Here is a 56092-nt window from a genome sequence, read left to right on the forward strand (position 1 = left end):
TCATGAAGGAGAACCTGGAGGAGCTGAACCAGCGCGAGCTGGCCGCCAAGTACCCCGTGATCCTCGGCGGAGCGGCCCTGACCAGGGCGTACGTCGAACAGGACCTCCACGAGATCTACCAGGGCGAGGTCCGCTACGCCCGGGACGCCTTCGAGGGCCTGCGCCTCATGGACGCCCTCGTCGCCGTCAAGCGGGGCGTCCCCGGCGCCACGCTCCCCGAGCTCAAGCCGCGCCGGGTCCCCAAGCGGGACACGCCGGTCCTCCAGGTGGAGGAGGCGGACGAGCCGGGCGGCCGTTCCGACGTCGCCGTCGACAACCCCGTCCCCACCCCGCCGTTCTGGGGCACCCGCGTGGTCAAGGGCATCCCGCTCAAGGACTACGCGTCCTGGCTCGACGAAGGCGCCCTCTTCAAGGGCCAGTGGGGCCTCAAGCAGGCCCGGGCGGGCGGCGCCACCTACGAGGAGCTCGTCGAGACCGAGGGCCGGCCGCGGCTGCGCGGCCTCCTCGACAAGCTGCACACCGAGAACCTGCTCGAGGCGGCCGTCGTCTACGGCTACTTCCCCTGTGTCTCCAAGGGCGAGGACCTGATCATCCTCGACGACGACGGCAACGAGCGGACCCGCTTCACCTTCCCGCGCCAGCGCCGGGGCCGCCGCCTCTGCCTCGCGGACTTCTTCCGCCCGGAGGAGTCCGGCGAGACCGATGTGGTCGGCCTCCAGGTCGTCACCGTCGGTTCGAGGATCGGCGAGGCCACCGCCAAGCTGTTCGCCTCCGACTCCTACCGCGAGTACCTGGAGCTGCACGGCCTCTCCGTCCAGCTCGCGGAGGCCATGGCCGAGTACTGGCACGCCCGCGTCCGCGCCGAGCTCGGCTTCGGAGGCGAGGACCCGGACGCGGTCGAGGACATGTTCGACCTCAAGTACCGCGGCGCGCGCTTCTCCCTCGGCTACGGCGCCTGCCCCGACCTGGAGGACCGCGCGAAGATCGCGGAGCTCCTGAAGCCGGAGCGGATCGGCGTGCACCTCTCGGAGGAGTTCCAGCTCCACCCCGAGCAGTCCACCGACGCCATCGTGATCCACCACCCCGAGGCGAAGTACTTCAACGCACGGTGACCGTCCGGAACGCCCCCCGGGGTAAATCCGCGCTCTTTCGGTGATCCCGACGTACACTTGTCGGTCCAGTGCAGGCCGGTCTTCCTCCCCGTACCGGGGAGGGGGACCGGCCTTCTCGTCCCTCCATGGAGGTGTGCCGGATGACCAGTACGGTCCCCGCGTCCCTGTTCCGCACGAACGGCAGCTCCGCCCTGCAGGCGGTCTTCCTCGACATGGACGGGACCCTCGTCGACACGGAGGGCTTCTGGTGGGACGCGGAGGTCGAGGTCTTCGCCGACCTCGGGCACCGGCTGGACGAGGCCTGGCGGGACATCGTCGTCGGCGGCCCGATGACCCGCAGCGCGGGCTATCTCATCGAGTCCACCGGCGCCGACATCACCGTCGCCGAGCTGACCGTCCTGCTCAACGAGAAGTTCGAGCAGCGGATCGAGCGCGGCGTGCCGCTGATGCCGGGCGCCGAGCGGCTGCTCGCCGAGCTGAGCCGGCACTCCATCCCGACCGCGCTGGTCTCCGCCTCGCACCGGCGGATCATCGACAAGGTCCTCCACTCGCTCGGCCGCGACCGCTTCGCCCTCACCGTCGCGGGGGACGAGGTCGTACGGACCAAGCCGCACCCGGAGCCGTATCTGACGGCCGCCCAGGGGGTCGGGGCCGACCCCGTGCTCTGTGCCGTCATCGAGGACACCGCGACCGGTGTGGCGGCCGCCGAGGCGGCCGGCTGCCGGGTCGTCGCGGTGCCCTCCGTCGCGCCGATCGCGGCCTCCCCGGGCAGAGTCGTCGTGCGTTCCCTGGAAGAGGTCGACGTGCCCTTCCTCCGTACGCTGATCACCGGCATCTGAGGTTTATCTGAGCTTCCCCGAGTCGAATGCGACGAGGTCCGGGGAAAATGATCAGGCCATTCGCCGAAAAGGCCTCCGCGTGACCTTGGTCACGCAGAGTGCCTGACGGTGGGTGGCCTTCGCGCGTTCCGTGCCCGAAAAGGATGGATTTCGGCGCCCCCATGTGTCCCGATTCGCTCGGCACCGTCCGCATCATCCGGCGCATGACTATCGAAGCTTCCGTATTCATGATCACTGTGCGATTACCCCCACGGCCGCCCGTGGTCCGGCAATAGCGGCGCCGCCCATTAATCTTTCGCGAGTACTTCGCCGCATAACCGCGTGCACCGGCACACACCCAAGTCGCCGTGAACACAGGACCGATCGCAACTCCCGGCCCGATCGCTCCCGCCCCGACCGGGCGGCCGGCGGCGGAGTTCCACTGACCGCTGTATCCCAGTGCCGGATGAGGAGATCGTCCCTGATGAACCGCAAGACCCTGGTGCTCCCGGCCGTGGCCGGACTGCTCGCCCCCCTGCTCGCCGCCTGCGGCGGCGCGGAGGACGCCGGAGCGATCGTCGTCGGCACCACGGACCAGTTCATCGCCACGGCGGACGCCCCCGCCCCGCTCGACCCGGCCTTCGCCTACGACACCGGCGCCTGGAACATCCTCCGGCAGACCGTCCAGACCCTGATGCACGTGCCCCGCGACGGCGGCGAGCCCGTCCCCGAGGCCGCCCAGAGCTGCGGATTCTCCGACAAGGCCAGCGAGAGCTACCGCTGCAAGCTCCGCCCCGGCCTCACCTTCGCCGACGGCACCGCGATCACCGCCGAGGACGTCAAGTACTCCATCGAGCGCGTCCTGAAGATCAAGTCGGACAACGGCACGGCCGCCCTCCTCTCGAACATCGACACCATCGAGACCAAGGGAACCGACGAGGTCGTCTTCCACCTGAAGACCCCCGACGCCACCTTCCCCTTCAAGCTCTCCACCCCCGTCGCCGGCATCCTCAGCAAGGACAAGTACGCCGCCGGCGCGCTCCGCGACGGCTTCGACGTCGACGGCTCGGGCCCGTACACCATGAAGGTCGAGCGCGAGGGCGAGAAGGCCACCCGCTTCGTCTTCACCAAGAACCCCGCCTACAAGGGCGACATCACCCTGCGCAACGACAAGGTCGAACTGCGCCCCTACAGCGACGCGAGCACCATGGGCCGGGCGCTGGAGGGCGACGACATCGACATGATGGCCCGCTCCCTCTCGCGGCAGCAGATCAAGGACCTCACCGAGACGCCCAAGGACGGCATCGAGGTCGTCGAGGTCCCCGGCCTCGAGATCCGCTACCTCGGCTTCAACACCAAGGCCCCCGCCGTCCAGGAGAAGGCCGTGCGCCAGGCCATGGCCGCCGTCGTCGACCGCGGCGCCCTCGTGAACATGGTCTACGGCCCCACCGCCGAGCCCCTGTACTCGCTGATCCCCTCCAGCATCACGGGCCACACCACCCCCTTCTTCGACGAGTACGGCGAGCCCGACCCCGCCCGTGCCGCCAAGCTCCTCAAGGACGCGGGCGTCAAGACCCCGGTCAGGATGACGCTGAACTACACCACCGACCACTACGGCGCCGAGACCGCCCAGGAATTCGAGGCGCTGCGGAAGCAGCTCGTCGCCACCGAACTCTTCGACGTCAGCGTCCAGGGCGCCGAGTGGTCGAAGTTCCGCACCGCCCAGAAGCGGGGCGACTACGCCGTCTACGGCCTCGGCTGGTTCCCGGACTACCCGGACCCGGACAACTACATCGCGCCGTTCCTGGACAGCGACAACTTCCTCAACACCCCGTATGTGAACAAGGTCGTCCGCGACCAGCTGATCCCGCGCTCGCGCCGCCAGGCCGACCGCACCGCCGCCGGTCCCGTCTTCAACCAGATCCAGAAGATCGTCGCCAAGGACGTACCCGTCCTGCCCCTGTGGCAGGGCAAGCAGTACGTCGCCGCCCGCGACGACCTCAACGGAGTCGAGTACGCCCTCAACACGTCCTCCGACCTCCTCCTCTGGGAGCTGGGCCGCGGTACCGCATAACCCGTCGACCGGGTCGGTTACACCGGCCGCGCACCCACGCGCGGCCGGCCTGACATAGAGATCACGAGGCACGTTCTGTGAAGACGCACAACAAGTGGCTGACGGCCCCGCTCGCCGCCGGCCTGGCCGCCGCCCTCCTCAGCGGCTGCGGCACCGAACAGGGCGGTTCGGGCGGCTCGGGCAACGGCATACGTGTCGGCATGTCCGACGAGATCCTCGCCACCGACCCGGCGGCCGGATACGACCCCGGCTCCTGGCTGCTGTTCAACAACGTCTTCCAGTCCCTCCTCGCCTTCCCCAAGGGCGGCTCCGAGCCCGAGCCCGAGGCCGCCGACAAGTGCGGCTTCTCCGCCGGCAGCACCGTGTACAGCTGCACCCTGCGCGACGGCCTCACCTTCTCCAACGGCAACAAGCTCACCTCGGAGGACGTCAAGTTCTCCTTCGAGCGGGCCCTCAAGATCGCCGACCCCTCCGGGCCCGCACCGCTGCTCTCCACCATCAAGAGCATCGAGACCCCCGACGAGCGGACCGTCGTCTTCCGTCTCAAGGTCCCGGACGCCACCTTCCCCAGCAAGATCGCCTCCGGCGCCGGCTCCATCGTCGACCACCGCGAGTACCCCGCCGACGCCCTGCGCACCGACGGCAAGGCCACCGGCTCCGGCCCGTACAAGCTGGACTCCCTCAGCGACACCGAGGCCGGCTTCTCCGCCAACCCCGGCTACCGGGGCACCGCACGGCCCAAGAACGACGCCGTCACCCTCAAGCTCTACCGCGGCGACCGCTCCGCCCTCTCCAAGGCCCTCACCGACGGCGACGTCGACGTCGCCTACCGAGGACTCTCCGCCGAGGACATCGCCACCCTCGAAACCTCCGACACCACGGACGACAAGGGCATCGAGGTCGTCCAGGGCAGCAGCGCCGAGGTCCAGCACCTCGTCTTCAACGTGAAGGACCCGGTCGTCGGCAAGCTCGGCGTCCGCCAGGCCATCGCCCACCTCGTCGACCGCGAAGCCCTCGTCGAAGGCATCTACAAGTCGACGGCCACGCCGCTCTACTCGATCGTCCCGGCCGGCATCGCCGGACACAACACCGCCTTCTTCGACACCTACGGCACCCCCGACAAGGCGAAGGCGAAGAAGGCCCTGCGCGCCGCCGGCGTCACCGGCAAGCTCAAGCTCACCCTCTGGTCCACGCCGAGCCGCTACGGCCCGTCCACCGACCAGGAGCTCAAGGCCATCGCCGACCAGCTCAACGAGAGCGGCCTCTTCGCGGCCGACGTCAAGTCCGTCGCCTACGACCAGTACGAGAAGGACATCGCGGCCGGCAAGTACGGCGTCTACGTCAAGGGCTGGGTCCCCGACTACCCCGACGCCGACAACTTCACCGCCCCCTTCTTCGGCGAGGGCAACGTCCTCGGCAACCACTACGAGAACGCCACCATCACCGGCAGCCTCCTCCCGAAGACCGCCGCCGCCCCGGACCGCGCCGCCACCGCCGACGAGTACGGCAGGATCCAGGACCTCGTCGCCGACGAGCTGCCCCTCCTGCCGCTCTGGCAGGGCAAGCAGTACGCCGTCGCCCGCGACGACGTCACCGGCCTGGAATGGACCCTCGACGCCTCGACGGTCTTCCGCTTCTGGGAGCTCCGCAAGGGCTGACACCCCCGGCACCACGACGAGGGGCCCGGCGCGCGACACGCGCACCGGGCCCCTCGTCCGTCGTCCGCACCGGTTACTGGCCGTTGGCCCCCGGCCGCACCAGACCGCTCTCGTACGCGTACACCGCCGCCTGCACCCGGTCCCGCAGCCCCAGCTTCGTCAGCACATGACCCACATGCGTCTTGACCGTCGTCTCGCTGACGAACAGATCCGCCGCGATCTCCGCGTTCGACAGACCCCGCGCCACCAGCTTCAGCACCTCGACCTCACGGTCCGTCAAGGTGTTCAGCGTGTCCGGAACCTGCTCCTCGCCCGTCGGCAGATGCGCCGAGTACTTGTCCAGCAGCCGACGGGTGATCGACGGCGCCAGCATCGCCTCGCCCGCGGCCACCACCCGGATCGCCTGCACCAGCTCGTTCGCCGGGGCGTCCTTCAGGAGGAAGCCGCTCGCCCCCGCCCGCAGCGCCTCCACCACGTACTCGTCCAGATCGAAGGTCGTCAGCACCAGCACCTTCGCCGGACCGTCCCGACCGGGACCCGTGATCTGCCGGGTCGCCTCCACCCCGTCCATCCGCGGCATACGGATGTCCATCAGCACCACGTCCGGCTGCAGCGCCCGCACCTGGTCCTGCGCCTGGAGACCGTCCCCGGCCTCACCCACCACCGCGATGTCCTGCTCCGCCTCCAGAATCATCCGGAAGCCGGTGCGCAGCAGCGGCTGATCGTCGACCAGGAGGACGCGGATCGTCACAAGGACTCCTTCACGGGACTGAGCTCATCAGGTACGCCGGCCCTACGGTGCCGACGGGGCCGGGTCCATTCTGCCCTGCCCCGAATCACCCGACTCCGGCGGGCGCGCGGGGACGATCTTCAGCGGATAGACCGGGGGAGTCCCGCCGAACTCCGGACAGACCGCCCGGTGGTCGCACCAGCCGCACAGCTTCGTCGGCCGCGGCCGCCAGTCGCCCGACTCCGTCGCCAGCCGGATCGCGTCCCACAGCGCGAGCAGCTTCCGCTCCACCCGCAGCAGATCCGCCTCCACCGGGTCGTAGGTCAGCACCTCGCCGCTGCCCAGGTACACCAGCTGCAGCCGCCGCGGGATCACCCGCTTCAGCCGCCACACCACCAGCGCGTAGAACGTCATCTGGAACAGCGCGCCGTCCCGGTACTCCGGCCGGGGAGCCTTGCCCGTCTTGTAGTCGACGATCCGCACCTCACCCGACGGCGCCACATCGATCCGGTCGATCACCCCGCGCAGCCGCAGCCCCGAATCCAGCTCCGTCTCCACGAACAGCTCACGCTCCGCCGGCTCCAGACGCGTCGGATCCTCCAGCGTGAACCACCGCTCGACCAGCCGCTCCGCCTCACCCAGCCAACCCGCGAGCAGCTCCCCCTCCGGGTCCTCCGCGAACAGCTCGCCCAGCTCGGGCTTCGACTCGAGCAGCCGGTCCCACTGCCCCGGAACCATCGCCCGCGCCCGCGGCGCCGTCCGCTCCACCGCCGGATCGTCGAAGAGACGCTCGAGCACCGCGTGCACCAGCGTGCCCCGCGTCGCCGCCGCACTCGGCTTCTCCGGCAGCCGGTCGATCACCCGGAACCGGTACAGCAGCGGACACTGCATGAAATCGCTCGCCCGCGACGGCGACAACGACATGGGCGCCCGGGGCTCCGCCGGCACCTGCTCGCTCGTACTCATGACGAAGACCCTACGACCCGCCACCGACAGCGAGCGGAATACCATCGACCTGGGACCCCGTCGCACTGCATGATCGAACCGTGACACAGGGACGTGGGTCACACCCCGCGACGAAAGGAACCCGTGAACCAGGACGAGCCCAAGCCGCAGCGGACCGAGGAGCCCGGCGGCGGGATCCTCATGGGCCGGCCCTTCGGCGTGCCCGTCTACGTCGCACCCAGCTGGTTCCTCGTCGCCGCCCTCATCACCTGGGTCTTCGGCGACCAGATCGAACGCGTCCTGCCCGAACTCGGCGCCGCCCGCTACCTCGTCTCCCTCTTCTTCGCCGTCGCCTTCTACGCCTCCGTGCTCGTCCACGAACTGGCCCACACCATCGCGGCGCTCCGCTTCAAGCTCCCGGTGCGCCGCATCCAGCTCCAGTTCTTCGGCGGCGTCTCCGAGATCGAGAAGGAGACCGAGACCCCCGGCCGCGAGTTCGTCCTCGCCTTCGTCGGCCCCCTCCTCTCCCTCGTCCTCGCCGGCGTGTTCTATCTCTCGATGTACGCCGTCGAACCCGGCACCGTCCCCGGCGTCCTCCTCGCCGGCCTGATGATCTCCAACCTGATCGTCGCGATCTTCAACCTGCTGCCCGGCCTCCCGCTCGACGGCGGCCGCATGCTCCGCGCCGTCGTCTGGAAGATCACCGGCAAGCCCATGAGCGGCACCATCGCCGCCGCCTGGGTCGGCCGGGCCCTCGCCGTCCTCGTCCTCGTCGGACTGCCCCTGCTCACCCGCACCGGGCTCCTCGGCAACTCCACCGAGGACATCAGCGGCCTCAACACCGTCACCGACGCCCTGCTCGCCGCGATCCTCGCCGCGATCATCTGGACCGGCGCCGGCAACAGCCTCCGCATGGCCCGGCTCCGCGAACACCTCCCCGAGCTTCGCGCCCGCAGCCTCACCCGCCGCGCCATCCCCGTCGAACCCACCACCCCGCTCTCCGAGGCCCTCCGCCGCGCCAACGAGGCAGGCGCCCGCGCCCTCGTCGTCGTCGATGGCAACGGCGAACCCACCGCCATCGTCCGCGAGACCGCCATCGCCGCCGTCCCCCAGCACCGCCGCCCCTGGGTCGCCGTCAGCACCCTCGCCCAGGACCTCGCCGACGGCATGCGCGTCCCCGCCGAACTCACCGGCCAGCCCCTCCTCGACCACCTCCGCGCCACCCCGGCCACCGAGTACCTGGTCGTCGAGGACACCGGCGAGATCTACGGCGTCCTCGCCACCACCGACGTCGAGCGCGCCTTCGTCCGGGCCATGGCACGACCCTCCGCGTAACCCCGGTACTCTGGTCACATGTCCGAACCGACCGGTGCCGCCCGCCGACGCGGGCCCTTCAAGGTCGGGGACCAGGTTCAGCTGACCGACCCCAAGGGCCGTCACTACACGTTCACGCTCGAAGAGGGAAAGAACTTCCACACCCACAAGGGTTCTTTCCCGCACGACGAACTGATCGGCGCCCCCGAGGGCAGCGTTGTCCGCACCACCGGAAACGTCGCCTACCTCGCGCTGCGCCCCCTGCTCCCCGACTACGTCCTGTCCATGCCCCGCGGCGCCGCCGTGGTCTACCCCAAGGACGCGGGGCAGATCCTGGCCTTCGCCGACATCTTCCCCGGCGCCCGCGTCGTGGAAGCCGGAGTGGGCTCGGGATCGCTGAGCAGCTTCCTCCTGCGCGCCATCGGAGACAGCGGCATGCTGCACTCCTACGAGCGCCGGGAGGACTTCGCCGAGATCGCGAAGGGCAACGTCGAGCGCTACTTCGGCGGCCCCCACCCCGCGTGGCAGCTCACGGTCGGCGACCTCCAGGACAACCTGTCCGACACCGACGTCGACCGCGTCATCCTGGACATGCTCGCCCCCTGGGAGTGCCTGGAGGCCGTCTCCAAGGCGCTCGTCCCCGGCGGCATCCTCTGCTGCTACGTGGCGACCACCACCCAGCTCGCCCGCACCGTGGAGTCCATCCGCGAGTTCGGCTGCTACGCCGAGCCGCAGCCCTGGGAATCCATGATCCGCAACTGGCACGTCGAGGGCCTCGCCGTCCGCCCCGATCACCGCATGATCGGCCACACCGGCTTCCTCGTCACCGCCCGCCGCCTCGCGGACGGCGTCGAGCCCCCGATGCGCCGCCGCCGCCCCGCCAAGGGCGCCTACGGCGAGGACTACGAAGGCCCCAACAAGGGCTGACGTCCCGACACCCACGGTGCGCCGCCCTCGAGTTCCCCACCCACGGGAGGGAATTCGACGGCGGCGTCCTCATGTTCGACGGGCGCACCCGCACCCGCACCGCGGGGGCGTCCCGATCCGGTCGAGGCCGACCCCAGCTGTTCCGTCCCCCTGTGACGTGTGGCACGATGCCCGGAAACCCGCCGCACCACCCCAGGAGACGTCTCGCGTGCAGCCCTCCGCCGCCCCGGACCTCGCGGACCTCGCACACACCCGGGCCCGGTCGGCCCACTGGCTGGCCACCGCCACCGCGACCGCCGCGGTCGTCGCCCTCGCGGGCCTGCTCCAGCCGGGTCCCGCCGGAGCCACCGCCTCCCCGGCCGCGACCCCACGCCCCGCGCCCGCTCCCGAGGCCGCCGGCGCCGCCTACCCGCTGGACTGCGCGGGAGGCCCCCACAAGGTCGCCAAGCGGGTCACGGGCGACCTCGACGGGGACGGAAACCCCGAGACCGTTGCGGTCGTGCACTGCGAAGCCGGCTCCGGCACCCCGCCGAGCGGCATCTACGTCCTCACCCGCGGCAAGCGGACCGGCGACCCCGCGCGCGTGGTGGCCACCCTCGTCGCACCCGAGCAGCACAAGAACGTCACGGAGCTCGCCGTACGCGACGGAGCTGTCCACGCCACCCTGCTCGGCTACTCGTCCCTCGACGTCCCCCGCTGCTGCCCCGACGAGAAGGAGCAGGTCGGCTGGCGCTGGCAGGGCGGCGCCTTCGTACGCGCCGGGGAGTCCGACGCGCGCGGCGTCTGACCCGTCACTCCGCGTCGGGGCCGTACACCTCGACCTTGTCCGTCACGCGACGCACATGAATGCAGTCGCCCGGGCACTCCTTCGCGGAGTCCACCACGTCCTGGAGCAGCGTCAGCGGCACCGGCGTCGTCGCACCGGTGTCCTGCAGGAGCTCGTCGTCGGCGCTCTTCACATAAGCGAGCCCGTCGATGTCCAGCTCGAAGACCTCGGGAGCGTACTGCGCGCAGATCCCGTCCCCGGTGCACAGGTCCTGGTCGATCCAGACCTCCAGCGCCTCTTCGGCGCCCGTGGAAAGGGCCTCGTCCTGCACGGTCATATCTCCTGCCGTTCCTGCATCTCGTGTCACGTGTCGCGGGTAAGTCGGGCCACCCCCGACGGGTGTTGACCCAAGACGACGATACAACCGCCCGCATTCAACTCGTGAAGGGTGGGTATTCCCCTGGCGAGAGGGGAAGCGCAAGGGTGAAGATCGGACACACCTCGGAGTCTTTTTGATCTAGGGGTTTCAATCACCACCCACGCAGGTAGGGTCAGGAAGCGTCCAGCTCCCCTTGGAGGAGGTGAGGACCGTGGCAGCCCACGACGACGACATCAACCGCGGCATCCGGCCGGGACGAGGGTCTGAGGACCCCGCCGGTCAGGTTGCCTATCTCGAGCAGGAAATCGCCGTCCTGCGCCGCAAGCTCGCCGACTCTCCGCGACACACGAGGATTCTCGAAGAGCGGATCGTCGAGCTGCAGACCAGCCTGGCCGGCGTGTCCGCGCAGAACGAACGACTGGCGAACACGCTCCGTGAGGCCCGCGACCAGATCGTGGCCCTCAAGGAGGAAGTCGACCGGCTCGCACAGCCGCCGGCCGGCTTCGGTGTCTTCCTTCAGGCCAATGAGGACGGCACCTGCGACATCTTCACCGGGGGCCGCAAGCTCCGGGTGAACGTCAGCCCGAGCATCGAGCTCGAAGAGCTCAAGCGCGGCCAGGAAGTCATGCTCAACGAAGCGCTCAACGTGGTCGAGGCCATGGAATTCGAGCGCGCCGGGGACATCGTCACCCTCAAGGAGATCCTCGAGGACGGCGAGCGCGCCCTGGTGGTCGGGCACACCGACGAGGAGCGGGTGGTGAGGCTCGCCGAGCCTCTGCTGGACGTGACCATCCGCCCCGGCGACGCCCTGCTGCTCGACTCCAGGTCCGGCTACGTCTACGAAGTGGTCCCCAAGAGCGAGGTCGAGGAGCTCGTTCTCGAAGAGGTCCCGGACGTCGACTACAACAAGATCGGCGGTCTGGGCAACCAGATCGAGCTGATCCGTGACGCGGTCGAGCTCCCGTACCTCTACCCGGACCTCTTCAAGGAGCACGAACTGCGGCCGCCCAAGGGCATCCTGCTCTACGGCCCGCCCGGCTGCGGCAAGACGCTGATCGCGAAGGCCGTGGCCAACTCCCTGGCCAAGAAGGTCGCCGAGGTGACCGGCCAGCCCGCGGGGAAGTCCTACTTCCTCAACATCAAGGGCCCCGAGCTCCTCAACAAGTACGTCGGTGAGACCGAGCGGCACATCCGCCTCGTCTTCCAGCGTGCCCGGGAGAAGGCGAGCGAGGGCACCCCCGTCATCGTCTTCTTCGACGAGATGGAATCCCTCTTCCGCACCCGCGGCTCCGGTGTCAGCTCGGACGTGGAGAACACCATCGTCCCGCAGCTGCTCGCCGAGATCGACGGTGTGGAGGGCCTGGAGAACGTCATCGTCATCGGCGCCTCCAACCGCGAGGACATGATCGACCCCGCGATCCTGCGACCCGGCCGGCTCGACGTCAAGATCAAGATCGAGCGTCCGGACGCGGAGGCCGCGAAGGACATCTTCGCCAAGTACCTCACCGCCACCCTGCCGCTGCACTCCGACGACATCTCCGAGCACAGCGGCTCCAAGGCCGCCGCCGCCCACGGAATGATCCAGTCCGTCGTCGAGCAGATGTACGCCGAATCCGAGGAGAACCGCTTCCTCGAAGTCACGTACGCCAACGGCGACAAGGAAGTCCTCTACTTCAAGGACTTCAACTCCGGCGCGATGATCCAGAACATCGTCGACCGGGCCAAGAAGATGGCCATCAAGGCCTTCCTCGACCACAACCAGAAGGGCATCCGCGTCTCCCACCTCCTCCAGGCCTGCGTGGACGAGTTCAAGGAGAACGAGGACCTGCCCAACACCACCAACCCCGACGACTGGGCCCGGATCTCCGGAAAGAAGGGCGAGCGGATCGTGTTCATCCGCACCCTCGTCACCGGAAAGCAGGGCGCGGACACCGGGCGCTCCATCGACACGGTGGCCAATACCGGTCAGTACCTGTAAAACGCGCACCGGCTGCGGATGTCCGGAAACCGGGCATCCGCAGCCGTCGCATTCCATCCAGCATTTCCCCCGGCATCACAGGGAAATACGCAACTGATCTCCCCACCAGCGCGGAGCCGCTCTAGGCTCATCGGTACCCGCCGAGTCGCGCACAGTGAGCGCCGCCGGGCAAGGAGGGCCGCATGACCGTACGGCGAGTAATGGGCATCGAGACGGAGTACGGGATCTCCGTCCCGGGACACCCGAACGCCAATGCCATGCTCACCTCGTCCCAGATCGTCAACGCCTACGCGGCGGCGATGCACCGGGCGCGCCGCGCCCGCTGGGACTTCGAGGAGGAGAATCCGCTGCGGGACGCCCGCGGCTTCGACCTCGCCCGCGAGGTGGCCGACTCCAGCCAGCTCACCGACGAGGACATCGGTCTGGCCAACGTGATCCTCACCAACGGGGCCCGCCTCTACGTGGACCACGCCCACCCCGAGTACAGCGCGCCCGAGGTCACCAACCCGCGCGACGCCGTCCTCTGGGACAAGGCCGGCGAGCGGATCATGGCGGAGGCCGCCGAGCGCGCCGCCCAGCTCCCCGGGGCCCAGCCCATCCACCTCTACAAGAACAACACCGACAACAAGGGCGCCTCCTACGGCACGCACGAGAACTACCTGATGAAGCGGGAGACCCCCTTCTCGGACATCGTGCGTCACCTGACCCCCTTCTTCGTCTCCCGCCAGGTCGTGACCGGCGCGGGACGCGTCGGCATCGGCCAGGACGGCCGCGAGAACGGCTTCCAGATCAGCCAGCGCGCCGACTACTTCGAGGTCGAGGTGGGCCTGGAGACCACGCTCAAGCGGCCCATCATCAACACCAGGGACGAGCCGCACGCCGACGCCGAGAAGTACCGCCGGCTGCATGTGATCATCGGCGACGCGAACCTCTCGGAGATCTCGACCTACCTCAAGCTGGGCACCACCGCGCTGGTCCTCTCGATGATCGAGGACGGGTTCATCACCGTGGACCTCGCCGTCGACCAGCCGGTGCGCACCCTCCACCAGGTCTCGCACGACCCGACCCTCCAGTACCTGGTCACGCTCCGCAGCGGCCGGACACTCACCGCGGTGCAGCTCCAGATGGAGTACTTCGAGCTGGCCAGGAAGTACGTGGAGGAGCGGTACGGCTCGGACGCGGACGAGCAGACCAAGGACGTCCTGATCCGCTGGGAGGACACGCTCAACCGGCTGGAGAACGACCCCATGAGCCTCTCCGGCGAGCTCGACTGGATCGCCAAGCGGGAGCTCATGGAGGGCTACCGCCGCCGCGACGGCCTCGACTGGGACGCGGCCCGGCTGCACCTGGTGGACCTCCAGTACGCCGACGTACGCCCCGAGAAGGGCCTGTACAACCGTCTGGTGGCCCGTGGGCGCATGAAGCGGCTCCTGGACGAGACCGCGGTCGAAAGGGCCGAGACGAAGCCCCCGGAGGACACCAGGGCCTATTTCCGGGGCCGGTGCCTGGAGCAGTACGCGGACGACGTCGCCGCGGCCTCCTGGGACTCGGTGATCTTCGACCTGCCCGGCCGGGACTCGCTCCAGCGCGTCCCGACCTTGGAGCCGCTGCGCGGCACCAAGGCCCATGTGAAGTCGCTCCTGGACCGCTGCCGGACGGCGGAGGAACTGGTCCGCGTGCTGTCCGGCAGCTGATCGGGGGCCCGACACGGGCCTGAAATGCCCCGGCGCTGGGAATCATGGAAACAGTGCTCGGGCGTTGTGGAAACTGCGGGGCCGATGTCGGACCCGCCCTATAGGGTCTGATCTTGTACGGACTCAACCGAGCGGGCCGATTCGAGCGGGGTGAGGTTTATGGCGACCAAGGACACCGGCGGCGGACAGCAGAAGGCGACGCGTTCCACCGAGGAGGTCGAGGAGACCACCACGGAGGCGAGTTCCGACCTCCAGGAGCGCCAGGAGAAGCTGAGCGAGGACGTGGACTCGGTGCTGGACGAGATCGACGACGTCCTCGAGGAGAACGCCGAGGACTTCGTGCGGTCGTTCGTCCAGAAGGGCGGCGAGTAGCCGCTCCACGCACCTGTCGTCCTCCGTCCCCGGAGCCCCGGCGAAAGCCGTGGGTCCGGGGACGGATGACAAGCGGTGGCACGGGTAAGGTCCGTGCACAGCAAGCAAGATCGGCCGGCGCTTCCCACGGCTGGCCGACTCTCCCACCCGGAAGGAATCGCGTGGAAGCCAACCCTCGTAGCACCGGGCGTCTGCCGGCGGCCTTCCTGACGCCGGGCTCGTCCTCGTTCCTCGACTTTCTGGCGGACCACTCGCCGGAGCTGCTGCCGGGCGGCCGGAAGCTCCCGGAGGGGATCGTCGAAGCCCCGCACGGGACGACCATCGTGGCGGCCACGTTCCCCGGCGGGGTCGTGCTCGCCGGTGACCGGCGGGCCACCATGGGCAACATGATCGCGCAGCGGGACATCGAGAAGGTCTTCCCTGCCGACGAGTACTCCGCCGTGGGCATCGCCGGCACCGCCGGTCTCGCCGTGGAGATGGTGAAGCTGTTCCAGCTGGAACTGGAGCACTTCGAGAAGGTGGAGGGCGTCACCCTCTCCCTGGAGGGCAAGGCGAACCGTCTCTCCACCATGATCCGCGGCAATCTCGGCATGGCCATGCAGGGACTCGCCGTCGTGCCGCTCTTCGCGGGCTGGGACGAGGGCAAGGAGAAGGGCCGGATCTTCTCCTACGACGTGACCGGCGGCCGCTCCGAGGAGCACGGGTACGCCGCCACCGGCTCCGGCTCGATCTTCGCCCGGGGGTCGATGAAGAAGCTCTACCGGCCCGACCTGACCGAGGAGCAGGCCACCACGCTGGTCGTGCAGGCGCTCTACGACGCGGCGGACGACGACTCGGCGACCGGCGGCCCCGACATGGCGCGCCGGATCTTCCCGATCGTCACGGTCATCACGGACGAGGGGTACCGCAGGCTCACCGAGCCCGAGTCCTCCGCGCTGGCCCGCGCGGTCACCGAGCGGCGCCTCGACGAGCCCGACGGGCCGCGCGCCGCGCTGCTCTGACCACTCGTCGCCCGACTGAAGCCCAGAAGAAAGGGACGGACCGCCGGTGTCCACTCCGTTCTACGTCTCACCCCAGCAGGCCATGGCCGACCGGGCGGAGTACGCCCGCAAGGGCATCGCCCGAGGCCGCAGCCTCGTCGTCCTCCAGTACACCGACGGGATCGTCTTCGTCGGCGAGAACCCGTCACGCGCCCTGCACAAGTTCAGCGAGATCTACGACCGGATCGGCTTCGCGGCCGCCGGCAAGTACAACGAGTACGAGAACCTCCGCATCGGCGGCGTGCGCTACGCCGACCTGCGGGGCTACACCTACGACCGGGACGACGTCACCGCGCGCGGCCTGGCCAACGTCTACGCCCAGACGCTCGGCACGATCTTCTCCAGCGCGGGGGAGAAGCCGTACGAGGTGGAGCTGGTCGTCGCCGAGGTCGGCACCGAGTCCTCCGGAGACCAGATCTACCGGCTGCCGCACGACGGCTCCATCGTCGACGAGCACGGCTCGGTCGCGGTCGGTGGCAACGCCGAGCAGATCAGCACCTACCTGGACCAGCGGCACCGGGACGGCATGTCCCTCGCCGAGGCCCTGAAGCTGGCCGTGCAGGCCCTGTCGCGGGACACCAACGGCAGCGAGCGGGAGATCCCCGCGGAGCGCCTGGAGGTGGCGGTCCTGGACCGCACGCGCCCGCAGCAGCGCAAGTTCAAGCGCATCGTCGGCCGTCAGCTGTCCCGTCTCCTGGAGGCGGACAACGCGGCGGTGACGAAGACGGACGAGCCCTCGGACGAGGCTCCCGAGGAGTAGTCGGCACAGCCCGGAGGGGCCCCGGTCCGCGAGCGCGGTCGGGGCCCCTCCGGCATGTCCGCCCTCAGGAGGCCGGTGCGGGCCCCGAGGAGCCCCGGGGGACCAGCTCGACGGGCAGGGAGACCGGACGGGGCGGTTCGCCCGCCAGAACGGCGAGGAGCGCCTCCATGCCCCGCCGGCCGAACTCCTCGGCGGGCAGCCGCACGGTGGTGAGCTCCGGTTCGACCGCCGTCGCCAGGGCCATGTCGTCGAAGCCGGTGACCGACAGGTCCTCGGGGACCCGCAGCCCGAGCCGGCGCGCCGCCTTGCAGACGCCCACCGCCAGGATGTCGTCGTCGCAGATCACCGCCGTGGGCCGGGGCCCGGGCGCGGCGAGGGCCAGGCCCGCGGCCTCCCACGCGTCCGCGATGTTCAGCGGCGAGCGCACGGTGCGGACCTCCGCGCCGCTCAGGGCGTGGGCGAGCGTGGCGGCCCGCACGTCGAAGGTCCAGGACGGGGCGGCGGACGCCAGGTGCAGGAAGCGGCGGTGCCCGAGACCCAGCAGGTGGCCGGTCACCCGGCGCATCCCCTCGGCGACGTCGAGGTTCACATGGGCCGCCGCGCCGGGGGCGGCCGGATCGCTGTCGAGCATGACGAGCGGGAGATCGGTGCCCCGGAAGGCCTCCAGGGCGTCGGTCGCCATCGAGGAGGCGAGCACGCCGTCCAGGGCGGCCTGCGCCGAGGCGAAGGGGTCCCGGGCGGGCCCCAGACCCTCGGGGGAGGGGTAGAGGACGACCCCGAAGCCGTGCGCCGCCGCCGCGGCGGCCGCGCCCGTGTAGACGTGGGCGAAGAACTCGTTGGTGAGGGCCGGGACGACCAGCAGGGCGGTCCGGGTGCGGCCGAGCCGGAGGTTGCGGGCGGCGAGGTTGGGCCGGTAGCCGAGACTCCGGGCGGCCTCCCGTACGGACCCGGCAGTGCGTTCCGACACACGGCCGCGCCACTTGTCGCCGAGGACGAGGGAGACCGTGGCCTGGGAGACGCCCGCGGTCCGGGCGACGTCCCGGCTGGTGGGGCGGGTGCCGCCGAGCGGCTCCGGGGTCTGCACACAAGCCTCCGTGTCGGACGGTTCACGAACCGGTCTCCGGACGCGGGGTGGACCCGCGTCCCGCCGACATGGTACGTATGACCCCGGAAGTTATACGTAAAACCTCGGACCGGTCCGAGGCGAGGGGAGAGCAACATGGCCACCGAGGCCCCGGCGCACGGCGGCTATCTCGACATACTCCGGGCGCCGCACGCGGCCCGGCTGCTCGCCGGCACCCTCGTGGGGCGCCTGCCCAACGGCGTCGGCCCCATCGCCCTCACCCTCTTCGTCCGCGACCAGGGCGGCAGCTACACCCTCGCCGGCGGACTCATCGCCGCCTACGGCGTCGCCACCGCCGTCGGCCAGCCCCTCCTCGGCCGCGCCGTCGACCTCAAGGGCCAGCCCAGGGTCCAGCTGCCCGCAGCGGTCCTCTCCGCCCTCGGCATGACCCTGCTCGCCCTCGGCGGCATCGGCCACCTCGGCCTCGCCTACGCGGCCGTCGTCCTCGCCGGCCTCTTCACCCCGCCCCTGGAGGGCGGGCTGCGGGCCCTGTGGCCGAGCGTCCTCGGCCGCGAGGACCGGGTCCACCGCGCGTACGCCATGGACGCGGTCGCGCAGGAGGTCATGTTCACCGTCGGACCCCTGCTGCTGACCCTCCTCGTCTCCCTGTGGTCGCCCGCCGCCGCGCTCCTCGTCATCAACCTCCTCGGCGTCCTCGGAGCCCTCGCCGTCGTCCTCTCCGAGCCGTCCCGCACCTGGCGCTCCGCGCCCCGGGAGGCCCACTGGCTGGGCGCCCTGCGCTCCCCGGGGCTCCTCGCCCTCCTCGGCTCGTTCTTCTTCGTCGGCCTCGCCCTCGGCTCCATCACCGTCGCCGCCGTCGCCTACGCCGACGACCGGGGCACCCCGGCCGTCTACGGCTGGCTGATGGCCGCGCTCGGACTCGGCGCGCTCGTCGGCGGCGTCACCTACGGCGCCCGGCAGTGGTCCGGAGCCCCCGAACGGCGACTCCGCGTGCTCGTCCTGCTCCTCGCGGTCTGCTACCTGCCGCTCGTGCTCACCCCCGGCCCCGTCGCCATGGCGGGCCTCGCCGCCCTCGCCGGCGTCTTCCTGGCCCCCGTCCTCGCCTGCGCCTTCATCGTCGTGGACCGGCACGCTCCGCGCGGCACCGTGACCGAGGCCTTCTCCTGGCTCGTCACCACCTTCGGCGTCGGCTCCGCCCTCGGCTCCGCCGCCGCCGGACCCGCCGTCGAACTCGCCGGGACGGTCGCCGGATTCGCCGTGGCCGGCGCCGGCGGCGTGGTCGCCTTCCTCGTCCTGCTGGCCACCGGGCGTGTCCTCGGCGCGCCGGTCGCCCCCGGCGCCCCCGTGGCCGAGGCGCGACACGCCGTGGATACGGGCGCCCTCGGCTCCGTACACAGCGAAAAGAACACGCGCTGATCGGAAAATGATCGAAACGGGAACGCCCAACCCGGTTTCAGCACAGGCCGTCAGGCGTAATGTTCAGACATGGACCGCCGCATTTTCGGGCTGGAGAACGAGTACGGCGTCACGTGCACGTTCAGGGGACAGCGCCGACTGTCTCCTGACGAAGTGGCGCGCTACCTCTTCCGCCGTGTCGTGTCATGGGGCCGCAGCAGCAATGTCTTCCTGCGGAACGGCGCCCGCCTGTACCTGGACGTGGGATCGCATCCGGAATACGCCACACCGGAATGCGACGACGTGACCGAACTGGTCACCCACGACAAGGCCGGTGAGCGCATTCTCGAGGGCCTGCTCGTCGACGCCGAACGCCGCCTGCACGAGGAGGGAATCGCGGGCGACGTCTACCTCTTCAAGAACAACACCGACTCGGCCGGAAACTCCTACGGCTGCCACGAGAACTATCTCGTCGCCCGCCACGGGGAGTTCTCCCGGCTCGCGGACATCCTCATTCCGTTCCTCGTCACCCGGCAGCTCATCTGCGGAGCGGGAAAGGTCCTCCAGACCCCACGGGGCGCCGTGTTCTGCGTCTCCCAGCGTGCCGAGCACATCTGGGAGGGCGTCAGCTCCGCGACCACCCGCTCGCGTCCCATCATCAACACCCGGGACGAGCCGCACGCCGACGCCGAGCGCTACCGCCGACTGCACGTGATCGTCGGCGACTCGAACATGTCCGAGACGACCATGCTGCTCAAGGTCGGTGCCACCGATCTCGTGCTCCGCATGATCGAGGCGGGCACGGTGATGCGCGACCTGACCCTGGAGAACCCCATCCGGGCCATCCGTGAGGTCAGTCACGACATCACCGGCCAGCGCAAGGTCCGGCTCGCCAGCGGCCGCGAGGCCTCCGCCCTGGAAGTCCAGCGCGAGTACTACGAGAAGGCGGTCGACTTCGTCGACCGGCGCGGGATCAGGTCCGGCACGGTCGCCCAGGTCCTGGAGCTGTGGGGCCGCACGCTCGACGCGATCGAGAGCGAGCGGCTCGACCGCATCGAGACCGAGATCGACTGGGTCATGAAGCACCGGCTCATCGAGCGCTACCGGGCCAAGCACAACATGACCATGTCGAACCCGAGGGTCGCGCAGATAGACCTCGCCTACCACGACATCCACCGCCGTCGTGGGCTCTACTACCTGCTGCAGAAGAACGGCCAGGCGGCCCGGATCTGCAACGACATGAAGATCTTCGAGGGCAAGTCGGTGCCCCCGCAGACCACTCGGGCCCGGCTCCGCGGCGACTTCATCCGCCGCGCCCAGGAGCAGCGGCGGGACTTCACCGTCGACTGGGTCCACCTCAAGCTGAACGACCAGGCGCAGCGGACCGTGTTGTGCAAGGACCCGTTCCGCTCCGTCGACGACCGGGTCGAAAAGCTGATCGCCGGAATGTAAGCAGGTCATACCGGTCATAGGGCTCCGCACGTCAAACGTGCGGAGCCCTTCGGCGTGACAGGAGCACCCCCTAGAGTGTCGGGACAACTACTGTGCCGTCTGAGATCTGAGGAACACGTGCGCCGACTTGCCGGCCTTCTCGTCGTCCCGCTGCTGCTGCTCTCGACAGCGGCGTGCGGCAGCGACGACAAGGGCTCCGATTCCGCCTCGATGAAGAACGGACTCCCCGCCATCACCGCGGGTGAGAAGTTCGGGGAGAAGCCGACCCTGGCCAAGGGCGTGGGAGACCCGCCCAAGGAACTCAAGGTCAATGTGATCAGCGAGGGCAAGGGGCCGGTCACCAAGAAGGGCGACGCGCTCCAGGTGAACTACCTGGGTCAGGCCTGGGACTCCACCACCCCCTTCGACAACAGCTTCGACCGCGGTCAGCCGTTCGACCTGACCCTCGGTGCCGGCCAGGTCATCAAGGGCTGGGACCAGGGACTCGAGGGCCAGAAGGTCGGCAGCCGTATCGAGATCGGCATCCCGCCGGAGCTCGGCTACGGTGCGGCCGGCCAGGGCGACATCAAGCCCAACGCCACCCTCGTCTTCGTCGTGGACATCCTGAAGGCCGTCACGATCCCGAAGTCCGCCACCGGCACCCCGGTCGCCCAGGACAACAAGGACCTGCCCAAGGTCGGCACGAACACCGACGGCAAGGCGCCCAGCCTGACGGTTCCCAAGGTCGACCCGCCGACCAAGCTCGTCTCGAACTACGTGCTCGAGTCCAAGGGCGAGGTCGTCAAGGCCACCGACACGGTCGTCGTGAACTACGTCGCCGCCCTCTGGAAGGACGGCAAGGTCTTCGACTCGACGTACACCACCGGCAAGCCCGCGAACTTCCCGCTCGCCCAGCTCACGCTGAAGGGCCTCAAGGACGGTCTCGTCGGCAAGAAGATCGGCAGCCGCGTCCTCATCGTCGCGCCGCCGTCCGAGGCGTTCGGCGACAAGGAGCAGCAGGGGATTCCGAAGAACTCCACGCTGGTGTTCGCCGTGGACATCCTCACCAAGGTGTAAGACTGTCCCGATCATGTAGTTCATCAGTATGAGGAGCAGTTCAGTGAGCATCGAGAAGCCCGAGATCGACTTCCCGGGTGGCGAGCCGCCGAAGGACCTGGAGATCAAGGACATCTGGGAGGGCGACGGCGACCTCGCCGAAGCCGGCGACTTCGTGAAGGTCCACTACGTCGGTGTGTCCTTCGACTCCGGCGAGGAGTTCGACGCCTCCTGGAACCGCGGCGCCCCGCTCGACTTCAACCTCGGTGCCGGCCAGGTCATCCAGGGCTGGGACCAGGGCGTCCAGGGCATGAAGGTCGGCGGCCGCCGCCAGCTGGTCATCCCCGCGCACCTCGCCTACGGCGACCGCGGCGCCGGCGGCAAGATCGCCCCGGGCGAGACGCTGATCTTCGTCTGCGACCTCGTGGGCGTCACCAAGCGCTGACCCGCGCACCCCGACCGGTTCCGGTCGCACCGAGGGCCCCCGCCGTTCCCGGCGGGGGCCCTCGGCCGTGGTCCCCGCGCGGTCCCGGCCGTCCCCGACGGATTCCGCGTCCGCGATCCCCACCACCCCCGGCGGGCCCTCGCCCGCGGTCCGGGCTTCGGTCCCGGCTTTGGTCCCGACACCCCGGGGCGGTACGGTCGGACGTCCGAGAAGTGGATCCGGCGAAGGGGTGCGGGGCGTCGATGGCGATTGCCAAGTCCGAGCGGCTGATGAATCTCGCGCTGTGCCTGCTCGGGACACGCCGCCCGCTGAGCAAGCGGGAGCTCCGCGGCTCCATCGAGGCCTACCTCGAAGCGAGCGGCGACGATGCCTTCAACCGCATGTTCGAGCGCGACAAGGACGACCTCCGCGAGCTCGGCCTGGTCATCGAGACCGTCGAGAACCTGGAGGGCGAGACCGGCTACCTCGCCCGCCGCGACTCCAACCGGCTGCCGCCCATCACCCTGGACGCCGAGGAGGCCGCCGCACTCGGCCTCGCCGCCAAGGTCTGGCAGCAGGCCCGCCTCGCCGGAGCCGCCAGCGGCGCCCTCCAGAAGCTCCGCGCCGCCGGGATGCCGGAGGCGGAGGACTCGTACGAGACCCAGCCCAGCGCCCTCGAACCGCGGATCCCCGTCCACGAGGCCGCCTTCGAACCGCTGATGCTGGCCTGCCGCGACCGCCGGCCCGTCGTCTTCGACTACCGCAAGGCCAACGCCGCCCGCCCCGAGCCCCGCCAGGTCGAACCCTGGACCCTCGAATGCTGGCGCGGCCACTGGTACCTGGCCGGCTGGGACCGCGACCGCGGCGCCGAGCGCGTCTTCCGCCTCTCCCGGATCACCGGCAAGGTCCGCTCCCGGGCCGGCGCGTTCACCGCGCCCGTGCCCGACGTCGTCACCGTCCGGGAGACCGTGGAGAGCTGGGCGGGGGAGACCGCCACCCGCTCGGCCCGGATCAGGCTGCGCACCGGCTGCGGCTACCCGCTGCGGGCCCGCGCCCAGTCCGTGAGCGAGGGCGCCGACGGCTGGGACGAGCTGGAGATCCCGTACGGGCACGGCCTCGACGCCTGGCTCGTCGAGTTCGGCCCCGATGTCGTCGTACTGGAACCGGCCGATCTTCGGGCCGACGTGGTGGACCGGCTGCGCGCCGTGGCCAAGGGCTGAGGGGAAGACGTACCGCATGGCTGCCAACGCGATCGACCAGACGAGGCGGATGCTCTCGCTCGTCACCTATCTCCGTGAGCGCCCCGGCGCCCACGTCGCCGACGTCGCCCGCGCCTTCGGGATCACCGAGGACGAGCTGATCTCCGACCTGGACGTGCTGCCCATGTGCGGCACCAGCTTCCGCGGCGGCGACCTCCTCGACATCGACACCGACGGCGACCGGATCTGGTGGCACAACCCCGACGACGTCGCCGCACCACTGCGGCTCGCCGCCGACGAGGCGACCGCCCTCCTGGTCGCCGCCCGCGCCGTCGCCACCCTCCCGGGGCTCCGCGAGAGCGACCGGGAGGCACTTCTGCGTGCCACCGCCAAGCTGGAGGCCGCGGCCGGCGAGGCCGCCGGGGCCAGCTCCCGGCTCTCGGTGACCTTCGAGTCCGAGGGCGGTGTCTTCGCCGAGGTCGACCGGGCGATCTCCGAGCGCCGGCGCCTGTGGGTCCGCTACTACTCGCCCGCGCGCGACGAGCTCACCGAGCGCGAGGTCGACCCGATCCGGCTCTTCGCCGTCGGCCACACCTATATGGAGGCGTGGTGCCGGCTCTCCGAGGCGCGCCGCACCTTCCGGCTCGACCGCGTGGCCGAGATCCGCATCCTCGACGAGCACGCGGCGCCGCCGGAGCTGGAGCTGCGCGACCTCTCCGCGGGCCTGGTCCAGCCCTCCGCCGACGACCCCGAGGTCGTGGTCGAGGTCGGCCCCGGCGGGCGCTGGGTCGCCGAGTACTACCCGCACGACCGGGCCGAGGAGCTGCCGGACGGCGGACTGCGGATCACCCTGCGCACACCGGACCCCGCCTCGCTGCGCCGGCTGGCGCTGCGCCTGGGCAGCGACGGGCGGATCGTCGCGCCGCAGGAGCTCGCCGACAACGCCAGGACGGCGGCCGCCGCCGCGCTGGCCGCGTACGACGGGTGACGTCCCCCGGGCGGGGGACCTTGTCGCCGAAGTGACACCGGAGGCGGGCACGGACCTGCACGGTGGACGCGTGGACGCGGGTCCGCGCGGTCGACGCGGGGGAGTGGGCCCGCACGGTGGTCTCGTGGGCGTGGCGTACGGCGCGTACGAGCGCGAGGGCGGGCGTACGAGGTGGATGAGCACGGGAGTCGGGAGATGAGGGAAATGTCCGTGATGCACGGTTTTACGGCGACGGTGGCCCCGGTCCTCTTCAAAGCCGCCTGCCCCGACTGCCGCTCCCGCTTCGAACTCTCCGCGAGCGCCCTGCGCCTCGCCATCGGGGCGAGCCGCCGCACCACCTTCTACTCCTTCACCTGCCCCGAGTGCGGCAGCTCCGTCCGCAAGCCCGCCGGTGAACGCATCGTCGAACTCCTCACCGGCGGCGGAGTCCGCACCCTGCGCCTCCACACCACCGTCTGAGCCCTCGGCCCTTCCAGTCGGCGTCCGAGCCCTCGGCCTTGCCCGACCGGCGTCCGAGGTCTCGGCCCTCCCCGGCCGGGCGGTCCGGATGCCCGACCCTCCGGCCGCCGTCCCGGCGCTCGCCCCTCACACCCAACGTCTAGGCTCAGGGCATGTTCTGGCCCATGCTCGCCATCGCTCTCGGCTTCCTCGGCATCGCCGTCCTCGGTGTGCTCGCCGTCAAGGTCTTCATCGAGGTCCAGCGCCTCGGCCGTCAAGTGGCCCACACCACACAGCGCATCAGCCAGGCCGCCGAAGACCTCGAGACGGCGGCCGTCGGACTGGCCCGAACCGGCGACTCCCTGCGCTGAGTCCGTGCCGTACCCTGCACGAAGTGGACCCGAACCGGGCTCGCGGGACGCAATCGGGAGTATGCAAGGGCATTGCCCTGCGTTTACTCCTGCGGGTTACGATCGCAGACAGCGCGGTGGCCGGACGCCTGTCCGACCCGCCGGGCACCGCACTCCATGTCGCCTCGGTGAAGAAGGTAAACAGCTATGGGTAGGCTCGGCCCCACCGAGATCATTCTCATCCTCGTCGTCATCATCCTGCTGTTCGGTGCCAAGAAGCTTCCGGACATGGCGCGCTCGCTCGGCAAGTCCGCCCGCATCCTCAAGAGCGAGGCCAAGGCGATGAAGTCCGACGACCAGCAGAGCGCCCCCGCCGACCCGCCGCACGCCGGCACCGGCACGGGAACCGCCGCCCAGGACCAGCCCGCCCCGCGCACCATCCAGGCCGCTCCCGGTGACGTGACCAGCTCGCGTCCCGTGACCGAGCCCTCGGACACCACCAAGCGCTGACCCGGTCCGCCGCGGCCGCCGCACCGGGCGGCGGCCTGCCGCACGAGATGAGGACGTGGGTTGCCCAAGTCTGCCCGCAAGCAGGAGAAGGATCCCGAGGGCCGGATGCCCCTCGTGGAACACCTGCGTGAACTCCGCAACCGACTGGCGAAAGGTCTCCTCGCCGTCGCAGCGGTGACGATCGTGGCCCTCGTGTACAGCGAGGAGCTGATGCAGTTCCTGACGAAGTCGGTCCCCACCTGCGGCCCGAACGTCACCAGCAACGGCGGAAACTGCGCGATCGTCTCCTTCAACACGCTGATGGCCCCGTTCAGCACGACGATCCAGCTGTCGCTGACCACGGGCCTCGTCGTCGCGAGCCCCATCTGGCTCTACCAGCTGTGGGCCTTCGTCGCGCCCGGACTGCACAAGAGCGAGAAGAAGTACACGTACGCCTTCGTCGGCGCCGCCGTACCGCTCTTCTCCGCCGGTGCCTACCTCGCGTACCTGATCCTCCCCATCAGCGTGAAGGTCCTCATCAGCCTCACGCCCGAGGGCTCCGCGAACATCCTCTCGCTCGGCGACGTCCTCGACTTCACCCTCCGCATGGTGCTCGTCTTCGGCCTCGCCTTCGAGCTGCCGCTCGTCCTGGTGATGCTCAACCTGACCGGTGTCCTCACCGGCCGCCGCATGGCCGGCTGGTGGCGCGGCGTGATCATGGGTGTCTTCGTCTTCGGCGCCGTCATCACCCCGACCACCGACCCCGTCGGCATGATCGCCCTCGCCGGACCCATCACCGTCCTGTACTTCGGGGCCGTCGGCTTCTCCCTCCTCAACGACCGGCGACGCAACCGCAACAACCCCGACGCCGCACTCGACGACGACGAAGCCTCCGCGCTCGACCTCACCCCCGAGGCCGTCGGATCCGTCGAACCGGTCGGCGCCTCCCGCGCCCTGCCCGAACAGGCCACCGGAGAGCCCGGCGGTACCGCCGCGCACCGGGTGAACGGCTACGACGACATCACCTGATCCACAGGCGAACCAGGCCGCCGAGGGCCCCCCGGACCACTTCCGGGGGGCCCTCGACGCCGTTCCCGGAGCGTTCCCCCTCCGTTCCCGGGCCGTCCCCGCTCCGTTCCCGAGGAGCCGGAGCGAGGCCCTCCACATCCCCTCGATAAAGATCGCGTCACTGTCACAGGTGGCGGGTAGGCTCGACAACAAGATGACAGAGGACCTCACACCAGCCCAGGCGTACGCGGCCGCACTTGCCCGCAACGCCGAGCAGGCCACCGCGCTGGCCCCCTTCCGCGAGATGTACGAGTTCGGTCTGGACCCCTTCCAGATCGAGGCGTGCAAGGCGCTCGAAGCGGGCAAGGGCGTGCTCGTCGCCGCGCCCACGGGCTCCGGCAAGACCATCGTCGGCGAGTTCGCCGTCCACCTCGCCCTCAGCCAGGGCCGCAAGTGCTTCTACACGACGCCGATCAAGGCACTGTCGAACCAGAAGTACGCCGACCTCGTCAAGCGGTACGGCGCCGACAAGGTCGGCCTGCTCACCGGTGACAACAGCGTCAACGGCGATGCGCCGATCGTGGTCATGACCACCGAAGTCCTCCGCAACATGCTGTACGCGGGCTCCCAGACCCTCTCCGGCCTCGGATACGTGGTCATGGACGAGGTCCACTACCTCTCCGACCGCTTCCGCGGCGCCGTCTGGGAGGAAGTGATCATCCACCTCCCCGAGTCGGTCACCCTGGTCTCACTCTCCGCGACCGTGTCCAACGCCGAGGAGTTCGGCGACTGGCTCGACACCGTCCGCGGCGACACCGAGGTCATCGTCTCCGAGAGCCGCCCCGTACCCCTCTGGCAGCACGTCCTCGCCGGACGCCGGATGTACGACCTCTTCGAGGAGGAGACCGACCACGGCGGCCGCGGCGCCTCCCGCCGCGAGCTCAACCCGGACCTCCTCCGCCTCGCCCGCACCGAGAACACGCGCACGTACAACCCCCGCGACCGGCGCCGCGGCAAGATGGTCCGCGAGGCCGACCGCGAGCGCGAGCGCCGCCAGCGCTCCCGCATCTGGACCCCCGGCCGCCCCGAGGTCATCGAGCGCCTCGACGCCGAAGGGCTCCTGCCCGCCATCACCTTCATCTTCAGCCGCGCCGGCTGCGAAGCCGCCGTACAGCAGTGCCTCTACGCGGGACTCCGCCTCAACGACGACGAGGGACGCCGACGCGTCCGCGAGATCGTCGAGGAGCGCACCGCCGCCATCCCCGACGAGGACCTCCACGTCCTCGGCTACTACGAATGGCTCGAAGCACTGGAGCGGGGCATCGCCGCCCACCACGCCGGCATGCTCCCCACCTTCAAGGAAGTCGTCGAGGACCTCTTCGTCCGAGGCCTCGTCAAGGCCGTCTTCGCCACCGAGACGCTCGCCCTCGGCATCAACATGCCCGCGCGCACCGTCATCCTCGAAAAGCTCGTCAAGTGGAACGGCGAGCAGCACGCCGACATCACCCCCGGCGAATACACCCAGCTCACCGGCCGCGCCGGCCGCCGCGGCATCGACGTCGAGGGCCACGCCGTCGTCCTCTGGCAGCGCGGCCTCGACCCCGAGCACCTCGCCGGCCTCGCGGGCACCCGCACCTACCCCCTGCGCTCCAGCTTCAAGCCCTCGTACAACATGGCGGTCAACCTCGTCGACCAGTTCGGCCGACACCGCTCCCGCGAACTCCTCGAAACCTCCTTCGCCCAGTTCCAGGCCGACCGCTCCGTCGTCGGCATCTCCCGGCAGGTGCAGAAGAACGAGGAAGGGATCCAGGGCTACCGCGAGGGCATGACCTGCCACCTCGGAGACTTCGAGGAGTACGCGCGGCTCCGCCGCGACCTCAAGGACCGCGAGACGGAACTGGCCCGGCAGGGCGCCGCCCAGCGCCGCGCCCAGGCAGCCGGCTCCCTGGAGAAGCTCAAGCCCGGCGACATCATCCACGTGCCCACCGGCAAGTTCGCCGGACTCGCCCTCGTCCTCGACCCCGGCATCCCGGCAGGCCGCACCAACGGGCACCGCGGCTTCGAGCACCACGACGGCCCCCGCCCCCTCGTCCTCACCGCCGAACGACAGGTCAAGAGGCTCGCCTCCATCGACTTCCCCGTCCCGGTCGAGGCACTGGAGCGCATGAGGATCCCCAAGTCCTTCAACCCGCGCTCCCCGCAGTCCCGCCGCGACCTCGCCTCCGCACTCCGGAGCAAGGCCGGACACATCCACCCCGAGCGCCACCACAAGCAGCGCGCCGCGGCCGCCGACGACCGCCAGATCGCCAGGCTGCGCACCGAGATCCGCGCCCACCCCTGCCACGGCTGCGACGAGCGCGAGGACCACGCCCGCTGGGCCGAGCGCTACCACCGACTCCAGCGCGACACCCAGCAGCTGGAACGGCGCATCGAAGGCCGCACCAACACCATCGCCCGCACCTTCGACCGGATCGTCGCGCTCCTCACCGAGCTCGACTACCTCCGCGGCAACGAGGTCACGGAGAACGGCAAGCGACTCGCCCGCCTCTACGGCGAACTCGACCTGCTGGCCAGCGAATGCCTCCGCGACCGCGTCTGGGAAGGCCTCACCCCGGCCGAACTGGCCGCCTGCGTCTCCGCGTTGGTGTTCGAGGCGCGTCAGTCCGACGACGCCGTCGCGCCCAAGCTGCCCACCGGCAACGCCAAGGCCGCACTCGGCGAGATGGTCAGGATCTGGGGCAGGCTCGACGCCCTCGAAGAGGAATTCAAGATCAACCAGGCCGAAGGTGTCGGCCAGCGCGAACCCGACCTCGGCTTCGCCTGGGCCGCCTACCAGTGGGCCTCCGACAAGAGCCTCGACGAGGTGCTGCGCGAGGCCGAGATGCCCGCCGGAGACTTCGTCCGCTGGTGCAAGCAGGTCATCGACGTCCTCGGACAGATCTCGGCGGCCGCGCCCAAGGAGAACAGCACCGTCGCCAAGAACGCCCGCAAGGCCGTGGACGCCCTCCTGAGGGGCGTCGTCGCCTACAGCTCGGTGGGCTGACGGCCCTCCCTCTCCCCGTACCGGACCGGGTGCCCGTGGCGTGATCGCCACGGGCACCCGGCCATTTCGTACGTTCCGCTTGGCGTTGTCCACAGGTCGTCGTCCACAGGGGTGGCGCCGGCCGGGCCCTTCCGATTGCATGGACTCACAAGCAGGGAAGGCCAGTTGGGGAGGGGACGTCCATGACCACGCAAGCCGGTCATCCGCACGCCGGGACGCACGGCGAGGAGCAGCCCACAGAGCCGCGGGCAGCGGCTCCGGCGGCTCCGGTCGTCGTCGAAGGGCCACGAGGCGTGCCCCTCCTCGGCAGCCTCCCCGCCTTCGGCAAGAACCCCCTCGCCTTCTTCGAACAGCTCAGGGACCGCGGCGACATCGTCCGCTGGCGCTTCGGCCGCAAACCCTCCCTCTTCATCGCCCACCCCGACACCGTCGGCGAACTCCTCACCGAGGTCGAGCGCACCTTCGACCAACCCGACCTCGGCATCGCCTTCCGCACCCTCCTCGGCAACGGCGTCATCGTCTCCAAGGGAGCCGACTGGCGCCGCAAGCGCTCCCTGGTACAGCCCTCCGTCCGGCCGAAGCAGGTCCGCTCCTACGCGGCGACCATGAGCGAATGCGCCGTCGCCCTCGCCGACCGGTGGACCGACGGACAAGCCATCGACATCAAGAAGGAGATGGCCGCCCTCACCCAACTCGTCGCGGTCCGCACCATCTTCGGAGTCGACACCGCCGCTGACGCCGAAGCGATCGGCCGGGCGATGGACGTCGCCCAGAAGGAGATCGGCGCCGAGTTCAGCGGCATCGGAGCCGTCCTGCCCGACTGGCTGCCCACCCCCGGACGCACCCGCATCAAGCGCGCCACCGCCGTCATCGACGCCGAGGTCTCCCGCGTCGTCTCCCGCCACCGAGACGGCGACACCGAACGCCCCGACCTCCTCAGCCGCCTCCTCGCCGCCCGGGACGAGACCGGCGCCCCCCTCTCCGACCAGGAGATACGCGACGAGACCGTCACCCTCTACATCGGCGGCCACGAGACCACGAGCTCCACACTCGTCTGGGCCTGGTACCTGCTCTCCCGCAACCACCGGGTCCGCGACGCCCTCACGGAGGAGCTCGACCGCGTCCTCGCCGACCACGAGCCCGGCTACGACGACTACGCCTCTCTCACCTACACCCAGGCCGTCATCAAGGAGACCCTGCGCCTCTACCCCACGATCTGGCTGATCACCGGCCTCGCCAAGGAAGGTGCCACCCTCGGCGGCACGGCCGTCCCCGCCGGCACCCGCGTCTGGTCCAGCCAATGGGCCACCCACCGCGACCCCCGCTGGTACGGCGACGCCGAAGCCTTCCGACCCGAACGCTGGATCGCGCGGGACGGCGAACCCGCCGAGGACATACCCGAATACGCCTGGTTCCCCTTCGGCGGCGGCCCCCGCGTCTGCCTCGGCACCCGCTTCGCCCTCGTGGAGGCCGTCCTGATCCTCGCGGTCCTCGCCCGCCGCTACCACCTCGACCTCACCACCGACGAGATCCTCCCCGTCCCGAGCCTCACCCTCCAACCGGACCGCGACGTCCTGGCCACGGTCCGCGCGAGGGGCTGAGGGCCGGGCCAAGAGACTGCGGACCGCGCGGGCGAAGCCCCGAAAGCGGGGAAGGCGCGGCCGTGTGCCGGGAGGCCGCGCCAGGGATCAGGCAGCCGGTCCCGAAGCCAAAGCCGTCGCCAACTCCCTGAGATCGTCGGCGCGCAGGACCCGGTCGCCGAATCCCGGCAGTGGGACATGCAAGGAGGACGTCCAACGGGGCGGGACCGCCCCCGCCCCGTACACGGCGCCCGCGAGCATGCCCGTCACGGCCGCCACGGTGTCCGTGTCCCCGCCCAGGTCCACGGCCGCGGCGAGGGCCTCCTCGAAGGAACCGGTGGTGCGCAGCGCCCAGACCGCCGAACCGAGACAGGGCCAGACCGCACCGTTGAACTCGGTCGCATCGTCCGGATGCCAGCCGGGCGCGAGGACCGTCGACCAGCGCTCCCGGTGCGCCGCGTCGACCTCGGCGAGCGTCGCGGGCACGGCGGCGACCGGATCCTCGCCGAGAAGCGCGACCCGGATCAGTTCGTGGAGGATCGCCGTACCCTCCCAGGCCGCGCCGTCGCCGTGGGTGAGGCCGCTGATCCGGCGGGCGGCGTCCATCGTCTCCACCCGTCCCCGGGCGGCGAAGTACACGGCGGAGGTGGAGGCGCGCATCAGCGAACCGTTTCCCGCGGCCCGGCCGTTGACCTGGAAGTGCAGTGCGGCGGCCAGGTCCCAGGGGTCACCGCCGAGCAGGACCTGCTCGGTCTGGAGACCGATGTCCTTGGGGTCGGCCGCCGCCCAGCGACGGAAGCGGTCGAAGAGGTCCGGCAGGTCGACGCCGCCCCGTTCGAGGAGCGATTCCCCGACCAGGACGGCCATCTGGGTGTCGTCCGTCGCCTCGCCCGGATCCCAGCCGCCGCCTCCGCACAGCTCCCCGACTCCGTCGGGGAAGCGCTCCCGGAACGCTCCCGGAAGCCCGAACTCGAAGGGGGCGCCCAGTGCGTCGCCCGCGGCTGAGCCGAGGACGGCGCCCACGGACCGGTCGATGTCTGGCATCCGGTCAGCGTAGAGCCGGCTCATGCGGCCGTGCCGGCGCCCGGGATGTCCGGACCGCACGGACCACCAGGAACAGGGGCAGCCCGATGGGGGAGAGAAGGATCGTCAGGAGGAGCAGAGGAGCCATCAGAAGGGGTGACACGGAGAGGCGACGGGCCTCTCGGTACATCCACTGGCCCAACAGCAGGTCCCAGGCGAGGATCTGGGCCCAGATCGCCCCGGCTCCGTTCGGGAGCCGCACCAGCTCGCGGAAGGTGTCGATGTCGGGGCTGCTGACCGCGGTCCAGAGCTCGGGCAGGACCGGCGCGGCCAGGACGGCCCACAGGGCCAGGAGCGGCAGCACGGTCAGGGGTGAGGCCGCGACGCGTTCGGTGAACCGCCAGGCCGGCGCGAAGATCATCAGCAGCCAGACGGGCGCTGCCAGGAAGAACGCCAGCTCGAAGAGGAATCCCGTCATGACGTGAGCTCCTCGGAGGGGGGAGCCGTGGGGGCGGGGGAGGGAGGGGAGGGGGAGGGGGAGGGGGAGGGGGAGGGGGAGGCCCCCCGGAGGGAGAGCGCCGCGGCCGCGCCGCCGAGCAGCACGATCGCCCCCGCGCCGGCCAGCGTCGCTCCGTCCGGGGCGAGCAGGGCCTGGCCGCGCAGTGCCTGCCAGGTCAGCAGGACGAAGGTCGCGGCATAGGCGGCCGAGGCGGTGAGGGTGAGCCGGAGGCGTACCCGTTCGTCCGCGAATCGCGCGAAGCGCGGGGCGAGGGAGGCCATGACAAGGAGCAGCAGCGGGAGCAGTTGGAGTGCGTGCATGCCGAAGAAGTGAGGGATGCGCAGGTCGCCGCCGTTGCTTGCCCAGCCGGTCAGTGGCATCGACGGGCCGCCGTCCGGTACCCCGACGGCGTGGGCGCCCGCGATCGGCGGGTTGTCGACCGCCAGTTGTTCGGGGGTCGGAGGGACCATCTGGAAGCCCACGGCGGCGCCCGCGAGGGCGATCAGCGAGGACAGCCGGACGGCCCAGGCCATGGCCCGGTCGAGGATACGGGCGCGCAGCAGGAGGACGGCGATGACCAGGGCGCCCAGCCAGAGCACGACGACCGTGCCGCCCATGATCTGGAAGACGGCGTTGTCGAAGGGGGTCGCCTGGTTGAAGTGGCTCTGCTTGCCGCGGATCACCTGGAGGACGATGAGGATCATTTCGCCGGCACTGGCGACGGTGACCACGGTTCCGGCCCACCAGCCGACGCGGCGGCCTCGCGGCAGTAACGAGAGCATCCAGGCCAGCGACAGGGCGTACGCGACGAACGAGACCGAGAACTTGAAGGGCTTGGTCCAGATCGGCACGCCGACCAGGACCCGGTCGTCGGTGAGGATGCCGACGGCGGAGACCAGGGCGAGAGCGCCCATGGAGGTGGCGAACCAGAGCAGTGGCCGGTGGAGCCGGTCGGCCGGCCGGGTGCCCGAATGACCGAGTGGGTCACCGAGCGGGTCACCGGGTGGTTTCAGTGCGGACATACGGATCCCCCCGTGGAAAGTATGGATAGTGGGACTCTCCACTATCTGATAGCGCCACTATCTATGATGGGGGTGTCGTTCGGCAAGGCCGAAGCAGGACCAGGAAGGTGAACACGCTTTGCGCATCGGAGAGTTGAGTCGCAGGACCGGGGTGTCCGTGCCGACGATCAAGTTCTATGTACGGGAAGGACTGCTCCCGGCCGGAGAACTGACGAGCCCGAACCAGGCCTCGTACGGGGAGGCGCATGTCCAGCGCCTCCGCCTCGTCCGGGCGCTCCTCGACGTGGGCGGTCTGTCGGTCGCGAGCATCCGTGAGGTGATCGTGGCGGTGGACGACCCCGAGCGGTCGGTGCACAAGCTGCTGGGCACGGTGGCCGGCGGACTGGTGCCGAGCTACGGCCGGGAGCCGGGTGACGGGATCGAGGAGGCGCGGAAGCAGGTCGCCGCGCTGATCACCTCACGTGGCTGGCGCGCGAATCCGGGCAGTCCGGCCGCGGAGGCGCTGGCGGTGGCCCTCGCGGCTCTCGAAGAGGCCGGTCACGGGGCGTTCACCGAGGTCCTCGGCGCCTACGCGGACGCGGCGGAGGCGGTGGCGCGGGCCGATCTGGGATACGTGGCGCACAACGTGGCGCGCGAGCAGCTCGTGGAGAGCGTGGTCGTCGGCACGGTCGTCGGCGACGCGATCTTCTCGGCGCTGCGGCGCCTGGCCCAGACGGACGCCTCGGACCGCATGTTCGGCGAGGCGACGTAGCGGAGGGGCAGGGCTCGGGAAGAAGGGGTGGAGCCCTGACGGGGGAGGGCGCGAACCTCTGAGGGGAGGCTCTTGCGGCCGTGGCTCGGGGGCCTGGGGCCCTGGCGGCCGCGGCTCCGGAGCCGTGAGGGGAGACCCCTGGCGGCCGTGGCTGCGGAGCCCCGACGGGAGCCCCTGGCGGGCGCGGTGGCTGAGCCCCGGCGGGGAAGTGGTGGTGCTCCGGCGGGGAGGGGCGGCCCCGCGGAAGGGGGCCCGGGGGTGTGCCCCCGGGCCCGGTGCCTCAGTTCTCCTGCTCGCGCTCCACCTGGTCGTTCCACTCGCGCTTGATCGCGCGCCACGCCTCGTCCGACTTCCCCAGACGCCAGTAGCCCGAGATCGACAGGCGCTCGCGCGGCACCTCGCGGTCCAGCCGCAGATGGCGGCGGAGCTCCTTCACGAAGCCCGCCTCGCCGTGGACGAAGGCGTGGACGTCGCCCGCCGGGAAGTCCAGGGTCTGCACGGCCTCGACGACGGCCTCGCCCGCCGGCCGGTCGCCCCGGTGCAGCCAGGTGACGTGGATGCCGTCCGCCGTCGCGAACTTCTGCTCCTCGGCGGCGTCCGAGATCTCCACGAACGCGTGCACCCGCGCACCGGCGGGCAGCCGCTCCAGGGCCACCGCGATGGCCGGCAGGGCGCTCTCGTCGCCCGCGAGCAGGTGCCAGTCCGCCGCCGGGTCCGGCGTGTAGCCGCCGCCGGGGCCGAGGAAACGGATCGTGTCGCCGGCCGTGGCGCGTGCCGCCCACGGGCCCGCGAGGCCCTCGTCGCCGTGGACGACGAAGTCGATGGTCAGTTCGCGGTGGACCGGGTCCCAGGCCCGCACGGTGTACGTCCGGGTCGTCGGCCACTGCTCCCGGGGGAACTCCTCCCGGATCCGGTCCATGTCGAACGGCTCCGGGTAGGCGACGCCCTCGGGGGCGAAGAGGAGCTTCACGTAGTGGTCGGTGTAGGTGCCCACCTCGAAGGCGTCGAGGCCGGATCCGCTCAGGACGACCCGCACCATGTGCGGGGTGATCCGCTCGGTGCGCACCACGCGCGCTTCGGTGGCCTTCGGTGCCTTGCGGGGCTGGTCCGCCACGAGGGTCTCTCCTGACTCGACGTAACTCGACGTACTTAGGTATGCCTAAGCTAGCATCCCGAGCCGCGATCGACCCAGCGTGGCCTGTTCTCGTCGCCCGGGGGCGGACGGCCGGGCCGCCTGCGGCCGCCCCCGGCCCGGCTCCCGGGCCGCCCCCCGGCTCCGCCCTGCCCCCCGGCCCGCGCCCCGGCTCGCCCCGCCCCCCGGCTCGCCGCCGGCCATCCGCCCCCCCGCGGGCCTACGCGCCCTCTCGGCGTTCCAGCACCGGGAGCAGACGCCCCACCGCGCCGCCGAGGCCCCAGCGCTTCACCAGGGCGTCGAGTGCCGCCGGGTCGCGGGGGGTGGCCGGCAGGGTCGCGTCGAACTCCGGCAGGGGTACGTCCCCGGCGACGCGCACCACCGTCGGAGCGACGTCCAGATACGCGGCCGCCTCCACGATCCCGCGCCGCTTGGCCGGGGTGAGCTTCGACGTCCGGTCCTCGGCCGCCGCCCGTACGCCCGCCAGGTCCCCGTACTCCGTGATCAGCTGCGCCGCCGTCTTCTCGCCGATGCCCTTCACGCCGGGGAGGCCGTCGCTGGCGTCCCCCCGCAGGGCCGCGAAGTCCGCGTACCGGTCGGGTCGCACCCCGTACTTCGTCAGGATCAGTTCCGCGTCCACCAGGTCGCAGTCGCCGACGCCCTTGCGCGGGTACAGGACCCGTACGCCCCGCGCGTCGTCCACCAGCTGGAACAGGTCGCGGTCGCCCGTGACGATGTCCACGGGGCCGGACGCGTGTCCCGCGAGCGTCCCGATCACGTCGTCCGCCTCGTATCCGTCGGCCCCGATCCGGGCGATGCCGAGCGCCGCCAGGACCTCCTCGATCACCGGCACCTGCGGGGACAGCGTGTCCGGGATCTCCTCCTCGTCCGGGCCGGCCTCCGTCTCGACGGCCACGCGGTGTGCCTTGTACGAGGGGATCAGGTCCACCCGCCACTGCGGACGCCAGTCGTTGTCCCAGCACGCGACGAGATCGTCGGGCCGGTGGTCCTGTACGAGCCGGGTGATGAAGTCGAGCAGCCCGCGTACGGCGTTCACGGGCGAGCCGTCGGGGGCCCGGACGGAGTCCGGTACGCCGAAGTAGGCGCGGAAGTAGAGGCTGGCGGTGTCGAGGAGCATCAGGCGTCGAGTCACCTCCCCTATTTTATGGCGCGGTTCGCCACCGGGAGGCCGAGGCCGGGCCCACACGCCGGTGTTACGGGGTGCCGTGTCGCCCCCCGACGCGACACCCCGCGACCGCCTCGCCCGGCCGGAAACCGGCCGCCTCACGTGACCCCCGTCACCTTTGCGTTTGCACCCTGCGAAGCCGGGCAGGCGCGAGCCCGGAGCGGAGCCCGGTACGGGATTCGACGAAAGGAATCCCCGTGCGCGACGGGTCCGCGGGCCGATCCCGCCCGCTCCACGGCCCGGCCGCGCGGGGGTGGTGGGGCCGTTCTTCGTTGCTACCCGTGAGGTGTATGTGTCCAGGCTTCAGGCGGACCACCTGTACAAGGTGTTCGGCAGACGACCCGACGAAGCCGTCCGCAGGCTCGCCGTCGGCGACACCGACCGCGAGGAGCTGCGCGCCGAGGGGACGACAGCAGCCGTCGTGGACGCCGGTTTCACCGTCGAGCCCGGCCAGATCTTCGTCGTGATGGGGCTCTCCGGGTCCGGCAAGTCCACCCTCCTGCGCATGCTCAACGGCCTCCTGGAGCCCACCGCCGGCCGCGTCCTCTTCGACGGCCGTGACCTCACCGCGCTCTCCCCCCGCGATCTGCGCGCCGTCCGCTCCACCAAGATCAGCATGGTCTTCCAGCACTTCGCGCTCTTCCCGCACCGAAACGTCCTGGAGAACGCCGGCTACGGCCTGGAGGTCCAGGGTGTCCCGCGCGCCGAGCGCGAGACCCGGGCCGCCGAGGCCCTCGAACTGTGCGGACTCGCCGGCTGGGAGAAGTCCTGGCCCGACGAGCTCTCCGGCGGCATGCAGCAGCGCGTCGGTCTGGCCCGCGCCCTCGCCACCGACGCCGACCTGCTCCTCATGGACGAGTCCTTCAGCGCGCTCGACCCGCTCATCCGCCGTGACATGCAGGACCAGCTCCTCGTCCTCCAGCAGCGGCTGAAGAAGACGATCGTCTTCATCACCCACGACCTCAACGAGGCCATGCGCCTCGGCGACCGGATCGCCGTCATGCGCGACGGCCGGATCGTGCAGCTGGGCACCGCCGAGGACATCCTCGTCCGCCCCGCCGACGACTACGTCGCCTCCTTCATCCAGGACGTCGACCGCTCCCGGGTGCTCACCGCGTCCGCCGTCATGGCGGAGGGCGCCACTCCCGCCGACTGCCCCGCCGACTGTGCCTGCGAGGCCGTCGGGCCGGACACGCTCGTCGCCGACCTGTGCGCCGTCGCCGCCCGCGCCCCGCACCCGGTGACCGTCGCGGACTCCGACGGCGCCGTCCTCGGCGTCGTACCGACCGAACGCCTCCTCGCCGTCATGGGCGGACTCGGCGCGACGGAAGCGGACCTCGCGCCGGAAGCGGGCTACGCCGCGGCGAAGGCCCCGAAGCTCCCGCCCGCCCCCCGGCCTCCGGCCGCCCCGCAGGCTCCCGAGCCCCCGGGGGAGCCCCGAGCCGTGCCGGCCGCCAAGGACGCCGAGGAGGTGACCGCCCGTGCCTAGGCTTCCCCTCGGTGAGTGGGTCGACAGCTCCGTCGACTGGCTCCAGGCCCAGTTCTCCTGGCTCTTCGACGCCGTCAGCACCGGTGTCACCGGCCTCTACGACGGCATCGACACCGTCCTTTCCGCACCCCAGCCGCTGCTCTTCGCCGGCATCCTCGCCGTCGTCGCCTGGTGGCTGCGCGGTCTCGCCGCCGGTGTCATGGCCTTCGCCGGGTTCGCGCTCGTCGACGCGGTCCAGCTGTGGGACGAGGCGATGGCGACGCTGTCCCTCGTCCTCGTCGCCACCCTGGTGACGCTGGTGATCGCCGTACCGCTCGGCATCTGGGCGGCCCGCTCGAAGACCGTCAGTGCCGTTCTGCGGCCGGTCCTCGACTTCATGCAGACCATGCCGGCGATGGTCTATCTCATCCCCGGCATCATCTTCTTCGGCGTCGGTGTCGTCCCCGGCATCATCGCCACGATCGTCTTCGCGCTGCCCCCGGGCGTGCGCATGACCGAGCTGGGCATCCGTCAGGTCGACGGTGAACTCGTCGAGGCCGCCGAGGCCTTCGGCACCACCCCGCGCAACACCCTGCTGCGTGTGCAGCTCCCGCTGGCCCTGCCGACGATCATGGCGGGCGTCAACCAGGTCATCATGCTGGGCCTGTCCATGGTCGTCATCGCCGGCATGGTCGGCGGCGGCGGGCTCGGCGGGGCGGTCTACCGCGCCATCGGCAACGTCGACATCGGCCTCGGCTTCGAGGCCGGTGTGTCCATCGTCGTCCTCGCCATGTACCTGGACCGGATGACCGGCGCCCTCGGCCGTCAGGTCTCCCCGCTGGGCCGCCGCGCCGCCGCCAAGGCCCGCGCGGCGCTGAGCGCGAAGCGGCCCGGGGCGAAGCTCTGGGCCCATCGCCCGCAGCCGGTCACGGCTCTCGTCGGTGTGGTCGTCCTGGCTCTCGTCGCCGGCGGTTCGGGCCTCCTCGGTTCCGGCGGCGCGGGCTCCGCGACCGCCTCGGGGGCGAAGGGCGGCAACGGCAAGAAGATCAGCATCGGCTACATCCCCTGGGACGAGGGCATCGCCTCCACGTACCTGTGGAAGGAACTGCTCGAACGCCGGGGTTACGAGGTCGACACCAAGCAGCTGGAGGCAGGCGCCCTCTACACGGGCCTGGCCGGCGGCCAGCTCGACTTCCAGACCGACGCCTGGCTCCCCGTCACCCACGCCCAGTACTGGGAGAAGTACCGGAACAAGCTGGAGGACCTCGGCTCCTGGTACGGCCCCACCTCCCTGGAGCTCTCCGTTCCCTCGTACGTGAAGGGCGTCGACTCCCTCGCCGACCTCAAGGGCAAGGCGGGACAGTTCAAGGGCCGGATCGTCGGCATCGAGCCCAGCGCCGGAATGATGGGCATCCTCAAGGACAAGGTCCTCAAGGAGTACGGCCTGGAGGGCGAGTACGAGGTCGTCGACGGTTCCACGCCCGGCATGCTCGCCGAGCTGAAGCGCGCGTACGAGCGCAAGGAACCGGTCGTCGTCACCCTCTGGTCGCCGCACTGGGCCTACGCGGCCCACGACCTGAAGAAGCTCGACGACCCGAAGGGCTCCTGGGGCAAGGGCGACGGCGTCCACACCCTCGCCCGTAAGGGTTTCGCCGGGGAGAACCCCGAGGTCGGCACCTGGCTGAAGAACTTCGAGCTGACCGAGAAGCAGCTCACCGACCTCGAAGCCGTGATCCAGAAGACCGGCAAGGGCAAGGAGCAGCAGGCGGTCCGTACCTGGCTGGACAGCAATCCCGGCCTCGCCGACAAGCTCGCCCCGCAGTAGTTCCGCAGGAGTCCCGCTGGATTCCCGCACTGGTCTCGCGGGAGATTCCCGGTGGTCCCGGAGGGGTTCCCCCGTGGTTCCCCGAGGGGGTTCCTCCGGTGGTCCCCGGAAGTCTCCGGACCGCCCGGCGGGTACCGCTCAGCGGTTCCTGTCCGAAAAGGGGTGGTCGCCGAACGTGTTCGGCGACCACCCCTTTTCGTCACGACGCGAAACCCCGCCCCAAAGCTGCGTAAGGTTCAGGTAACCGCCCGGTACGCATACGCACGAGGCACGAGGGAGGGAGCCGACATGGACGAGAAGGAATCACCCCGCGTGGGCGCGGCCGTCAAGAGGCGACGCCGTGCGCTCCAGCTCACCCTGGCCGTCGTCTCCTCCCGCAGTGGGCTGTCCGTGCCGTTCCTCAGCCAGGTCGAGAACGACCGGGCCAGACCGAGCCACCGCTCCCTGGAACTGGTCGCGAAGGCCCTGGAGACCACCGCCGGAGAACTCCTCGCCGCCGCCGAGGCCTCCCGTACCGTCGACGTCGTCCGGGCCGAGGAGCCCTCGCCGGGACTGCCCCCGGGCGTCCGGGCGATCGTCCGCGGCCGTCACCAGTTGCACGCCCTGGAGTTCTCCGGCGAGCAGGACGCGGGGCGCGAGTTCCAGCACCGTAACGACGAGCTGCTGTACGTGGCCGACGGCGCCGCCGAGGTCGAGGCCGAAGGCCGCGCGTACCGGCTCGGCCGTGGCGACACCCTCTATCTGTCCGGCGGGGTACGGCACCGCTGGCGGGCCACCGAACCGGGCACCCGGCTGCTCGTCGTCGCCGTCGCCGAGCACGTCGAGGCCGAGGAGGAATGACGGCGGCCCGCGGGGCGGTGCGCAGGATCGTCTCCCTGGTGCCGTCCCTGACGGAGGCCGTCGCCGTCACCGCGCCCGGTGTGCTCGTCGGTGTCACGGACTGGTGCACCCACCCCGCGGGCCTCGACGCCGCACGGATCGGCGGCACCAAGAACCCCGACGTCCGCGCGATCACCGCGCTCCGGCCGGACCTGGTCCTCGCCAACGAGGAGGAGAACCGGGCCCCCGACATCGCCGAGCTGCGGGCCGCCGGGCTCGACGTCCTCGTCACCGAGATCCGCACCCTCGACCAGGGCCTGCGCGAGCTCGAGCGGGTCCTCGCCGCCTGCGGTGCGCCCCGTCGGCCCCGCTGGCTCGACGAGGCCGAGGCCGCGTGGGAGAAGGTCACCCCGTGGACGAGCGGGCCCGGAGGGGAGCCGCTCACCGCCGTCGTGCCGATCTGGCGCCGCCCCTGGATGGTCCTGGGCCGGGACACGTTCGCCGGTGATCTGCTCGCCCGCCTCGGGGTCCGCAATCTGTACGCCGACCACCCGGAGCGCTATCCGCGCCTCCCGCTCGACGAGCTGCGCGCCGCCGCGCCCGATCTGGTCGTCCTGCCCGACGAGCCCTACCGCTTCACGCGGGACGACGGTCCCGAGGCCTTCCCCGGGACCGCCGCCGCCCTCGTCGACGGGCGGTGTCTCACCTGGTACGGGCCGTCGCTCGCGGCAGCGCCGCGGGTGCTGGAGCGGGCCCTGCGAGCAGCTCACCGCTGACCAGGCCGCGCAGGGTGTGGGACCCGGCGACCAGCCAGGCCGCGACGAGGAGCGCGTACAGGCCGATCGCGAGCCACCGGAAGGCGGCGAGACCGGTGTGCTGGGCGAGCCCCTCGGCGCCGGTCACGCAGGTCCCGACGGGGAAGGTGAACGCCCAGAACGTCATGGCGAAGCCCATGCCCCGCCGGTGCGCCCGCAGCACCATCGCCGCGGCGAGCGCCAGCCACAGCAGCGCGAAGCCCATGACGGGCACGCCGTAGAGGACGGCGAAGGAGGCGAAGCCGTGGGCGTACGGGGCGGGCAGCACGCCCGGGGCCACATCGGCGAACTTGTTCGCGGCGGTCGTCGACTGGCCCAGGGGGCCGAGGACGAGGAAGAGGGTGGGGGTGAGCGCGAGGGGCGGCGGTCCGCCGGTCACGAGCCGGCCGAAGACCAGCGGCAGCATGACCAGGGTCGCGAGAAGGCTGACGCCGAACATCGCCCAGCAGACGAGGAGCAGGGTCTCCTGGGCCTGGCCGGCGGGCAGATGGGGCACGAGCAGCGGGCCGAGCGCGGCGGAGACCATGGGGGCGACGACCGGCAGCAGCCACACCGGGGAGGCGTGCTCGATCTTGTGGTGCACCACCATGAGGTACGGGACGCCCACCGCGGCCGCCAGGCCGACGATCGTGCCGACGGTGAACAGGACGGTGTCCAGCGCCACGGCGGCAGGGAGCCCGATCCAGTCCCGGCCCACGATCATCGCCCCGCCGCCGACCGCGAGCAGGGCCATCGAGAGACAGCCGTAGAACGGCGCCACGGCGGGGTCCAGGAGGTGGGCGCGCGCCTGGTCGCGGTGGCGGATCCAGTGCACCGCGCGGGCGGCGACCAGGGCGAGCAGCATCGCGAGCGACAGCGCCCAGACGGCGGCGCAGGCGGTACGGAGGCCGGGGAGGCCGAGCGGGAGGCCGGCGCCGGCGTTGGCCACGATGGCGGTGCCCATCACGGAGGCGTACCAGTTGGGTCCGAGGTGACGGACGGAACGGGCCGGGGAAGCGGCCGGCCGGGCGCCGGGGGTGGTGGCGCGGAGGGCCGGACGGGGAGGTGCGAGGCTTGCCATGGCTCCACCGTCGTCCGATTCCCCCGCCCCGACCAGGGATCTTGCGGCTATGACGTCATAAGCTGGCTTTATGAGCCGGGAAGCGTGGGACAGCGGGACGTACGGGAGCGAGTCCCGGGGGCAGCTTCATCACCGGGTCCCGGACCTCGGCGCCCTCGAACTGCTCCTCGCGGTCGCCCGCCACGGGAGCCTCGGCGCCGCCGCCCGTGAGGTCGGCATCACCCAGCCCGCCGCCAGCAGCCGTATCCGCTCGATGGAACGGCAGCTCGGCGTGGCCCTCGTCGACCGCTCCCCGCGCGGCTCGCGGCTCACGGACGCGGGCGCGCTCGTCACGGACTGGGCGCGGCGGATCGTCGAGGCGGCCGAGGCCTTCGACGCGGGCGCCCAGGCGCTGCGCGGGCGACGGGACTCCCGGCTGCGGGTGGCCGCATCGATGACGATCGCCGAGTACCTGCTGCCGGGCTGGCTGATCGCGCTGCGCGCCGAGCGCCCGGACACGGCCGTGTCGCTCCAGGCCGGAAACTCGGCGGTGGTCGCGGAACGGCTCCTCGGGAACGAGGCGGACATCGGTTTCGTGGAGGGGCTCGCCGTGCCCGACGGCCTCGACGGGGTGGTCGTCGCCCACGACCGGCTGGCGGTCGTCGCCGCCCCCTCGCACCCGTGGGCCCGCCGCCGCGCCCCGCTGGATCCGGCGGAGCTGGCGGCGACCCCGCTGGTGCTGCGCGAACGCGGTTCCGGCACCCGGCAGGTCCTGGACGCGGCGCTCTCCGCGCACGGCGGTCTCGCGCAGCCGCTCCTCGAACTGGCCTCCACGACCGCGGTGAAGGCCGCCGCCGTCAGCGGGGCCGGGCCGGCCGTCCTCAGCGAACTCGCGATCGCCGAGGAACTGGCCTCCCGCCGGCTGGTCGCCATCCCCGTCCGGGGGGTCCAGCTGCGCCGTGACCTCCGGGCCGTCTGGCCCGCCGGCCACCGGCCCACGGGCCCCGCCCGCGGCCTCCTGTCCCTGACCCGTGCCGAACCGACGGGCTGAACCACGCTCGCGCGGGGGTTTCAGACTCCCGCCGCCCGGTGGGTGATCCGTCCGTCCAGGACCGTGAGCAGGACCGGGAGATCCGGCAGGTCCGTCGCGGCGGTGGTGAGCGGGTTGCCGGCGAAGACGGTCAGATCGGCGCGGAAGCCGAGCCCGAGCCGGCCCGCCTCGTGCTCCTCGCCCGCCGCGTACGCCGGCGCCGTCGTCATGCCCCGCAGTGCCTCCAGGGCCGTCAGCGCCTGCTCGGGCCCGTGCGGTGCCTGGCCCAGGTCACGGCTCGGCCGCCGGTGCCGGGCTCCGGCCATCACGCCCAGCGGCGGGAAGGGCGCGATCGGCCAGTCGGAGCCGAGGACCACGGTGGCCCCGGAGTCCGCCAGGTCCCGGCAGCGCCACGCGCGCGAGGCGCGCTCCTCGCCGAGCCTGCGCGACCAGTTGTCGGTGTGGTCGGCGCGGGTGAAGTCGCAGCAGTGGGTGGGCTGCATGGAGGCGAGGACGCCCAGGTCCGCGAAGCGGCGCAGGGTGTCGTCCGGCACGGTCTCGATGTGCTCGACCCGGTGCCGCACCTCGTTCCCGCCGCCGGCGCGCGCCTTCTCGACGGAGTCGAGGACGTGCCGGACGGCCGCGTCGCCGATGGCGTGTGTCGCGGTCGTGACTCCGGCCCGGTGGAGCTCCCCGACGATGTGGGTGTACGCGGCGGGGTCGGGCCAGAACGCGTGGGTGGACTCGCCGTGGCAGTCGGGGCGCTCCAGCCACGCGGTGCCGTTGTCGATGGTTCCGTCCATGAAGAGCTTCACGCCCGCGACCCGCCAGAGGGCCCCGCCGGTGCCCTGCTGCGCGACGAGGGCCCGGACGCCGTCCGCGTCGGTGCCGGGCTGGCACCAGGGCGCCACCCGGAGCCGCAGCGGGAGCTCGCCGGCCGTGTCGAGCTCCCCGTACAGCCGGAGGCTGTCACCGTTGGCGTCCATGGCGTGCCCGCCGGTGAGTCCGGCCGCGGCCATGGACCGCAGCGCCGCGGCGAGCCGTTCCCGGCTCTCCTCGGGGGTCGGGCGCGGGGCGACCCGCTCGACGAGCTCGCAGGCGGCGTCCTCCTGGAGCAGTCCGGTGGGGCGTCCGTCCGTGTCGCAGACGACCTCGGCGGAGGCCTGGGTGAAGGTGCGGGGCCCGTCGACCCCGGCGAGTTCGAGCGCGCGGCGGCTGGCGAGCGCCGAGTGGGCGTCGAAGAGCAGCAGGAACGCCGGGATGCCGTCGAGCACCGCGTCGAAGGGGGCGACGCCGACGGGGTGGTCCCCGAAGACGTTCGGGTCGAGGCCCCAGCCGAAGAGCCAGTCGCCCCGGCCGAGGTTGCGGACCTCGTGGGCGAGGGCCTCGCGCACGTCGTCGAGGTCGGCGCAGTACGACAGGTCGAGGCCGTGGGTCAGTTCGGCGCCGGACACCGGGTGCAGGTGGCCGTCGACGAGGCCGGGGGTGACGACGGCGCCCTTGAGGTCCACGACGGTGGTGGCGGGCCCCGCGAGGGCGCGGATCTCCCGGTCGTCGCCGAGGGCGGAGATCCGGCCTTCGTCGGAGACGGCGAGCGCGGTCTCGGGCAGGAACGTCCCCGTGCCGGGGTCGAGCAGACGGGCGGAGAGCAGGACGAGTCGGGTGCGCACGGGTGGCTCCAGGGCTCCATAAGGGGACGGGTGCGGAGGCCCGCGGGGGCCTCGGTGAAGCGGTCGGGCGGCCTCGGGGGTGCCGGGGGCGCTGGGTCGGGCTGCCTCGGGCGGTGCCGGGGACGGGGGAGCCGGGCCGGGCGGGCCGGGGCGGTGCCGGTACGTCGGTCAGGCGGGCTCGGGCGGTGCCGGTACGTCGGTCAGCGCGCCGTGCGGCAGTCCGAGTTCGCGTTCCGCCGTGGTGAGGGCCATCCGGGTCACGGCCTCCGGCCGGTCGGTCCGGTCGGAGTTGGCGTGGGCACCGAGACCGTCGAGCACCACCAGGATCTGGATGGCGGTGGCACGCGGGTCGTCCGTGCGGAACTCGCCGCGTGCGACGCCCTCGCGGATGACCTGCTCCAGACGGTCGTCGGAGGCGAGTTCCTGTTCGGTGACCCGGTCGCGCAGGACGGGCCGGTAGCGGCTGAGGTGCCGGGCGTTGATCCAGAGGCGGCTGATGTCGTCGTACGCCTCGCCCGCGGAGAGGGCGAAGTAGCGCGCGAGCCACTGCGTGGGGGTCCCGTGGGGGCGGTCGGCGGGGAGCAGGGCGTCGAGCTCGCCGGTGGCGGCCACGCTGAACGCCTCGCCCACCAGATCCTCCGCGGAGGGGAAGTAGTGGCTGATCAGACCGGGTCTCACGGCGAGCTCCTCGGCGATCCGCCGCAGGGTGACGCACTCGAGCCCCTCGGTCAGGGCGACCCGGGCGGCGGTCTCCACGATCTCCGCCCGCCGGGCTTCGGGTGTTTTCCGAACTCTCTTGCGCTGGACGCTTGACGACATGACAGCGATGCTATTGAGTGTGCGACCAATAAGCAACCAGGTGGGCACCCACGCATTCGGAGGGCCGCATGACTTCCACGATCCCCGACCCGCTCCCAGGCCCTCAGGGCGCGCAGATCGCCTCGCGGGACACCGATCGGCCGGGCCGTATCGAGGCCCACGGCATCGACCACATCCCCGAGTCCGAGCGCCACGGACACCCCCGTGAGCTCTTCTCCGTGTGGGCCGCGGCGAACGTCAACTACCTCAGCCTCGTCATCGGCGGCGCCCTCGTCCTCATGGGGCTGACCCTCGGGCAGGCCCTCGCCGTGATCGTCGTCGGCAACCTCTTCTGGGTCCTCACCGGCCTGCTCGCCACCTCGGGCCCGGCCGCCGGCGCACCCAGCGAGGTGATCACCCGGGCCGTCTACGGCGTCCTCGGCAACCGCGTGAACAACGCGTTCGGCGGCTGGCTGGTCTCCGTCTGCTACTTCGCGCTCAACCTGGCCGCCGCGGCGACCGCCGCCTTCGCGCTCGTGGAGAAGGCGGGCATCACGGCCGGTACACCCGTCAAGGTGGCCGTCATCGTGGTCATCGCCGCGCTCACGCTGATCATCAGCGTCTACGGGCACGGCCTGATCATCAAGCTGTACCTGCCGATCACCCTGGTCCTCGCCGGAGCGTTCACCGTGGTCGCGTTCGCCGTCCTGCGGCACGCCGACTTCTCGTACGCCCCCGCCCGGACGGTCGGCGGGACCGAACTCTGGGTGCTGCTGCTCGCGGGCACCACGATGATCGCCTCGGGTCCCCTCTCGTACACCACGAGCGCCGACTTCTCCCGTTACCTGCCCCGCACCGCCTCGAAGAAGGCGATCATCGGCTGGAACGCGCTCGGCGCCTTCCTGCCCAGCGTCGTGGTCTGTTCGCTCGGCGCCCTCGCGGCCACCGCCGTCGACATGACGGACCCGCAGACCGCGCTCCAGGAGATCCTGCCCGGCTGGTTCGTCCCGCTCTTCCTGCTCGCCCTGGTGCTCGGCACCATCGCCATCAACGCCCTGACCGCGTACAGCGCCGGACTCGCCCTCCAGGCCGTCGGCCTGCGCATCCGACGCTCCGTCAGCGTCCTCTTCGACGGGGCCGTCGCCGTCGCACTCACCCTCTACGGGCTGCTCGTCTCCAACTTCCTGGACACCGTCAGCAACGCCCTCCAGGTGATCACCGCCCTGACCGGCCCCATGATGGCGGTCTACGCCACCGACATCCTGCTGCGCCGCTGCCGCTACGACGGCCTCGCGCTCTCGGACGAGAGCCCCGGAAGCTCCTTCTGGTACACGGCGGGCGTCAACCGGGCCGGTGCGCTCGCTCTCGTCGCGGGCGTCACCGCGGCCGCCCTCTGCGCCAACACGCTCTACACGGGCCCGGTCGCCGCCGCCCTGGGCGGCGCCGACCTCTCGCTGCCCGTCGGCATGGGCGTCTCCGCCGGGCTCTACGCCCTCCTGATGCGAGGGGACCGCGTCCTGCTCGCCGCGCGCACGGCCGCCTGAGCGCGCGCACGGCCGTCCGCGCCTCCGTCAGGCGCGCCCCACCGCGCTCGAAGCGGCCTCCGCCGCTTCCACCAGTCCCCGCATCACGCGCAGGTCCTCGCCCATCTCCGGGTGCCACTGGACTCCCAGGGCCCAGGCCGGGGCGGCCAGCTCGACGGCCTCCACCGTGCCGTCCTCCGCGTGGGCCGAGGCGGCGAGCCCCGCGCCCAGCCGGTCGACGGCCTGGTGGTGATAGGTCGGGACCTCCGCGAGCTCGGGGACCAGGGAGGCGTACCGGCTTCCCGGCACCGGCTTCACCGCGTGCCGGCCGATCACCCCGACGGCCTCCACGTGCCCGTCCAGGTGCTGGACCAGGGTTCCGCCGAGGGCCACGTTCAGCAGCTGCATGCCCCGGCAGATGCCGAGCAGCGGGATCCCGGCGGAGAGCGCCGCGTCGATCAGGGCCAGCTCCCAGGCGTCGCGCTCCCGGGCCGGCGGGCCGGTACGGGGGTCGGGCTCGGCCCCGTACCGTACGGGCTCGACGTCCGCCCCGCCCGCGACCACCAGTCCGTCGAGCCGTGCCACGACCGCCGCCGCGGCCTCCGGCCCGTCCGGCGGCAGCATCACGGCGAGCCCCCCGCTCTCCTGGACGAGCCGCGGATACGGGGCGGGGAGCAGCGCGGCCCGCATGTCCCACACGCCCCAGCGGGCCCGGTCCAGATAGGTGGTCACGCCGATGAGCGGCTTGGACACGGAACGTCCTCCGGGAGAGTGGGTGTGCGGGGTGGGGCGTACGGGGTCGGCGGGTGCGGGGAGTCAGTCGCGTTCGAGTTCGGCCTCCGCGGCGGCGAGCGCCGCGAACTCCTCCTCGGGCGCCCTCGCCACCAGATGCTTCCGACTGTAGAACGCGAAGTAGGCGAGGGCGATCACGTACACCCCGAGCGCCATGAACGCCGCCGTCCGGTCCACCAGGAAGGTCGCGACCAGGGCCGACAGGGCCAGCACGAAGGCCACCGACGAGGTGACGATCCCGCCCGGGGTGCGGTACGGCCGGTGCAGCCCCGGCTCGCGGCGTCGCAGCACGATGTGGGAGAGCGCCATCAGGGCGTACGAGATGGTGGCGCCGAACACGGCGATGTTGAGCATCCGGGCCCCGTCGCCGGTCCCGGCGGCCAGCGCGAAGCCGATCGCGCCCGGGATGAGGAGCCCCAGGTAGGGGGACTTCCGGCGGCTGGTGAGGGAGAGGAAGCGGGGGAGGTAGCCCGCCCGGGAGAGGGCGAAGAGCTGGCGCGATCCGGCGTAGATCAGGGAGAAGAAGGAGGCGACGAGGCCGGCGAGGCCCGCGTAGTTCACGAACCGGCTCAGCGTGGTCGGCTCCCCGTCGCCCTGGAGCGCCACGACGAGGGGGTTGCCCGCTTCCTGGACGGCCGCCGAGCCGCGCGCACCGGTCGCGGCGAAGAAGGTCATGACGGCGAGCAGCACCAGGATGCCCATGGAGATCGCCAGCGCCTTCGGCATCGACCGCACCGGGTCCTTCGCCTCCTCGGCGGCGAGCGGCACGCCCTCGACGCCCAGGAAGAACCACATGCCGAAGGGGAACGCGGCCCAGATCCCGAGCAGACCGAACGGCAGCCAGGAGTTCGAGCCGAAGGCCTCGCCGTCGACCGGGATGTCGTTCAGCCCGTCGACGTGGAAGTCGGTGAGGGCGCCGAGCGCGAAGACGACGAGCGCGGCGACCGCGACGGCCGTCACGACGAGGCTGAAGCGCAGGGCCTCGCCCACGCCCCACAGGTGGATGCCGATGAAGAGGGCGAAGCAGACGAGGTACACCGGCCAGCCGGACTCCAGGCCGAAGAGGCCCAGGGACTCGACGTAGTCGCCGATGAAGATCGAGATCGCGGCGGGCGCGAGGATGTACTCGATGAGGATCGCGGTGCCGGTGAGGAAGCCGCCCCAGGTGCCGAGCGCCCGGCGGGCGAAGCCGTAACCGCCGCCCGCCGTGGGCAGGATGGCGGAGAGTTCGGCGAGGGCGAAGACCAGACAGGCGTACATCGCGCCCATCAGGACGGTGGCGACGGCGAGCCCGCCGAAACCGCCCTTCGACAGGCCGATGTTCCAGCCGGAGAAGTCCCCGGAGACGACGTAGGCGACGCCGAGACCGGTGAGCAGCAGCCAGCCGGCGCTGCCGCGGCGCAGTGCGCGGCGCTCCAGGTAGTCGTCCTGCGGCGGGGTGGTGCTCCCGGAGGTTTTTTCGAGCGTCATGGCAGCGTCAGCTCCCCGTAACGGGCCCAATGGATTGGAGGCATACCTTTGCGTCGGCCACCGGGGGAGCGCAACCCCCGTGCGTTACTTTCGGGTTACGGGGGTGCCTTCGGGCCGCGCGGGCCGTTCCCCGCCTCGGGAGAGCCGCGCGGGCCCGTGGCTCGTGCCGGGAATCCGGGCGGGCCCGTGCCTCAGGTCAGGAAGCCGCGCAGCAGGGCCGCCGTTCCCGAGCAGTGCTCGCGCATCACCTCGCGTGCCGCGTCCGCGTCCCCGTCGAGGACCGCCTCCACCACGGCCGTGTGCTGGTGCTGGGAGTGCTCCAGGTTGCGTACGAGCAGGGGGATGCAGTCGAGCAGGTCGTTCACGGTCGCCCGGACGGCCGCGTACTGGGCCGTGAGCGTCGGAGACCCGGAGAGTTCGGCCAGGGTCAGATGGAACAGGGTGTCCTGGCGGCGATAATCGGCCAGCGGAGCGTCATGGGTGGCCGCCACGGCCCGCCGCAGCCGCTCGGCCCCCGCCGCGTCCAGGCCGTGGGCCGCGCACAGCCCGGCCGCCCCCACCTCGAGGACCTCGCGGAAGCGCAGGGTGTCCTCCATGTCGACCGAGGCGATCCGGCGCCGCAGCTCGTCCTCGTCGGCCGTCTGGACCCGCGGCAGCACGAACGTTCCGCCGTAGCGGCCTCGCCGGCTCTCCACGAGGCCCTGCTCCTGGAGGACCTTCAGGACCTCGCGCAGGGTCACCCGGCTGATCCCCATCCGGTCGGCGAGCTCCCGCTCGGCGGGCAGCCGCTCCCCGCCGGGCACGAGTCCGAGCCGTACCACCTGGAGGATCTGCTCCAGGGCCTCCTCGAAGCCGTTGCCCGCCCGCACCGGCCGCAGCACGGGCGTCAGCCGGTCCGCCGATTCACTCGTACTGGCCACGTTCTCGGTTCCCCTTCGTCAGCACTTCCCAAGCAATGGTCTTCCGCAATACCTTATGGCTTCCGGCAGGCCGAAGGAGGAGCAATCCCGTGGCAGACCGCAAACCCCCGCTCACCGTCGAGGAGCTCCGTGCCCTCGTCGCGAGCGGCGAGATCGACACCGTCGTCCTGGCCTTCCCCGACATGCAGGGACGGCTCCAGGGCAAGCGGTTCGCCGCCCCGTTCTTCCTGGACGAGGTACTCGGCCACGGCACCGAGGGATGCAACTATCTTCTGGCCGTCGACACCGAGATGAACACCGTCGACGGCTACGAGATGTCCTCCTGGGACCGTGGCTACGGCGACTTCGCGATGCACCCCGACCTCACCACCCTCCGCCGCCTCCCCTGGAACGAAGCCACCGCCATGGTGACGGCGGACCTCGCCTGGGGCGACGGCACCCCCGTCGTCGCGGCCCCCCGCCAGATCCTCCGCCGCCAGCTGGAGCGTCTCGCGGAACACGGCTTCACCGCCCACGTCGGCACCGAACTCGAGTTCATCGTCTTCAAGGACAGCTACGAGCAGGCCTGGGACGCGAACTACCGCGGCCTCACCCCCGCCAACCAGTACAACATCGACTACTCCGTCCTCGGCACCGGACGCATCGAACCCCTCCTGCGCCGCATCCGCAACGAGATGACCGGCGCCGGACTCACCGTCGAGTCCGCCAAGGGCGAGTGCAACCCCGGCCAGCACGAGATCGCCTTCAAGTACGACGAGGCCCTCGTCACCTGCGACGGACACGCCGTCTACAAGACGGGCGCCAAGGAGATCGCCGCCCAGGAGGGCTGCTCGCTCACCTTCATGGCGAAGTACAACGAGCGCGAAGGCAACTCCTGCCACATCCACCTCTCCCTGCAGGACGCCGAGGGCACCAACGTGATGGCCGGGGACGACCCGCACGGGATGTCCGAGACCATGCGGCACTTCCTCGCCGGACAGCTCGCCGCCCTCCGCGACTTCTCCCTCCTCTACGCCCCCAACATCAACTCCTACAAGCGGTTCCAGCCCGGGTCCTTCGCGCCCACCGCCGTCGCATGGGGCCACGACAACCGCACCTGCTCGCTCCGGGTCGTCGGCCACGGCCGCTCCACCCGCTTCGAGAACCGCCTCCCCGGCGGCGACGTCAACCCGTACCTCGCCGTCGCCGGCCTGGTCGCGGCCGGTCTGTACGGCATCGAGCAGCGCCTCGAACTGCCCCCGCCCTGTACGGGGAACGCCTACACCGCCGAGTACGCGCACGTGCCCACCACCCTGCGCGAGGCCGCCGAGCTCTGGGAGACCAGCGAGATCGCCAAGGCGGCCTTCGGGGACGAGGTCGTCTCCCACTACCGCAACATGGCCCGCGTCGAACTCGACGCCTTCGACGCGGCCGTCACCGACTGGGAACTGCGCCGCTCCTTCGAACGCCTCTGATCCGGACCTTCCCGCGCACGCCTCTGAGAGGAAAGAGTTGCTCCAGGTACTGAACCCGGCGACGGAGGAGCTGGTCGCCACCGTCCCCGCCGCCACCCCCGCCGACGTCGACGCCGCCGTCGCGCAGGCCGCCGCCGCCCAGCGCGGCTGGGCCGCCGCCGCGCCCGCCGACCGGGCCCGGCTGCTCCGCCGCTTCGCCGCCGTCGTCGACGGGCACATCGAGGAACTGGCCCGGCTCGAAGTGACCGAGGCCGGCCACACGATCGGCAACGCCCGATGGGAGGCGGGCAACGTCCGCGACCTCCTCGACTTCGCCGCCGGGGGAGTGGAACGCCTCAACGGGCGGCAGATCCCGGTGGCCGGCGGCCTGGACATCACGATCCTCGAACCGCTCGGGGTCGTCGGCGTCATCGCCCCCTGGAACTTCCCCATGCCGATCGCCGCCTGGGCCACCGCACCCGCCCTCGCCGCCGGCAACGCCGTCCTCCTCAAGCCCGCCGAGACCACCCCGCTCACCGCGCTCCGGCTGGCCGAACTCGCCCTGGAGGCCGGGCTGCCCGAAGGCCTCTTCCAGGTCCTCCCCGGCACCGGCCCGGTCGCCGGAAACGCCCTCGTCGAGCACCCCGGCGTCGCCAAGATCGTCTTCACCGGCTCCACCCGGGTCGGCAAGAGCATCATGGCGAAGTGCGCCGACCAGGTGAAGCGGGTCACCCTCGAACTCGGCGGCAAGAGCCCCAACATCGTCTTCGCCGACGCGGACCTGGAGGCCGCGGCGGCGGCCACGCCGATGTCCTTCCTCGACAACAGCGGCCAGGACTGCTGCGCCCGCACCCGCGTCCTCGTCCAGCGGAGCGCGTACGACCGCTTCCTGGAACTCCTCACGCCCGCGATCGAGGAGATCGTCGTCGGCGACCCGGCCGACGAGCGCACACAGATGGGGCCGCTCATCTCCCGTGCCCAGCTCGACCGCGTCCGCTCCTACGTCACCGACGACCTCGCCGGAATCCGCGGCAAGGCCCCCGAGGGGCCCGGCTTCTGGTTCCCGCCGACCGTCCTCACCGATGTGCCCGAGGACGCGCCCTGCGCCGTCGAGGAGATCTTCGGACCCGTCGCCGTCGTCCTCCCCTTCGAGGACGAGGCCGACGCGATCCGCCTCGCCAACGCCACCGAGTACGGCCTGTCCGGCTCCATCTGGACCCGGGACGTCGGCCGCGCCCTGCGCGCCTCCCGCGCCGTCCGGGCCGGCAACCTCTCCGTCAACTCCCACTCCAGCGTCCGCTACTGGACCCCGTTCGGCGGCTACCGGCAGTCCGGTCTCGGCCGTGAACTGGGCCCCGACGCCCTGAACGCCTTCACCGAAACCAAGAACGTCTTCATCAGCACGGAGGCCTGAGCCCACATGACCAGCACCAGCACCAGCACCGACGAGAACGTCTGCCGCCGCCTGGTCGGCCGTACCGCCGTCATCACCGGAGCCGGCAGCGGCATCGGCCTCGCCACCGCCCGCCGCCTCGCCTCCGAGGGCGCCAACGTCGTTTGCGGCGACATCGACGAGACGGCCGGCAAGGCCGCCGCCGAGGCCGTCGGCGGCACCTTCGTGAAGGTCGACGTCACCGACCCGGAGGAGGTCGAGGCCCTGTTCCGCACCGCCTTCGAGACCTACGGCTCCGTCGACATCGCCTTCAACAACGCGGGCATCTCGCCCCCGGAGGACGACTCCATCCTGGAGACCGGCCTGGAGGCCTGGAAGCGCGTCCAGGACGTCAACCTCACCTCGGTCTACCTGTGCTGCAAGGCCGCCCTGCCCTACATGCGCCGCCAGGGCAAGGGCTCCATCATCAACACCGCCTCCTTCGTCGCGATCATGGGCGCGGCGACCAGCCAGATCTCGTACACCGCCTCCAAGGGCGGCGTGCTCGCGATGTCCCGCGAGCTGGGCGTCCAGTTCGCCCGCGAGGGCATCCGCGTCAACGCCCTCTGCCCCGGGCCCGTCAACACCCCGCTGCTCCAGGAACTCTTCGCCAAGGACCCGGAGCGGGCCGCGCGCCGCCTCGTCCACATCCCCGTCGGCCGCTTCGCCGAGCCCGAGGAGATCGCCGCCGCGGTCGCCTTCCTCGCCAGCGACGACTCCTCCTTCGTCAACGCCAGCGACTTCCTGGTCGACGGAGGCATCGCGGGCGCGTACGTGACCCCGCTCTAGCCCGCCGCCACGACGCGGGCGCGTACCCGACCCCGCTCCGGCCCGCCGTCGTACCCGCGGGCGCGTACGTGCCCCCGCTCCTGACCGCCGCCACACCCCACACCCCCACACCCCCACCCGGCAGCCGGGCGTCGCAAGGCGCCCGGCTGTCCGGCGTCCGCAGCAGCCCAGCCCAGCCCCGACAGGAGAGCGATCATGAGCCGGAGTGCCCGACTCCGTACGTCCGCCGTCACCGCAGCCCTCGCCCTCGCCGCGACGAGCCTCGTCTCCGCCACCACCGCCGAGGCGAAGCCCCGGGACCACCGCCCGTCCCGGCCCTGCCCCACTCTGAAGATCTCCGAGGGCTGGTACGGCGACAACAAGGCCCGCATCGACGCCCTCGTGGCCGACCACTGCCGGGACAAGGGCTCAAGGACCGGGAAGCCCGTCGCGGTCTTCGACTGGGACAACACCGTCATCAAGAACGACGTCGGCGACGCCACCTTCTACTGGCTCCTCCGCAACAACCGCGTCCGGCCCCCGAAGGAGGGCGACTGGTCCACCACCAGCCGCCACCTCACCCCCGAGGCGGCCACCGCCCTCGGCGAAGCCTGTCCCGCCGGCGGCCTCACCCTCCCCACCGCCACCGACACCCGCTGCGCCGACGAGCTCCTCTCCGTCTACGGCTCGGGCGCCACCACCGGCGGGAAGGCCGCCTTCGCGGGCCACGACCGCCGCCGCATGGAACCCCAGTACGCCTGGCTCGCCCAGCTCCTGCGCGGCTGGACCACCCGCCAGGTCGAGTCCTTTGCCGCCGCGGCACGCGCCGAGAACCTCGCCGCCCCGCAGGGCGCCACCCAGCGCGTCGGTACCGCCCGGGTCACCGGCTGGGTCCGCTACTACACACAGCAGCGCGACCTGATCCGCACCCTCCGGGACGCCGGATTCGACGTCTGGATCGTCTCCGCCTCGCCCGAACCCGTCGTCGACGTCTGGGCGAAGGGCGTCGGCGTCGCGCCCTCCCACACCCTCGGCATCCGCAACACCACCGACCACGGCCGGCTCACCGCGCACCTCAAGGGCTGCGGGTCGGTCCGGGACGGCGAAGACACGACGATCACCTACATCGACGGCAAGCGCTGCTGGATCAACCAGGAGATCTTCGGCGTCCGCGGCCCCGCCGCCGAACGCGTACAGCCCGCCTCCCGGCGACAGGTGTTCGCCGCGGGCGACTCCGACACCGACATCTCCTTCCTGCGGGACGCCACAGGCCTGCGCCTGGCCCTCAACCGCAACAAGAACGAACTCATGTGCCGGGCGTACGAGAACGGCGACGGCCGCTGGATCGTCAACCCCATGTTCATCGAGCCGAAGCAGCCGAAGGCCACGCCGTACCCCTGCGCCACGACCGGCTACACGGCGAGCGACGGCACGATGCAGCCGGTCCGCCGGCCCGACGGAAGCGTGATCCCGGACCAGACGGACCGCGTGCACTGACGGGCCGCGTGCACCGACGGACCGCGTGCAACTAGGGCGTGTCCGCAATGTCAGTTGGGGAGCCATAGTCGCAGGCAGGCGATGGTGACCAGGGCTTTGTAGTGGCGGGCTCGTTTGTCGTAGCGGGT

General features: G+C 71.3%; 50 protein-coding genes. 35 read left to right on the forward strand and 15 right to left on the reverse strand.

Translation table 11 applies throughout. From position 1 onward, the window contains the following. From IE311_RS33530 to IE311_RS33545, 4 genes are all read left to right on the forward strand, one after another. The coding region (locus IE311_RS33530) for a vitamin B12 dependent-methionine synthase activation domain-containing protein (RefSeq protein ID WP_308439851.1) at nucleotides 1–1112 on the forward strand (1112 nt) is incomplete at its 5' end. A gap of 140 nt (nucleotides 1113–1252) precedes the next feature. Then, a complete protein-coding gene (locus IE311_RS33535) occupies nucleotides 1253–1951 on the forward strand; it encodes an HAD family hydrolase (RefSeq protein WP_189835659.1) in 699 nt (232 codons plus the stop codon). A 463-nt stretch (nucleotides 1952–2414) separates the two neighbouring features. Beyond that, complete coding sequence (locus IE311_RS33540) at nucleotides 2415–4004, forward strand: ABC transporter substrate-binding protein (protein WP_189835660.1); 1590 nt, start codon at nucleotides 2415–2417, stop codon at nucleotides 4002–4004. Between the two features lie 77 nt (nucleotides 4005–4081). After that, nucleotides 4082–5662, forward strand: a complete 1581-nt coding sequence (locus IE311_RS33545) for an ABC transporter substrate-binding protein (protein ID WP_189835661.1) — start codon at nucleotides 4082–4084, stop codon at nucleotides 5660–5662. Nucleotides 5663–5735: 73 nt separating this feature from the next. On the opposite strand, the gene IE311_RS33550 is transcribed toward IE311_RS33545, so the two are convergent. Further along, nucleotides 5736–6413: a response regulator gene (locus IE311_RS33550; protein WP_073915076.1), complete on the reverse strand. Its 678-nt coding sequence runs from the start codon at nucleotides 6411–6413 to the stop codon at nucleotides 5736–5738. 42 nt (nucleotides 6414–6455) lie between these two features. Continuing rightward, on the reverse strand, nucleotides 6456–7358 hold the full coding sequence (locus IE311_RS33555) for a RecB family exonuclease (RefSeq protein ID WP_229902334.1): 903 nt from the start codon (nucleotides 7356–7358) through the stop codon (nucleotides 6456–6458). A 180-nt stretch (nucleotides 7359–7538) separates the two neighbouring features. Here IE311_RS33555 and IE311_RS33560 point away from each other — a divergent pair, with 180 nt between their 5' ends. From IE311_RS33560 to IE311_RS33570, 3 genes are all read left to right on the forward strand, one after another. Beyond that, on the forward strand, nucleotides 7539–8672 hold the full coding sequence (locus tag IE311_RS33560; RefSeq protein WP_229902337.1) for a site-2 protease family protein: 1134 nt from the start codon (nucleotides 7539–7541) through the stop codon (nucleotides 8670–8672). Between the two features lie 18 nt (nucleotides 8673–8690). Beyond that, nucleotides 8691–9578 (forward strand): tRNA (adenine-N1)-methyltransferase, encoded by an 888-nt coding sequence (locus tag IE311_RS33565; RefSeq protein ID WP_015032448.1) that lies wholly within the window; start codon nucleotides 8691–8693, stop codon nucleotides 9576–9578. Between the two features lie 208 nt (nucleotides 9579–9786). After that, complete coding sequence (locus IE311_RS33570) at nucleotides 9787–10365, forward strand: hypothetical protein (RefSeq protein WP_189835664.1); 579 nt, start codon at nucleotides 9787–9789, stop codon at nucleotides 10363–10365. A gap of 4 nt (nucleotides 10366–10369) precedes the next feature. Here IE311_RS33570 and IE311_RS33575 read toward each other — a convergent pair whose 3' ends face one another. Continuing rightward, complete coding sequence (locus IE311_RS33575) at nucleotides 10370–10681, reverse strand: ferredoxin (protein ID WP_189835665.1); 312 nt, start codon at nucleotides 10679–10681, stop codon at nucleotides 10370–10372. 253 nt (nucleotides 10682–10934) lie between these two features. Here IE311_RS33575 and arc point away from each other — a divergent pair, with 253 nt between their 5' ends. From arc to prcA, 5 genes are all read left to right on the forward strand, one after another. Then, entirely contained in the window at nucleotides 10935–12701 is a 1767-nt protein-coding gene (gene arc / locus IE311_RS33580) for a proteasome ATPase (protein WP_073915061.1), read from the forward strand. Nucleotides 12702–12883: 182 nt separating this feature from the next. Further along, a complete protein-coding gene (dop, locus tag IE311_RS33585; protein WP_189835666.1) occupies nucleotides 12884–14395 on the forward strand; it encodes a depupylase/deamidase Dop in 1512 nt (503 codons plus the stop codon). Nucleotides 14396–14554: 159 nt separating this feature from the next. Further along, nucleotides 14555–14767 carry a ubiquitin-like protein Pup gene (locus tag IE311_RS33590; protein ID WP_030213091.1) on the forward strand — a complete coding sequence of 71 codons (213 nt, stop codon included), beginning with the start codon at nucleotides 14555–14557 and terminating at the stop codon, nucleotides 14765–14767. A gap of 161 nt (nucleotides 14768–14928) precedes the next feature. Continuing rightward, nucleotides 14929–15768 (forward strand): proteasome subunit beta, encoded by an 840-nt coding sequence (gene prcB, locus IE311_RS33595; protein WP_189835667.1) that lies wholly within the window; start codon nucleotides 14929–14931, stop codon nucleotides 15766–15768. A gap of 46 nt (nucleotides 15769–15814) precedes the next feature. After that, on the forward strand, nucleotides 15815–16567 hold the full coding sequence (gene prcA / locus IE311_RS33600; protein ID WP_189835668.1) for a proteasome subunit alpha: 753 nt from the start codon (nucleotides 15815–15817) through the stop codon (nucleotides 16565–16567). Between the two features lie 64 nt (nucleotides 16568–16631). On the opposite strand, the gene IE311_RS33605 is transcribed toward prcA, so the two are convergent. After that, on the reverse strand, nucleotides 16632–17651 hold the full coding sequence (locus IE311_RS33605; RefSeq protein ID WP_189835669.1) for a LacI family DNA-binding transcriptional regulator: 1020 nt from the start codon (nucleotides 17649–17651) through the stop codon (nucleotides 16632–16634). Between the two features lie 135 nt (nucleotides 17652–17786). Between IE311_RS33605 and IE311_RS33610 the strand changes: the two genes are divergently transcribed. The 12 genes from IE311_RS33610 (at nucleotide 17787) to IE311_RS33665 (ending at nucleotide 31073) form a co-directional block, all read left to right on the forward strand. Next, nucleotides 17787–19067, forward strand: a complete 1281-nt coding sequence (locus IE311_RS33610) for an MFS transporter (RefSeq protein ID WP_189835670.1) — start codon at nucleotides 17787–17789, stop codon at nucleotides 19065–19067. 69 nt (nucleotides 19068–19136) lie between these two features. Further along, nucleotides 19137–20498, forward strand: coding sequence for a Pup--protein ligase (gene pafA, locus IE311_RS33615; RefSeq protein WP_055644453.1), 1362 nt, complete (start codon nucleotides 19137–19139; stop codon nucleotides 20496–20498). A gap of 117 nt (nucleotides 20499–20615) precedes the next feature. Next, nucleotides 20616–21554, forward strand: coding sequence for an FKBP-type peptidyl-prolyl cis-trans isomerase (locus IE311_RS33620; RefSeq protein ID WP_189835671.1), 939 nt, complete (start codon nucleotides 20616–20618; stop codon nucleotides 21552–21554). A gap of 43 nt (nucleotides 21555–21597) precedes the next feature. Further along, nucleotides 21598–21978 (forward strand): FKBP-type peptidyl-prolyl cis-trans isomerase, encoded by a 381-nt coding sequence (locus IE311_RS33625; protein ID WP_189835672.1) that lies wholly within the window; start codon nucleotides 21598–21600, stop codon nucleotides 21976–21978. A gap of 242 nt (nucleotides 21979–22220) precedes the next feature. After that, nucleotides 22221–23177, forward strand: coding sequence for a helix-turn-helix transcriptional regulator (locus IE311_RS33630; RefSeq protein WP_189835673.1), 957 nt, complete (start codon nucleotides 22221–22223; stop codon nucleotides 23175–23177). Between the two features lie 16 nt (nucleotides 23178–23193). Next, nucleotides 23194–24144, forward strand: coding sequence for a helix-turn-helix transcriptional regulator (locus IE311_RS33635; protein ID WP_189835674.1), 951 nt, complete (start codon nucleotides 23194–23196; stop codon nucleotides 24142–24144). A gap of 195 nt (nucleotides 24145–24339) precedes the next feature. Then, nucleotides 24340–24603, forward strand: coding sequence for a CpXC domain-containing protein (locus IE311_RS33640; protein ID WP_055598400.1), 264 nt, complete (start codon nucleotides 24340–24342; stop codon nucleotides 24601–24603). Between the two features lie 152 nt (nucleotides 24604–24755). After that, the gene (locus tag IE311_RS33645; protein WP_189835675.1) at nucleotides 24756–24953 is read left to right on the forward strand and encodes a hypothetical protein; all 198 of its coding nucleotides are present in this window, start codon (nucleotides 24756–24758) and stop codon (nucleotides 24951–24953) included. Nucleotides 24954–25139: 186 nt separating this feature from the next. Beyond that, nucleotides 25140–25442: a Sec-independent protein translocase subunit TatA gene (tatA, locus tag IE311_RS33650; RefSeq protein ID WP_189835676.1), complete on the forward strand. Its 303-nt coding sequence runs from the start codon at nucleotides 25140–25142 to the stop codon at nucleotides 25440–25442. Between the two features lie 105 nt (nucleotides 25443–25547). Next, nucleotides 25548–26450 carry a twin-arginine translocase subunit TatC gene (gene tatC, locus IE311_RS33655; RefSeq protein ID WP_189835698.1) on the forward strand — a complete coding sequence of 301 codons (903 nt, stop codon included), beginning with the start codon at nucleotides 25548–25550 and terminating at the stop codon, nucleotides 26448–26450. Between the two features lie 193 nt (nucleotides 26451–26643). Continuing rightward, nucleotides 26644–29472 (forward strand): DEAD/DEAH box helicase, encoded by a 2829-nt coding sequence (locus IE311_RS33660; RefSeq protein WP_189835677.1) that lies wholly within the window; start codon nucleotides 26644–26646, stop codon nucleotides 29470–29472. 182 nt (nucleotides 29473–29654) lie between these two features. Continuing rightward, nucleotides 29655–31073: a cytochrome P450 gene (locus IE311_RS33665; protein WP_189835678.1), complete on the forward strand. Its 1419-nt coding sequence runs from the start codon at nucleotides 29655–29657 to the stop codon at nucleotides 31071–31073. Nucleotides 31074–31160: 87 nt separating this feature from the next. Here the strand turns inward: IE311_RS33665 and IE311_RS33670 are convergent, their stop codons facing one another. Genes IE311_RS33670 through IE311_RS33680 form a run of 3 tightly spaced genes read right to left on the reverse strand, consistent with a single transcriptional unit; the run spans nucleotide 31161 to nucleotide 33488 of the window. Continuing rightward, nucleotides 31161–32096, reverse strand: a complete 936-nt coding sequence (locus tag IE311_RS33670; protein ID WP_189835679.1) for an ADP-ribosylglycohydrolase family protein — start codon at nucleotides 32094–32096, stop codon at nucleotides 31161–31163. Between the two features lie 4 nt (nucleotides 32097–32100). After that, nucleotides 32101–32553, reverse strand: coding sequence for an ABA4-like family protein (locus IE311_RS33675; protein WP_189835680.1), 453 nt, complete (start codon nucleotides 32551–32553; stop codon nucleotides 32101–32103). Continuing rightward, nucleotides 32550–33488, reverse strand: a complete 939-nt coding sequence (locus tag IE311_RS33680) for a hypothetical protein (protein WP_189835699.1) — start codon at nucleotides 33486–33488, stop codon at nucleotides 32550–32552. Before IE311_RS33680 ends, IE311_RS33675 begins: the two co-directional genes overlap by 4 nt. Nucleotides 33489–33714: 226 nt before the next feature. Between IE311_RS33680 and IE311_RS33685 the strand changes: the two genes are divergently transcribed. Continuing rightward, the gene (locus tag IE311_RS33685) at nucleotides 33715–34347 is read left to right on the forward strand and encodes a MerR family transcriptional regulator (RefSeq protein WP_189835681.1); all 633 of its coding nucleotides are present in this window, start codon (nucleotides 33715–33717) and stop codon (nucleotides 34345–34347) included. A gap of 280 nt (nucleotides 34348–34627) precedes the next feature. Here IE311_RS33685 and IE311_RS33690 read toward each other — a convergent pair whose 3' ends face one another. Together IE311_RS33690 and IE311_RS33695 are read right to left on the reverse strand one after the other, a co-directional pair. Then, nucleotides 34628–35461 (reverse strand): siderophore-interacting protein, encoded by an 834-nt coding sequence (locus IE311_RS33690; protein WP_189835682.1) that lies wholly within the window; start codon nucleotides 35459–35461, stop codon nucleotides 34628–34630. Nucleotides 35462–35699: 238 nt separating this feature from the next. Beyond that, nucleotides 35700–36617 carry a 5'-3' exonuclease gene (locus IE311_RS33695; RefSeq protein WP_189835700.1) on the reverse strand — a complete coding sequence of 306 codons (918 nt, stop codon included), beginning with the start codon at nucleotides 36615–36617 and terminating at the stop codon, nucleotides 35700–35702. A 340-nt stretch (nucleotides 36618–36957) separates the two neighbouring features. On the opposite strand from IE311_RS33695, the gene IE311_RS33700 reads away from it, so the two are divergent. The 4 genes from IE311_RS33700 (at nucleotide 36958) to IE311_RS33715 (ending at nucleotide 41553) form a co-directional block, all read left to right on the forward strand. Next, complete coding sequence (locus tag IE311_RS33700) at nucleotides 36958–38154, forward strand: quaternary amine ABC transporter ATP-binding protein (RefSeq protein WP_229902336.1); 1197 nt, start codon at nucleotides 36958–36960, stop codon at nucleotides 38152–38154. After that, a complete protein-coding gene (locus IE311_RS33705; RefSeq protein WP_189835683.1) occupies nucleotides 38147–39958 on the forward strand; it encodes an ABC transporter permease/substrate binding protein in 1812 nt (603 codons plus the stop codon). The genes IE311_RS33700 and IE311_RS33705 overlap by 8 nt, the downstream gene beginning before the upstream one ends. Nucleotides 39959–40246: 288 nt before the next feature. After that, complete coding sequence (locus tag IE311_RS33710; RefSeq protein ID WP_189835684.1) at nucleotides 40247–40798, forward strand: helix-turn-helix domain-containing protein; 552 nt, start codon at nucleotides 40247–40249, stop codon at nucleotides 40796–40798. Further along, a complete protein-coding gene (locus tag IE311_RS33715; RefSeq protein WP_189835685.1) occupies nucleotides 40795–41553 on the forward strand; it encodes a helical backbone metal receptor in 759 nt (252 codons plus the stop codon). Before IE311_RS33710 ends, IE311_RS33715 begins: the two co-directional genes overlap by 4 nt. Here IE311_RS33715 and IE311_RS33720 read toward each other — a convergent pair. After that, nucleotides 41480–42652 carry a TDT family transporter gene (locus tag IE311_RS33720; RefSeq protein WP_189835686.1) on the reverse strand — a complete coding sequence of 391 codons (1173 nt, stop codon included), beginning with the start codon at nucleotides 42650–42652 and terminating at the stop codon, nucleotides 41480–41482. The genes IE311_RS33715 and IE311_RS33720 overlap by 74 nt on opposite strands. Before the next feature lie 70 nt (nucleotides 42653–42722). On the opposite strand from IE311_RS33720, the gene IE311_RS33725 reads away from it, so the two are divergent. Then, nucleotides 42723–43682 carry a LysR family transcriptional regulator gene (locus tag IE311_RS33725; protein ID WP_189835687.1) on the forward strand — a complete coding sequence of 320 codons (960 nt, stop codon included), beginning with the start codon at nucleotides 42723–42725 and terminating at the stop codon, nucleotides 43680–43682. 20 nt (nucleotides 43683–43702) lie between these two features. Here the strand turns inward: IE311_RS33725 and IE311_RS33730 are convergent, their stop codons facing one another. Together IE311_RS33730 and IE311_RS33735 are read right to left on the reverse strand one after the other, a co-directional pair. Then, entirely contained in the window at nucleotides 43703–45331 is a 1629-nt protein-coding gene (locus IE311_RS33730; RefSeq protein ID WP_189835688.1) for an amidohydrolase, read from the reverse strand. A 168-nt stretch (nucleotides 45332–45499) separates the two neighbouring features. Next, nucleotides 45500–46150 carry a TetR/AcrR family transcriptional regulator gene (locus IE311_RS33735; RefSeq protein WP_189835689.1) on the reverse strand — a complete coding sequence of 217 codons (651 nt, stop codon included), beginning with the start codon at nucleotides 46148–46150 and terminating at the stop codon, nucleotides 45500–45502. Nucleotides 46151–46218: 68 nt separating this feature from the next. On the opposite strand from IE311_RS33735, the gene IE311_RS33740 reads away from it, so the two are divergent. Next, nucleotides 46219–47673: a purine-cytosine permease family protein gene (locus tag IE311_RS33740; RefSeq protein WP_189835690.1), complete on the forward strand. Its 1455-nt coding sequence runs from the start codon at nucleotides 46219–46221 to the stop codon at nucleotides 47671–47673. 27 nt (nucleotides 47674–47700) lie between these two features. Here IE311_RS33740 and IE311_RS33745 read toward each other — a convergent pair whose 3' ends face one another. From IE311_RS33745 to IE311_RS33755, 3 genes are all read right to left on the reverse strand, one after another. Continuing rightward, nucleotides 47701–48405 (reverse strand): gamma-glutamyl-gamma-aminobutyrate hydrolase family protein, encoded by a 705-nt coding sequence (locus IE311_RS33745; protein WP_189835691.1) that lies wholly within the window; start codon nucleotides 48403–48405, stop codon nucleotides 47701–47703. Nucleotides 48406–48468: 63 nt separating this feature from the next. Beyond that, on the reverse strand, nucleotides 48469–49914 hold the full coding sequence (gene eat, locus IE311_RS33750; protein WP_189835692.1) for an ethanolamine permease: 1446 nt from the start codon (nucleotides 49912–49914) through the stop codon (nucleotides 48469–48471). Between the two features lie 191 nt (nucleotides 49915–50105). Next, nucleotides 50106–50834, reverse strand: coding sequence for a FadR/GntR family transcriptional regulator (locus tag IE311_RS33755; protein ID WP_189835693.1), 729 nt, complete (start codon nucleotides 50832–50834; stop codon nucleotides 50106–50108). 89 nt (nucleotides 50835–50923) lie between these two features. On the opposite strand from IE311_RS33755, the gene IE311_RS33760 reads away from it, so the two are divergent. From IE311_RS33760 to IE311_RS33775, 4 genes are all read left to right on the forward strand, one after another. Next, complete coding sequence (locus IE311_RS33760; RefSeq protein ID WP_189835694.1) at nucleotides 50924–52288, forward strand: glutamine synthetase family protein; 1365 nt, start codon at nucleotides 50924–50926, stop codon at nucleotides 52286–52288. 37 nt (nucleotides 52289–52325) lie between these two features. Next, entirely contained in the window at nucleotides 52326–53681 is a 1356-nt protein-coding gene (locus IE311_RS33765) for an aldehyde dehydrogenase family protein (protein ID WP_189835695.1), read from the forward strand. A 6-nt stretch (nucleotides 53682–53687) separates the two neighbouring features. Next, complete coding sequence (locus IE311_RS33770) at nucleotides 53688–54488, forward strand: 3-oxoacyl-ACP reductase (RefSeq protein WP_189835696.1); 801 nt, start codon at nucleotides 53688–53690, stop codon at nucleotides 54486–54488. Nucleotides 54489–54683: 195 nt separating this feature from the next. Continuing rightward, nucleotides 54684–55964 (forward strand): HAD family hydrolase, encoded by a 1281-nt coding sequence (locus IE311_RS33775; protein WP_189835697.1) that lies wholly within the window; start codon nucleotides 54684–54686, stop codon nucleotides 55962–55964. The last annotated feature ends 128 nt before the right edge of the window (nucleotides 55965–56092 follow it).

Source organism: Streptomyces zaomyceticus (genome assembly GCF_014656215.1).
GTDB lineage: Bacteria > Actinomycetota > Actinomycetes > Streptomycetales > Streptomycetaceae > Streptomyces > Streptomyces zaomyceticus.

Bases quoted from the DNA above. Each gene is read 5' to 3' on its own strand.
- IE311_RS33535 (WP_189835659.1), top strand. From the start codon at position 1,253: ATGACCAGTACGGTCCCCGCGTCCCTGTTCCGCACGAACGGCAGCTCC.
- IE311_RS33540 (WP_189835660.1), top strand. From the start codon at position 2,415: ATGAACCGCAAGACCCTGGTGCTCCCGGCCGTGGCCGGACTGCTCGCC.
- IE311_RS33555 (WP_229902334.1), bottom strand. From the start codon at position 7,358: ATGAGTACGAGCGAGCAGGTGCCGGCGGAGCCCCGGGCGCCCATGTCG.
- IE311_RS33560 (WP_229902337.1), top strand. From the start codon at position 7,539: ATGGGCCGGCCCTTCGGCGTGCCCGTCTACGTCGCACCCAGCTGGTTC.
- IE311_RS33565 (WP_015032448.1), top strand. From the start codon at position 8,691: ATGTCCGAACCGACCGGTGCCGCCCGCCGACGCGGGCCCTTCAAGGTC.
- IE311_RS33575 (WP_189835665.1), bottom strand. From the start codon at position 10,681: ATGACCGTGCAGGACGAGGCCCTTTCCACGGGCGCCGAAGAGGCGCTG.
- dop (WP_189835666.1), top strand. From the start codon at position 12,884: ATGACCGTACGGCGAGTAATGGGCATCGAGACGGAGTACGGGATCTCC.
- IE311_RS33590 (WP_030213091.1), top strand. From the start codon at position 14,555: ATGGCGACCAAGGACACCGGCGGCGGACAGCAGAAGGCGACGCGTTCC.
- IE311_RS33610 (WP_189835670.1), top strand. From the start codon at position 17,787: ATGGCCACCGAGGCCCCGGCGCACGGCGGCTATCTCGACATACTCCGG.
- pafA (WP_055644453.1), top strand. From the start codon at position 19,137: ATGGACCGCCGCATTTTCGGGCTGGAGAACGAGTACGGCGTCACGTGC.
- IE311_RS33630 (WP_189835673.1), top strand. From the start codon at position 22,221: ATGGCGATTGCCAAGTCCGAGCGGCTGATGAATCTCGCGCTGTGCCTG.
- IE311_RS33635 (WP_189835674.1), top strand. From the start codon at position 23,194: ATGGCTGCCAACGCGATCGACCAGACGAGGCGGATGCTCTCGCTCGTC.
- IE311_RS33640 (WP_055598400.1), top strand. From the start codon at position 24,340: ATGAGGGAAATGTCCGTGATGCACGGTTTTACGGCGACGGTGGCCCCG.
- IE311_RS33645 (WP_189835675.1), top strand. From the start codon at position 24,756: ATGTTCTGGCCCATGCTCGCCATCGCTCTCGGCTTCCTCGGCATCGCC.
- tatA (WP_189835676.1), top strand. From the start codon at position 25,140: ATGGGTAGGCTCGGCCCCACCGAGATCATTCTCATCCTCGTCGTCATC.
- tatC (WP_189835698.1), top strand. From the start codon at position 25,548: ATGCCCCTCGTGGAACACCTGCGTGAACTCCGCAACCGACTGGCGAAA.
- IE311_RS33660 (WP_189835677.1), top strand. From the start codon at position 26,644: ATGACAGAGGACCTCACACCAGCCCAGGCGTACGCGGCCGCACTTGCC.
- IE311_RS33665 (WP_189835678.1), top strand. From the start codon at position 29,655: ATGACCACGCAAGCCGGTCATCCGCACGCCGGGACGCACGGCGAGGAG.
- IE311_RS33670 (WP_189835679.1), bottom strand. From the start codon at position 32,096: ATGCCAGACATCGACCGGTCCGTGGGCGCCGTCCTCGGCTCAGCCGCG.
- IE311_RS33675 (WP_189835680.1), bottom strand. From the start codon at position 32,553: ATGACGGGATTCCTCTTCGAGCTGGCGTTCTTCCTGGCAGCGCCCGTC.
- IE311_RS33680 (WP_189835699.1), bottom strand. From the start codon at position 33,488: ATGGGCGCTCTCGCCCTGGTCTCCGCCGTCGGCATCCTCACCGACGAC.
- IE311_RS33695 (WP_189835700.1), bottom strand. From the start codon at position 36,617: ATGCTCCTCGACACCGCCAGCCTCTACTTCCGCGCCTACTTCGGCGTA.
- IE311_RS33710 (WP_189835684.1), top strand. From the start codon at position 40,247: ATGGACGAGAAGGAATCACCCCGCGTGGGCGCGGCCGTCAAGAGGCGA.
- IE311_RS33715 (WP_189835685.1), top strand. From the start codon at position 40,795: ATGACGGCGGCCCGCGGGGCGGTGCGCAGGATCGTCTCCCTGGTGCCG.
- IE311_RS33720 (WP_189835686.1), bottom strand. From the start codon at position 42,652: ATGGCAAGCCTCGCACCTCCCCGTCCGGCCCTCCGCGCCACCACCCCC.
- IE311_RS33725 (WP_189835687.1), top strand. From the start codon at position 42,723: ATGAGCCGGGAAGCGTGGGACAGCGGGACGTACGGGAGCGAGTCCCGG.
- IE311_RS33735 (WP_189835689.1), bottom strand. From the start codon at position 46,150: ATGTCGTCAAGCGTCCAGCGCAAGAGAGTTCGGAAAACACCCGAAGCC.
- IE311_RS33740 (WP_189835690.1), top strand. From the start codon at position 46,219: ATGACTTCCACGATCCCCGACCCGCTCCCAGGCCCTCAGGGCGCGCAG.
- eat (WP_189835692.1), bottom strand. From the start codon at position 49,914: ATGACGCTCGAAAAAACCTCCGGGAGCACCACCCCGCCGCAGGACGAC.
- IE311_RS33770 (WP_189835696.1), top strand. From the start codon at position 53,688: ATGACCAGCACCAGCACCAGCACCGACGAGAACGTCTGCCGCCGCCTG.
- IE311_RS33775 (WP_189835697.1), top strand. From the start codon at position 54,684: ATGAGCCGGAGTGCCCGACTCCGTACGTCCGCCGTCACCGCAGCCCTC.